Source organism: Lacinutrix gracilariae (genome assembly GCF_042684485.1).
In the GTDB taxonomy this organism is placed as follows: domain Bacteria; phylum Bacteroidota; class Bacteroidia; order Flavobacteriales; family Flavobacteriaceae; genus Oceanihabitans; species Oceanihabitans gracilariae.
Window position 1 is genome coordinate 1 of the sequence record NZ_JBHULM010000045.1, and the last position, 47185, is coordinate 47185.

Genomic DNA, 47185 nt, shown 5'->3' on the forward strand with positions numbered 1-47185 from the left:
ATCTACACCATCGGTTATAGACACCCATTTTTCACTTGTATAACTACCTCCTGAGGTAGTAATATTAATTATGGATTGTGCATTAGCTTGCAAAAAAAAGGCAAACATTGCAAAAAATAATAAAGTAATTTTTTTCATATTAATTTGGTTTTTGTTAATAAGTTAATATTCAATAGCATAAAGAATAAAACTATTAATAATAATTAAAGTAAAAACCTAAAAAAATAAAAATTAGATAAAAAGTAAGAAAACACCGACCAAATACAATACTGACATTAAAACTACATGCAACATAAACTCTATAACATTAAAAACAAGATATTTAAACAGTATTGAACACTTGTAATTGAATACAAAATAAAAGCACAAAAAAAGGCTTTGTTTAACAACAAAGCCTTTTACTATTAAAAAAGTATATACTACTTTTCTATAGGTTTCTATTCTTTAATTACATGAATAGTTTTTGTTTGATTATTTATAGAAACTTGAACAATATATGCTCCTACTTGTAAGCTAGACATATCAATATTTTGAATATTAGTTTCAGTAAGATTTATAACGCGTTGTCCTAACATATTAAACACACTTACTTTTTCTATACTAACATTGGTATTAAAGTTTAATGTGCCTTTTACAGGATTAGGATAATAACTAAAACCTTCAAAGTTATTTTGTTCTATTCCTAGTGTTGAAGGTGACCAAGCGCAGATATCAAAAGATCCTTTTGTATCGTCACCAAACTCCCAAACTCTAACAAATAATGTGTCACCAGGATTTAAACCTGTTAACTCAATTAAAGAGAATAAACCTGCACCACCATCGTCATTACATTCAACCTCAACTAAAGCTCCAGAAACTCCAGAATATACTGTCATTACTGTATCGCTAATTGGGTTTATTCCTGTAGATGAAGAAGTTTCAATGGTTACTTCTCCTGTACTTGGCACAATTACTTTAAACCATACATCTCCTTCTGGAGTTCCACAAGTTGCTCCTGCTTCTACAGATGTAGTTGCACCCACATTAGTTGCAACGGTTTTACCATCACACATAGTATCTCCAATTATCAATTCTATTGCTCCAGGCACCTCATCATTTGATGGAGGGCAAACATAATCGAATGCACCTATTGTAAAATCACAATCAGCATCCGAATGCACCACATCTAAAGTTATAGAAGTTCCATCTGCTACATAAGGTCCAACAGTAACTGTACCTGCAATTATTGCATAATTATTTGTTCCATCTGTAATTATTGTTCCATCTCCTACATTAGAAACTACTACATCTACGCTAAACTCATTATTAACACAATCACCAACAATTGTAGAACTATCTACTGTAGTTGGTGTACAGGTTGGTATTGCTGCACATGATAGCGTAATATCTACCGTTCCAGTAGTTGTACTACCACTAGAATAATGAGCAACATACACATAATAAGTCTCATTTAATACAGAAGTAAAAGTATGTGTTTCTGCTCCTACTGATTGATCATCACAAACAACATTTACTAAAGCACCACAAGCACCACTAGTAATAGCTACTTCATGATCAAAACTAGCTATAGTATCTACAGTCATATCGTCTCCTGTTCCTGTAAATGTAAACCAAATACCATTATCTCCCATAAAACAACCACTGTCTTCTTGGGTTCCCGTAGAACCTGATGAGGTAGCGTTTATTGTTTCACCACAAGCAATTGTTGTTGCGTTTGCGCAATCTATATTTTCTGGAGGGCAAGATTCTGGTGTTATTATAGAGTCTGTTCCGTTACAAATATCACCTGCAGCATCTTCTATAGCAATATTTACTGTAGTACTTGCAAGGTAAGGCCCAACAAAATAGGAACCAATTCCAACACCTGCTTCAAGAACACCTGTATCATCAGAGATATTTACAGTTGATGCAGTTCCTAAATCTGTTATATCAACTTCTACAAAGAATGCTTCTGTAGGACAATTATTTGCTCCATTTGCTAAAGTAAACGTAGCTGGAACACATGAAGGTGGCGGCACACAAGTTATTGCTAAATCAAAATTACCATTGTTAGTACTAAACCCTTCTACCATTATATAATAGGTAGTTGCTCCATCTGAAGTAAAGGTTACTTGAGATTGTGGAGAACATACTCCTGTAGCATCATCATTAAATGCGACTTGTGCCCCTCCACAAGAATCAAATACTCTAATATAGGTATCGTAATCTGATCCGCATAAACTAGCAGTTATTTCCTCACCATTAGCAGTTCCTGCTAATACATACCATACATCATTTGATGAATTATCACCACTATCTGTAGCGTCAATAGTTGAACCACTTACAGTTTCTCCACAGCTAATAGGTTCCGCATCTACACACTCATCATTAGCTGGTGCTGGTTGCGGACAAGTATTTGTATAAGTACCTACTGTGAAATCACAATCTGGATCTACTCCTGACACGTTTATATCTACGGAATCCCCACTATTATAAGGTCCTGTGGTTACCGTACCCACAATTAAAGGGTAAGTATTTATACCATCATCAAAAACAGTACCTGCATCACCTGCATTAGAAATAACGTGATCTACAGTAAATGTTCCTGTACCATCTGGATTACAGCTTTCAACTACAACAGAGCTATCTACAACTGCTTGTGTACAAGCTGGAGGATCTGTACATGTAAGATCTAAAGTAAATGCTGATGTTCCTGAGTAATCAAAAATTCTAACAAAATATGTTCCTGCAACTGGAGCATCTAAGAAAACTTCTTCAGGGTTCCCTCCATCACTACACTCTATAGTAGTAAGATCATTACAAGGTCCTGAGTAAATAAATACCACTCCATCTAAACCAGTTTCACCAGCAGGTTGATCAAGACTTACAGTATAACTACTAGTTCCATTTGCAACGAATGAATAAAACAAATCTAATGGGTTTGATGAAGTGTATGAACCACAAGTAGCACTAAGACCAGATACTGTTGCGTTTTCAGTGTTACCATTTATTGTTATTCCACAGTCTAATGGAAGCGCTCCATCACAGTTATCATTTACTGGAGGGTCAACTAGAAGCGAGGTATATTCAAGTGTCACCCATTCACTAACATCACCAACTCCACATATTGCACGAACCCAATACAATTTAGTTTCCCCTGGATCATGACCAAAAGTTGCAGCAGCTTGAGAAACTAGTACTGGATTATCTGGTTCTGTGGCATCTGGCTGAGTAATACCAACTTCCCAAGAAGTTTCATCTCCTCCTGCAGTCCAAGTAAACTCTGTAGTTGTTGTTGATTGTGTTGTTGGTGCAAAATTTGTTGGTACTGGGCAATCTGGTGCAGGTGTAAAAGTCAATGTCCAATCAAATGGTCCAGCTGACCATTGATCAGACCATTCAATGTAGTAATCATTTCCTGCTACTACTGCATAATTAAGAACTTCAGAAGCAAAAAAACTACCTGAACCTAAATCGCAGGCGTCGTCATTTGCAACTATATCTGTAAATGCACCACATGCACCTGATCCAACAGCTAAATCGGTATCAGCTCCTCCAAAACAAGAGTATACATCAATAGTTCCATCTGCAGTTGCAGTATAAACAAACCATGCAGCATTGTCGCCACTAGGTAATGTCATATCTGCACTAAAAGTAGCGTCTGTAATTGTTGTTCCTGTAATAGTTCCGGGTGTGACAGGTGTAGCGCTTGCACACGTGTCTTGAGAATAACTTTGCAAGCAAAATAAAAGCATGACAAAGCCGAAAAATGTAAATTTTTTCATTTTTTTTGGTTTTTTAGTTAATAAATTAATTAATAGACTTACAATCTATTCATTATTAAGCAATTACAAACTAAAAACTAAAAACAATCGATTAACAAATCGATTAAAAACAAAAAAATCCGTTAAAGACTTAACGGATTTTTAATTATTCGGAATTTTATTATTGATAATTCAATAAAAATGTTAATTTGTTGTTATTTTCCCACAAACGCTTCCATTACTTCATTACTAACTCCTACATTATTGAATCCTCCATCATGGAATAAATTTTGTAGCGTAACCATTTTTGTAAGGTCACTAAACATAGCTACGGTATAATTTGCACAATCTAATGCTGTTGCGTTACCTAATGGTGCCATTTTATCTGCATAAGCAATAAACCCATCAAAACCTTTAACTCCAGATCCTGCTGTAGTAGGTGTTGGTGATTGTGAGATAGTATTTACTCTAACCGTTTTGTCTTTACCCATAAAGTACCCAAAACTACGCGCAATACTTTCTAGATACGCTTTATTGTCTGCCATATCATTATAATCTGGAAAAACACGTTGTGCAGCCATATAGGTTAACGCAACAATACTTCCCCAAGGATTCATAGCATCTTTTTTATAAAGTGTTTGCATTACTTTATGAAAAGACATTGCAGAAATATCTGTTCCTTTTTGGGTCCAATCATAATTTTGGTTAGTATATGCATTTCCTTTTCTTACATTAATAGACATACCAATAGAATGCAATACAAAGTCTATTTTACCACCTAAAATCTCCATAGATTTTTCTACAAGATTTTCTAAATCTTCTAAAGAAGTAGCATCAGCAGGAATTACTTGAGATCCTGTTTTTTCTGCTAAAGCATTAATTGTTCCCATTCTTAACGCTACAGGAGCATTAGTTAATACAAAGGTTCCTCCTTCTTCATGAACGCGCTCTGCTGTTTTCCAAGCTATTGAGTTTTCATCTAAGGCACCAAAGATGATTCCTTTTTTTCCTTTTAATAAATTGTACATATTTAATATGTTATTTGGTATGGTTAATTTTATAAATTGATGGTCAAATATAACTAATTTAATATTTATGAGGTATCTAATATTAAGGATTTAGTTATGCTTACATAATATGGTTTTTAATTAAGTAATTCTTTTGCGTGTGCTATAGCAGAAGTAGAAACCTCTAGACCTCCTAGCATTTGTGCTATTTCTACAACACGATTGTCATGGCTTAGTTTTACTAAATTGGTTGTTGTTACTTCATCTACATCTTCTTTATACACTTTATAATGTGTATGCCCTTTGGCAGCAATTTGTGGCAAGTGTGTAATTGCAAATACTTGCATGCTATTACTCATGTTTTGCATAATATCTGCCATTTTATTTGCAATTTCACCCGAAACTCCTGTATCAATTTCATCAAACATTATAGTTGGCAGTTGTATGTAGTTAGATAAAATAGATTTAATTGCCAACATGATTCTTGCTAACTCTCCTCCTGATGCAGCTTTTTTAAGTGCATTAAATTGTCCGCCTTTATTTGCTGAAAATAAAAAAGAGAGTTGGTCTTTTCCGTTATAGGTATACTCTTTTGCTAAAGTAACTTCTATTTTAAATTGGGCATTTGGCATTCCTAAATCGCTCAAAATACTTTCTAGTTGTTTAGTTAGCGAAGGAATTGTTTTATGCCTTTTATCATGAATACTTTTAGCGATTGTATCTAATTTTTTAGCTACTGCTTGTATCTCTTTTTGTTTTTTATTGATGCTTTCTTCTAAGTTTTCTGTTTCTGAAACTTTTTGAGCTAATGCTTCTTTTATATCAATTAACTCTGAAACATTTTCTGCTACATGCTTTTGCATTAAATTATGCAGCAGTTGCAATTTTGCATTAACCACTTCTAACCTATTAGGATCTGCATCTAAATTTTCTTGAAGCGTTTCTATTTCTGCAAAAGCATCATCTAACTCTATAAGACTACTATTTACTCTTGTAAATAAATTTTGGTAGGTATTAGCGTATGTAGAAAGCTTTTGTAAGGTGTTTTTTAATTGGGTTAACAAGTTAAGAATACCTAATTCTTCATCTTGCAATAACTGGTGTGACTGCGTTAATTTATCTTGAATTTCTTCAATGTTATTCAAGGTTTCATACTCTTCTTCTAGAGTTTCTAATTCGCCATCTACAAGATTTGCTTCATTTAATTCTTTTAGTAAAAAAGCGTTATAGTCTTGCTCTTTTAGCGCTTCGGCTTGAAAAGCATAAAGCTCTTTTAATTCTTTTTGAAGCTTTTTATATTCTTGTAATGTGGTTTGGTAGCTTTTTAAATTAGCCTTGTTATCTGCTAATGCATCAATTATTTGAAATTGAAAATCATCATCTACCAATTGCATGGTTTGGTTTTGCGAGTGTACATCTATTAAATGCTTACCCAACACCTGTAAGGTATTTAAGTTTACAGGAGTATCATTTACAAAGGCTCTAGATTTACCAGAAGGAAGTATTTCTCTTCGTATTATAGTTTGGCTATCAAAATCTAAATCTTTGGTTTTAAATAGATTTTCTAGTTTATAGCTTTCAATATTAAAAACGGCTTCAATAACACATTTTTTATCTGTGTTTTTAAGACTGCTTAAATCTGCACGTTTTCCTAAAATTAAAGACAAACCACCTAGTAGAATTGATTTTCCAGCTCCTGTTTCTCCTGTAATTATGGTAAACCCTTGGTTAAAATCAACCAAAAGTGCATCTATTAAAGCGTAATTTTTTATGGATAAAGAGGTTAGCATTTTTTTTAGTTTTAAGTGTGCTACAAAACCTATAGATTTGTTTTGTTTGCCGCTAAAATTAAATTAAAACTTAATGTTTCGCCATTTGCTAGAGTGCATTGGCGCAACTTTGTTTAGTATAGCAGTTAATTCGCTAATATCTACATTAGGTCCTCCAGAAAATATTTGTTCTATTTCATCAGCTTTTGCATCAAAAAAAGTTCTTGCTAAAAAAGAGTTTGGTCTTTGCCTGTGCAAAGCATCCATTTTAACAATAGCATTAGCAACTTCTGCTTTTGCCTGCTTATCATTTTCACTCATGGTATCTAAACCTAATCTATGGTAATCATACAAAACTTCTCTAAAAACTTTATAGGTTGGTGATAGTATATTATCTGCCAATACAAATCTGGTTTGCAAACCGTCTTCTAGTTTCCAACCACTAAACCCTTCTTGTTGCGAATAGTTTACAATATTTTGTGCTTGTTTAAAATAAGTATCTCCACCATTTAATTTAAAAGTATCTGCATCTAAACCTAAGATCATATACACATGAAACGCTAATACCGAAACTAAATTAGATTGAAATTGATTGGGATTGTATATAAGATTTTGAAACTCTAGATATTTAAACGTAAAGTCTTTATCATTAATATTATAAACAGGTGTTGTATAGCTAGAACCGTAAACAGGTCTTGCAGATTGCACTTGTATAGAGGCATTAAAATTATCACTAGTTTGCCCAGTAACATTAATAACCATACTACACTCAATAAGCTCTTGAGGTGCAAACTTTTTGTTAGTCCATACTGTTTTATTTACAAATTCATTAAGCTGTTTTTCTAAGGTTTTAAAAATTTGTAAATTTTCATTACCTGTTAGTTGTGCATTTACTACAACGTTGCAGTTTATTTCTTGCGAAAAACCTACAAAACCAATACACAGTATAAGAACTAATAGTATGTTACGCATGAATTTGTTTTATAATTTGGTTAAAAATATCTGTTGCTACTTCTGTTTTAGATTTAAGAGCGTATGCTGTTATATTTTCTTTATTATCAATAAGTGTTACTTTATTGGTTTCTTTTTTAAAACCTGCTCCTTTATCATTTAACGAATTTAACACAATTAAGTTTAAATTCTTCTTTTTAAGTTTTCCTTTTGCATTTTCAAGTTCATTATTGGTTTCTAAAGCGAAGCCTACAAGAAATTGATTGGTTTTTATTTGCCCTAAAGAAGCTAAGATATCTTTTGTTTTAGTTAACTCTAATGTTAACGTAGTATCGTTCTTTTTTATTTTTTGAGTAGCCGCTTTTAGTGGTTTATAGTCTGCTACTGCTGCAGAAAGTATAGCAATATCTACATCTTTAAAATACTGATGTGCTGCATCATACATTTCTTGCGCACTAATTACAGGTACTAAATGTATTAAACTATGATTTACTTTTTGTTGGGTTGGTCCCGAAATTAAGGTTACCTCTGCGCCTAAATTAGCAGCTGCTTTTGCTAATTCAAATCCCATTTTACCAGAAGAATGATTACCAATAAAACGCACAGGATCTATGGCTTCATAAGTTGGACCTGCAGTAATTAGCACTTTTTTATTTCGAAGCGGAAGCTTGTTTAAAATATCGTTTTCTAAAAAGGAAACAATATCTTCTGGTTCTGCCATTCTGCCTTCACCAACTAAACCACTAGCAAGTTCTCCACTTGCAGCAGGAATAATAATATTATTAAAAGCTTTTAATTTTTTGAAGGATGCTAATGTAGAAGCGTGCTTATACATATCAAGATCCATTGCTGGAGCAAAATAAACAGGACATTTAGCTGAGAGATAGGTAGCTAAAAGTAAATTATCACAAACACCGTTTGCCATTTTAGACATGGTATTTGCTGTAGCAGGAGCTATAATAAAATAGTCTGCCCAAAGCCCTAATTCTACATGATTGTTCCAAACCTCATTAGTATCTTCTTCATTAGTAAACGAAGAATGTACTGGGTTTTTAGAAAGTGTAGATAAGGTTAAAGGCGTAATAAAGTCTTTACTAGCTGGAGTCATTACAACTTTTACGTTTGCTCCAGCTTTAATAAATAACCTTACTAGTGATGCTGTTTTATAAGCAGCAATACCAGCACTTATGCCTAATAGTATGTTTTTGCCACTTAGTATAGACATCTTTATGTTTTACTGGTTGTCTGCTTCTGTATCTCTGTAGTACACTTTATTATCTAACCATTCTTTAACTGCTAAAGCGTGTGGTTTAGGTAATCTTTCGTAGAATTTAGATACTTCAATTTGCTCTTTGTTTTCAAAGATTTCTTCTAAGCTATCATTGTATGTTGCAAATTCTTCTAACTTTTCAATTAATTCTTTTTTAATTTCAGAATTGATTTGCTCTGCTCTTTTAGAGATAATTGAAATAGATTCATAGATGTTTCCTGTTTCTTCATCTATTGCATTTCTATTGTACGTTGTTGTACTTGTAGGTGCATCAATCTTCTTTAAATCCATAATATATATTAACTTTTAGTACTGTATTTTTTTAATTCTTCTTCTAAATTTTCAAGCATATCTTTTGTTTTGTCTATATACTCAGAATTTGCATATTTATTTACAAAAGATAGGTAATATGATTTAGCTTTTATTAGTCTTTCTTCTTTTTTTCTTTCCACACTATTAATGGCAAGGTTGTATGCCGAATCTAATCGGTAAAACAATGCTTGTTCACGAAGTTTAGATCCTGGAAACTCAAATATAAAGTTATCAAAAGATTTTATAGCTGCATTATAGTCTCTGGTATACTCAACCGTTTTATAATATTGGTAAGCAATATCAAATGCTTTTTTCTCTAATTTACCATCTAATTCTTTTACTAGTTGATTGGCTTCTTCTAAATATGGAGAATTAGGATAAGTATTAATAAAGACTTGTAATTTCTCTATAGCATCTTTAGTAGCATGTTGCTCTTTAGAGTACATTGGAGACAACATATAGCTACTTTTTGCCGAAAGAAACTCTGCTTCTTCTGCTTTTACACTTTTAGGGTATGTTGTTGAAAAACGATCAAACTGATAACCTGCTAAGTAATAATCTTTAGCTTTGTAATAAGAATCTGCATATAAAAACGAAAGCTTTTCTGCTTGAGGCTTTCCTCTATATTGTGGCATTATTTGCTCAAACAACCTATTTGCTTTCAAGTACTTCCCTTTATTGTACAGATCTTCACCAACTGTAAATTTTGACGCAATATCGTCTCCATTTAAAGCTTTTTGATATGGACTACAAGAGCTTAATACTAAACCAAATAATACTATATAAATTAATTTATTCATCTGTAAATTTTACTGTTTTTACTATACCATGCCATTCTTAATAGAATCAAGGCTACTATTGTACACCTATTTAGATCTACTTTTTTCTCGATTTTAAAACAGAATGCAAAATTAGTCTTTTAATATGGATTTTAAAAATATTTTATTTTGCTAAAATAACTGATGAAATCAAGGAATTTATAGGTTTAAGTTATATTTAACTTTTAGGCTAAAACTTTAAGCGCTTCTGCTATTTTTTGCTTTAACTCATTGGTTGCCTCTACTAAAGGCAATCTTACATTTGCATTACACATTTTTAATGCTTGAAAAACAGCTTTAATTCCTGCTGGATTATTTTCGGCAAAAATTAAGCTTGTTAAATCCATAAGCTTAAAGTGAAGCGCATAAGCTTCTTTAGCTTTACCTTCTAAACCTAAATTAATCATGGTTGTAAATTCTTTTGGTACTGCTTGACCAAGTACAGAAATTACTCCTGCTCCACCTGCTAATACAACTCCTAGAGCTAAGTCATCATCTCCAGAAATTACTAGAAAATCTTCGGGTTTATTTTTTAATAATTGTAAGTACTGGTGTACATTATTTCCTGCTTCTTTAACAGCAACAATGTTTTTAAAATCTTGTGCCAAACGCAAAGTAGTTTCTGGTGTCATATCTTTTGCTGTTCTACCAGGAACATTATATAAAATTATAGAAACTGGAGACGCTTCTGCCACAGCTTTAAAATGTTGGTACAATCCTTCTTGTGTTGGCTTGCTATAATATGGAGATACCGATAAAATAGCGTCTATATTAGATAGATCTGTATTTTTAATTTCTTCAACAACTTGCGCAGTATTATTACCACCAATTCCTAATACTAAAGGTAGTCTTCCATTATTTGCTTTTATAACCGTGTTGGTTATTGCCTTTTTTTCTTCAGCTGTAACCGTTACACTCTCTCCTGTTGTACCACTAATAACTAGGTAATCTGTACCATTTGCTATATTGTACTCTACAATTTCTTCAAGCGATTTATGGTCTACACTTAAATCGTCATTAAAAGGTGTTATTAAAGCAACTCCTGTACCAGTGAAATTTTTATTCATTACTTATTTTATTAAATGTATTAAGGTATTTTATTAGTTCGGTTTTAAATAAATCAAATTGCTTGAAATTAGTATTAATAATAAGATCATTCAATCTGTTGTCTGTTTGCAAAACACCAATTTTAAATTTTGCTTTAGATGCTGCTGTGATCACTTTAAGTGGCAATACATCTTGTTGGTAATAACTAATTAAAGCATCAAAAGGTGTTTTTATAAATTCTTGAAGTTCTGCATGCTTTACTTTACCGTTCCAGGCAAAGTCTTTTGGATTATAACAAAAATTCAATGCATCTACGTCCTTCTTTTTATTAGATGTAAACGCTATAATTTTAAGATTATTTGGTGCAATATTAATTAGTTTTGCAAATTGTATAAAAGATTCAAAATCATCATATTCATCTATATTTACTAGTACAGCAAGGCTTGAGATTTTATTATTAGCCACAAAATCCTTTCTAGCATCTAATAATTTACTAATATATTTTTTAGTAGAATTTTGTTTAAAACCCTTTAAAATCATTTATCTTTATACTTTCTTGCAAAGGTAACAAAAGTAGTTAGTTTTGCGTATTAAAACCTATTCTTTACCTATGAATTATAAACATCTTTTTTTTATTGTTTTTGCCTTCTTAACTTTTGGCTGTAAACAGGAAAAACTATCCCTTACTAAAATAGAAGGAAAACAAATTAACATTAATGATAGTTTAGCCATTAACCCAGAGATTGAAGCGTTTATTAAACCTTACAGAGAGCACGTTAATAAAGATTTAGATAGTGTTATTTCTTATGCCGTTGACACCTACTCTAAAAAAGATGGTAATTACAACACTGCAATTGGTAACTTATTTGCAGATGCAGTAATTCAAGAATCGAATATTGTTTTTAACAAAAGAACCGGAAAAAACATAGATATGGTTTTACTAAACCATGGAGGTATTCGTGCCATTATATCTAAAGGAAACATAAGTACAAGAACAGCTTATGAAATCATGCCTTTTGAAAACAGTCTTGTGGTTGCTGAAATGAAAGGAAAAACCATACAAGATAGCTTAGTTCATTACTTAACAAAAGCAAAACGTGCGCATCCTATTTCTGGATTAAAAATTAAAATGGACAAAGACTTTAACGTTATAGAAACTTCTATAAATAACAAACCTATTGAAGCTAACAAAAGCTATTATGTGGTAACCAATGATTATTTATACAATGGAGGTGACCGAATGACTTTTTTTAAAACCAATGATAGTTTATACGTTTTAAACTATAAAGTAAGAAACGCTTTGGTGGATTACTTTAAAAAGACAGACACCATTAACCCTGTTATTGACGACAGATTTATTCAAACAAAATAAGAAACCACTAACAAAATTTACACTTGTGAAAAGAAGAGATTTTATACAACAGACATCTGCAACAGCTGCTTTAATTACGTTAGGAGGTTTAGGCTTACAATCATTTACCTCTGGAAGTAAAACTACTAAAATAACCATACTGCATACTAATGATGTACACAGTCATATTGATGCCTTTGGACCTGATGATGGTAGAAACCCGAACCAAGGAGGTGTTGCCAGAAGAGCGAGTTTAATACAAAATATTAGAAACGAAAACCCAAACACCTTACTACTAGATGCTGGAGATATTTTTCAAGGCACACCGTATTTTAACTATTATGGTGGAGAGTTAGAATTTAAGCTTATGAGCATGCTTAAATACGATGCAGCTACTATAGGAAACCATGATTTTGACAATGGTATTGACGGCTTATTAGCACAATTACCACATGCTAAATTTGACTTTTTATCAGCTAATTATGATTTTTCAAACACTGTTTTAGACGCTTTTGTAAAACCCTTTAAAACCTTTACTAAAGATGGTATCAAAATTGGCGTTTTTGGTTTAGGAATAGAACTAAATGGTTTAGTAGACAAAAGCATGTATAAAGAAACGGTTTATCTTGATCCTGTAGAAACAGCTCAAGAAATGACCAGAATATTAAAAGAGGATCAAAAATGTGATTTGGTGATTTGTTTATCGCATTTAGGGTACCACTACAAAAATGCGCCTTCAAAAATTAGCGATTTATCATTAGCTAAAGCTACTAAAAACATCGATTTAATAATAGGTGGACATACGCATACTTTTTTACCAAAACCTACAGTTACAAAAAATAGTGAAGGCAAAAATGTTTTAGTAAATCAAGTTGGTTGCTACGGAATAAACTTAGGAAAAATTGATTTTTATTTTGATGCAGATAAAAACAAAGCAGCAGAAGGAACCTCTATACTAGTGTAAACTATTAAGAAAAGCTTTTGCTTTTATTTCTATATCGCTAGTGGTTTTATTTCTTTCTTTTATATAATTGAACAGAAATAATAAACCAACAATATGTAAAATCCTATCTAGTAATACAAAACTCCAGTTGTATAGATAATATACACTTATATAATGTAACACATCTGAAAAAGCAAAACATAAAACCATTATTAAAAATAATATAGAACCTTTGGTTTCTGAATTTAAATAATCTACAAAAGAAATAAAGGCTAGAGTTATTAAAGCGATGCTTTTAACAGCAAACAGCGTAACTTCTATACTATCTGGAATATAATACTTAATTAAATCAAAAAGAACATAAAGCAAAATTGCGTTAATTAAAAAGACAGAAATTAAATACGCTCTAATAACCTTATCTAACTTTAATTTTTTAATACCTGTTGCAACAGCCACAATTAAACTTAAATAGCTCAAACAATAAAAGAAGCTTGAAATATTTAAAAGCATAAAACTAGATGTTATATTAGAAGTTACATCTCCTGTAAACGAAAACAACAAAAATGCTAAAATCCATGTTTTAATCTGCTTACCTATTAATAGTAAGTAAGTAAAAATTATAGGAATAAAGAGTGTTTTTGTTATTTGCTGCAGCAAATTATTTCCGCTAATAACCGCAAAAATATTAACACATATAAGCGTAAACAATACGCACCAAAAGGCATTGCTTGGAAGTTTATTTTTCCATTGGTTTAAAATCATAATCATAAGTAGGTTAAAACAAATGTATTACAATTTTTTCAATCATCGATAAAAACACTTGATTTATCGATGAAATACATAAATACATGCTTTTTTTGAAGATAATTCTCTCAAAAAAATATATAAAAGGGCTTTATAATGATAAAAAATGAATAGAAAAAAAACAGCGTGCAAACGAATGTTTACTATACAAAGGCATTACTTTTCTTTTTAACTCCTACAACTAAATTAGACTGAAGATAAAATATAATAAAAGCAAACACATTTAAGAAAGTAGCGATATAGCTTAATATTTCTAATTCTGTTAAATAGTAATAACCTATTAAAATAAACTCTGAAAAGCTTAACGAAAGACAACCAATAAATAGATACAAAGACTTTGTAGTATCATTTTCTAAAAAGTTTAAAAAAGATGCTGCCAACATAATTAATAACATTAAATTATAACCATGCTCTACAACCCTTACCAAACTTAAAACTTTTGTTTCAAACAAAACAGGATCTATTATACCAGACAAAACAGTAAATAGATAAATTATAAGCATTGCTAAAACAATAGTTTGAACCAAGAACTTTTTAAAGAGCACTTTTACATTTAATGTTTTGAAGATTTCTAGAATTAAAAAGAAAAAAGATATTACGTAAAGTATGTTACAAGCAAAATAAAAGATTTCATATAAATTATCTCCATCTATTATATGCAAAATATCTGCTAAAGAATAACATCCCAAAAACAGCGAAAAATACAAAGATTTCTTTTTTCGTAATAGAAAATAAAATAAGGTAATAATAGGAACTATTAGTAATTCTAAAACAGAAAACATAGAAATTTGAATAGTATCTATAACCGCTAAACTAAAAAGACAAGTTAACATAAATTTATTTAAACACCTAAAAGAGTGTTAGTTACCACGCGTCAAATATAAATAAAATTTACAACTTAACGGTATAATTCTACTTTTTGTCGGTTTAAAAATCAAATTCTTACAATTACGATACCATTTGTAAGAATTCCTTTTCTGTAATTAGAGGAACTCCTAATTTTTCGGCTTTAGCTTTTTTACTTGGTCCCATTTTATCTCCTGCAACAATAAAACTAGTTTTAGCAGATATAGAAGAAGATACTTTACCTCCATTATCTTCTATTAACTTTTTAAGTTCTGTTCTTGAAACGGTTTCAAAAACACCAGAAACTACAAAAATTTGATTTTCTAATTTATTGGTTTGATTCGCTAATTTTTCGGCAGAAACTTCTAGTTGTACTCCAAAGCTTCGTAGTTTTTCAATGGTCTGTATATTTTCTTCCGAAGCAAAAAAAGCAATAACACTTTCTGCTATTTTAACACCTATTTCATCTACGTTTACCAATTCTTCTTGTGTAGCCTTTGCAATGGCATCAATACTTTTATAATGCTTGGCTAATTTTTTAGCAACAGTTTCTCCTACATATCTAATTCCTAAAGCAAAGAGCACTCTTTCAAAAGGTATTTGTGTAGAAGCAGCAATACCATTCACTAAATTTTCAGCACTTTTTTCTGCCATTCGCTCTAAAGGCATAACTTGCTCTTTGGTTAGCGTATACAAATCAGAATAATTAGCAATCAATCCTGCGCTTACTAAAAGTGCAACGGTTTCTCCTCCTAAACCTTCAATATCCATTGCTTTTCTAGAAATATAATGCTGTATTCTACCAACTATTTGAGGCTTACAACCATTATAATTAGGACAAAAATGTTTTGCCTCACCTTCTAACCTTTCTAAAGGCGTATTACACTCTGGGCAATGCGTAATATATTGTGTTGGCTGCGAGTTTTCTGGACGTTTAGTTAAATCTACAGCAATAATTTTAGGTATTATCTCACCTCCTTTTTCTACATACACCTCATCACCTACTCTAACATCTAGTTTTTCAATTTGGTCACTATTATGTAAAGAAGCACGTTTTACTGTGGTTCCTGCTAATTCTACAGGCTCTAAATTTGCAACAGGTGTTATTGCTCCTGTTCTACCCACTTGATACGATATACTGTTTAGTCGTGTAGAAACCTGCTCTGCTTTAAACTTATATGCCATTGCCCAACGTGGTGCTTTGGCAGTATACCCTAATTCTTCTTGTTGTTGTAAGTCATTTACTTTTACTACTACACCATCTGTTTCGTAAGGTAAATTATGTCTTTCTGTATCCCAATAATTCACAAACTCTAATACCTCATCAATAGAGTTTGCTAGTTTAGCTGCTTCCGGAACTTTAAATCCCATCTGCCTGGCTTTTTCTAAACTTTCCATTTGTGTAGCTATACCTAAATTATCTCCTGTAATATTATACAACAAACACTCTAATGGTCTTTTTGCTACTTCTGCACTATCTTGAAGTTTTAAACTTCCCGAAGCAGTATTTCTAGGATTTCTATAAGGTTCTTCGCCAATATCTATGCGCTCTTCATTCATTTTATTAAACCCTTCAAAAGGCAAAACAATTTCTCCGCGAATATCAAACTTTGCAGGATAACTTCCTTTTAACTGTAATGGTACCGACTTTATCGTCTTAATATTTGCTGTAACCTCATCTCCTTGCATACCATCACCACGAGTTACTGCTCGAAGCAAACTTCCGTTTTCATAAGTTAAACTAATAGATGCTCCATCATACTTTAACTCACAAGTATATTGAATTTGACCATCGACCATTTTTTTTATTCTTGCTTCCCAATCTTGCAAATCTTCAAGCGAATACGAATTATCTAAACTATACATTCGGTGTTCATGCACAACCGTATTAAAATTTTTAGTTACTTCTCCTCCTACGCGTAAGGTTGGCGAATTGGCATCATAAAACTCGGGGTGTTTTGCTTCTAAATCTTGAAGCTCTTTTAATTTACTATCAAAATCAAAATCGCTAATAGTAGGATTATCTAGGACGTAATAGTTATAATTATGTTCACGAAGCTCGTTACGTAAATTCTCTATGTATTCTTTGGTATTCATTTTTTAATTGCAAATAATTTTTGAAAATTATATTTTGATTTCAAATTTAAGATAATATGGCTTAGAAAGTTTATCTGGCGCATAACAATCTGTCACAAAATCCACCGCTTTTATTATAAAGACATCATTTTGTACCCAATGGATAGAAAAAATAGCATCCATACTTCCTGCATTATTCTTTTTAAAAGGATAAGACCAAGATTGTGGCGTATAACCAAACATCGATATATATTTATTCTTTTTATCTTTTTTATATAACTGAAAATAGGTATCATGATAACATTCGGTTTGATCGTATGTTATTAAAACAGCATAGTCTTTATTTGGTGATATATACGGATAGCCTTGAAATACATTTAAAGTATCTCCTGTTTTCTTGCTTATTTCGGTATGAATTTCTGGCATAAAAAACATGCTTTCTGAAACCATATAACTAGTTGGGAAATCTTCGTGCACAAAAACGTTATACGTTCGTGTTGGCGTGTATTCGGAGTTTAAATACGTAGTATCTTTTAATACTAGCTTTTTAGCTTTTTCAAAATGAAGTACAATACGTCCATTTATTTTCTTTGGCACTTCATTTAAAGGATTAGCCTCTTTTTCTAAAACATTAAAATCAGTAATATTAACTTTTTTAATATCTAAGAATTCTCTTAAATCGACCTTTGATTCATTACCCTTTTCGCCAGTAGACAAATAATTATAATCATATAATGAATCCTCCTCTGCATTTGAATTGTTTTCATATAAAAAGCCTTCAAAAACAAATCCTATATCTTCCTTTTTTACAAACCATTTATAGTCATATTGGTTGGCACTAACTTGGATTTTCTCATTGCTCCAGGCAGTAACCACCTTTGCTTTTCTACCTGAAATAATTTGATTTTTATCTTTTAGGGTTATAGAATCCTTAGTATAATCCAGAATATACACACTTTCACCAAAATCTAATTTACCGATTTTATTCCCTAAAGAATCTCTAACATTAAGGCCGTTAATAGCATTTACTGTTCGTATTTGCAAAGCTTCCATTTCTTTAGGCGTAAACCATTTGTAAATAGAATCTTGCAAAACAATAGTAGCATCTGTTTTTTGTTCCTGTGCATTATTTTCTGTTGCAACCACAACAGAATCTGTATTATTCACCAACACCTTTTTACGGTTGGTTTCCTTTTTACAAGCAAAAACCAAGATGGAAACGAAAATAAAACACCATTTTTTCATCTACCCTTTTACCCCTTTTAGCATTCTATCTTTGCCAAAAAAATCTTTCTTTAATTCTATATCTTTAAAGTCATTTTCTTGCAACAACGTAAGCATTTCTTTACCAAGATATTCGTTTATTTCAAAATACAATTCGCCTTTTGCTTTTAATTTAGCAATTGCAAATGCTGTTATTGCGTTATAAAACTGTAAGGGATTATCATCTTCTACAAACAAGGCTAAATGTGGTTCGTTTGCTAATACATTGGTACGCATTTCTTGTTTTTCAAGATTGCGAACGTATGGAGGATTAGATACTATAATATCAAACTCTACATTTTCTAATTTTAAATCACAGGTGCTTTGGTTTAAAATATCTGCAGAAATAAACGTTACCTCTACCTCATTTAAAACAGCGTTTTCTTTTGCTTTTTCTAGGGCTTTTTCAGAAACATCTAGCGCGTAAACCTTAGCATTTGGCAAATTTTTAGCCAACGAAATAGCTATACAACCCGTTCCTGTACCAATATCTAAAACAGTTAAAGGTTTACTCCTTTTATTAGAAACTATAACCCATTCTACAAGTTCTTCGGTTTCTGGTCGTGGTATTAAGGTATGCGCATTTACTTTAAATGGTAAACCATAAAATTCTGTTTCTCCTATTATATACTGAATTGGTTCTTGTTCTTTTAACCTGTTTAACGCTTGTAATAGCAACTCTTCTTCTGCTTTTGAAATTGTTTTTTCAGGCTCTAAGGCTAATTTTAACCTTGTAAAATAGCAATACGATTCTATTAACAAATAGAAAAAACTACTCACCTCCTCTTTACCATAAATAGCATCAAGCTCTTTATGAAACGCTTCTTTTATTGTTTTTAATTTCATGTAAAAAATAGGATAAAGAAATTACAAGTTTTTAAGCATCCAAACACCACAAGAAGAATGTCCTGTGTTTCCTAAAGGAGCTTCTAAATGTTTAAATCCAAAGGTTTCATAAATATGAATAGCAGCTTTTAAACTTGAAATAGTTTCTATATAACATTGCTTATAGCCTAATGTTTTAGCAGCTTCTATACATTTTTCAAAAAGCGGTTTTCCAATTCCTTTACCTCTTATTTCTGGAGCAAAATACATTTTTTGAATTTCGCATATTTCGGTTTCAAAATCTTTTAAAGGCTTTATTCCTGCGCCACCAAAAACTTTTCTATCTAACTCTACAACATAATAAACCTCGTTATTATTTTGGTAAGACTCAAACATTTTAGTGGTCTCAACATCCTCATAAGCTGTACCAACTAACGGAATGTCAAAATCATGAAAACAACCTCTAATAGCAGCTTCTATTTGCGCATTATCCTTTTGTTCAATTTCTCTTATAATGATATTGCTATTACTCACTTTTAAATATTATTTTTGCTGTGAAGATACATTAAATCTAAAAAAATTTAAATGAAGAAGCTTATAATCTTATTAACAGTAATAGGTACTTTTTTAAGTTGTTCTGTTAAAGAGAAACCTGAGTTTTTAAGAGTAGACAACATAAAAGTAGACGATACTAACTCTAAATACATTACCCTTAGTGCAGATGCCTATTTTATAAACCCTAATGATATAAGTGGCGAATTAAAAACCGATGAGATTAAAGTTTTTGTTAACAACAACCAAATGGCAACGGTTAAAACAAAAAGCTTTAAAGTACCTGCAAGAAAAGAATTTTCTATTCCTTTAGAAGCAAATGTACCTACAGATAGCCTTTTAAGCAACAAAAGCTTGAGTGGTTTATTAGGTAGCTTATTAAGTCAGAAAATGAAAGTACAATACAAAGGACAAATTAAATATAAGGTATTTGGTTTTTCACATACCTATGATGTAGACGAAACCGAAAACGTTAAAATAAAATTCTAAAATTATTACACACAAAGACTACATACAACGCTGCATACAAATTGCAAAACTAGGCTTAGGAAGCACTAGGCCAAACCCAATGGTTGGAGCTGTAATTGTACACAACAACAAAATTATTGCAGAAGGCTACACAAGTGCTTATGGTGGCAATCATGCAGAAGTAAATGCAATACAGGCTGTACAAGACAAAACACTTTTAACCGAAGCAACCTTATATGTTACCTTAGAACCTTGTAGTCATTTTGGTAAAACACCTCCTTGTAGCGACTTAATTATTAGAAACAAAATACCTAATGTGGTTATTGGTTGTGTAGATGATAATCCTGAAGTAGCAGGAAAAGGAATTAAAAAACTAAGAGACTCTGGTTGCCATGTAACGGTTGGTGTTTTAGAGGAAGAATGTAAAGAACACCACAAACGTTTTTTTACTTTTCACAATAAAAAACGTCCTTATATTATTTTAAAATGGGCTGAAACTACAGACGGTTTTATTGCGCCAAAAACAAAAAATGAAAACAAACCTGTTTGGATAACTAACAAAATATCTAGACAATTAGTACACAAATGGCGTGCCCAAGAGCAAGCAATTTTAGTTGGCACAAACACTGTTATACAAGACAACCCAAGCTTAACCGTTAGAGATTTTGTTGGCAACAACCCAACTCGTGTGGTTTTAGATAAAAACAATACACTTAACCATACTTTTTCTGTTTTTAATACCGAAGCTAAAACTATTGTTTTAAAAGAAAAAACAGCTAAAACCATTTGTCAAGCAATACACAAGCACGATATTAATTCTATTATTATTGAAGGAGGAGCACAAACATTACAAATGTTTATTAATGAAAACCTTTGGGATGAAGCAAGAGTATTTACAGGAAACGTTTTGTTTAAAGAAGGCGTAAAAGCGCCCAAGTTTTCGGGTAAACTAGTTGCTACAGAAACCATATTAACAGATACTCTTAAAACATTTATTAACGATTAAAACTTTGCTATTCTTTCTGTAAAAGCAAAAACCCACAATACAAGTACTAACTAAACAGATTCCTATCTTTGTAGGAATGACAAAAAATAAATATGATTAAAAACCTAATTTTCGATTTTGGAGATGTGTTTATCAACCTAGACAAAGCTGGTGCCATGCAAAATGCACTACAAACTTTTGAAGTAGAAACACTACCAGAAGAACTAGTTGCTATTAACACCTTATATGAACAAGGATTAATCTCTACCGAAGAATTTTTAGATTTCTATCAAGAAAATTTTCCCAAATTAACAGAAGTTGAAATTATAGATGCTTGGAACTTCATTCTGAAAGATTTTCCGCGTAAGCGATTAGAATTTATTCAACAATTGGCTGCCGAAAAAAAGTACACCCTTATATTACTAAGTAACACTAACGAATTACATATAAATAGCATAATAGAAAATGTAGCTTTCTTCGAAGATTTTAAAAAATGCTTCGATGCTTTTTACCTTTCGCATGAAATTCAATTACGAAAACCAAATGCCAATATTTATGAGTTTGTACTTGAAGAAAACAAACTAAAAGCAGAAGAATCTTTTTTTATTGATGACACTTTAGAAAACACCGAAGCAGCCAAACAATTAGGTATTCATGTTTGGAATATTGACGAAACCAAAGAAGACATCTCTCAATTATTTAGCTTACATAAAGACTTATTTTAAATGTATTTACTATTAAGTATTTTAAGCTCTACGCTTATATTTATTGTATTTAAGCTGCTTACCAAGTATAAAATTAGCACCATACACACCATAACAGTTAACTATTTTGTTGCTTTTGCTATAGGTATTTCCTCTTACAACCAACCAATAACTGCACAAAACACCATATATAGTGATTGGTTTTTAGGAGCATTATTTTTAGGCTTTTTATTTATTAGCATCTTTTTTGTAATGGCTACAACTGCTCAAAAAAATGGTGTTTCGGTAGCTTCTGTAGCTTCTAAAATGAGTGTGGTTATACCTATAATTTTTGGTATTTACATGTATAATGAAAGCACAGGACTTCAAAAGATAATAGGAATTTGTTTTGCATTAGTTGCTGTGTATTTGGCTTCAGTAAAATCATACGCTCAAGTTGATTTTAAAAAAAACTTAGCACTACCCATTCTACTTTTTATAGGATCTGGAACTATTGACACCTCCATAAAATATATTGAAACTACACATGTGCCAGAAAATGGTATCCCTATATTTTCAGCCTCTATATTTGGTATTGCTGCTATTTTAGGAGTACTTACAACACTTGTAAAAAAAGACTTTGGTTTTAACCTAAAAAGCTTGGTAAGTGGTTTTATTCTAGGAATTGTAAACTATGGTTCTATATACTTTTTATTAAAAGCTTTAGATCATGAATTGTTTGAAAGCTCTACCCTTTTTACTGTAAATCATGTAGGGATCATGATGCTTTCTACCTTAGTAGGTTTGTTGGTTTTTAGAGAAAAACTATCTGTAAAAAACTGGATAGGACTAGGTTTGGCTGTTGTAGCTATAACATTAGTGACTTTAGCGTAATACTAAACTTTAATAAACAAATACAAATAACACGATCTACAAAAAGGTAATTATAAAATAACAGCAACCATACTTTAATAAAAAACGTCCGTCATAATTTTAATGATTGGGCGTTTTTTTATATCATTGATGTTTTAGCAACTACAATGACTATTAAAGACACTTACAAAACAATTACAGAAGCTTCAGAAGAAACACTGTTTAAAGATAAAAACTCCAAATTCTTTAGTTATGCTTTTCCTATTCAAAATGAAGAAGATGCTAAACAACATATTGAAGCACTAAAAAAACAACACCATTCTGCAAGACATTGGTGTTATGCCTACCAATTTGGTACCGAAGAAAACAACCTTTCTTACAGAGCAAATGACGATGGCGAACCAAATAATAGTGCAGGAATGCCTATTTACGGACAAATTCAATCTTTTGATGTTACCAACATACTTATTGTAGTGGTACGCTATTTTGGAGGCGTAAAACTAGGTGTAGGAGGCTTAATAAATGCATACAAAACAGGAGCTCAAATGGCTTTAGAAGCTTCTAATATTGTTGAAAAAACAATTAACATACAGTATTGCATCTCTTTTGAATACAAAAACATGAATAAAGTAATGCGTATTATAAAAGAGAAAAACTTACAGGTTACTAATCAAATTTTAGAATTAGATTGTAAAGTATTTATTTCGGTTAGAAAAAGAGACTCGAAAGCAATTTTTGAAACTTTTAATAATCAATTTGAAATTCAAATTAAAGCGGTTTAGCTTCAGCTTTTATAACTTATCTAAAATATAATCTGGACACTTCATTGGTCTTTTTGTTTTCATGTTAATAAAGGCTAACACAGTGCTTGCTTCTACCAAAATTTCATCTGCCTCATTGGTAATAACATAGTCAAACTCAATCTTAACAGAAGGTGTTTTTTTAAGTTGGGTTTTTACTTTAATAACCTCATCATAGTAGGCTGATTTCTTATATTTTAGAGCCATAGAAATTACAGGAAGCATTACACCTTCTTTTTCCATTTTACTGTAAGAAATACCAAAGGTTCTCAACCACTCTGTTCTTCCCATTTCTAGGTATAATGGGTAATTAGCATGATGTACTACACCCATTTGGTCTGTTTCACCATATCTAATTCTTATAAAAATTTCATTCACTTTCATAGTATTATTTCAATAATTTTTTGTAGTTTCGAATATAGATTAAACATGCAAAAAAAATTCTTAATAATCAACATTAAAATATTTTTTTATTAATAATTTTGTTCACATATTTGCCGAGCTATAATCAACAAGAGGAAATCAATTCCTCTTTTTTTAACTAACAATAAATTTCACAAAAAATAATGAGTATTACTGCGCAATCGGCTTGGAATAATTGTCTTAATTTTATAAAAGATAACATCCAACCGCAAGCTTATAAAACTTGGTTTGAACCAATTGTTGCAGTTAAACTTGCAGATAATGCACTGAGCATTCAGGTACCAAGTAAATTCTTTTATGAATGGCTTGAAGAACACTATGTAAAAATATTAAAAGTTGCACTTACTAAAGAGTTAGGCGAATCGGCCAAACTGGTTTACATTATTAAAATGGAAAACACTTATGGTAACAAGCAACCTTTTACCGAGAAAATTCCTAGTTCTAACAGAACTGCTGTAAAAGCTCAAGATGTTGATATTCCTTTAAACAATAAAAACCGCGAATTACGCAATCCTTTTATTATTCCAGGAATTAGAAATGTGAAAATTGAATCGCAATTAAATCCAAACTATAGTTTTGAGAATTTTTTAGAAGGAGACTCTAACCGTTTAGCTAGAAGCGCAGGATTAGCTGTTGCTAGTAAACCAGGAGGAACTTCTTTTAATCCTTTATTAATTTTTGGAGGTGTAGGACTTGGTAAAACACACTTAGCACATGCTATTGGTGTTGACATTAAAGATAAATACCCAGAAAAAACAGTTTTATATATTTCTGCCGAAAAATTTACGCAACAATATATAGACTCTGTTAAGAAGAATAATAGAAATGATTTTATTCATTTTTACCAAATAATAGACATCTTAATCATTGATGATGTACAATTTTTATCTGGTAAATCTGGAACTCAAGATGTATTCTTCCATATATTTAACCATTTACACCAAAACGGAAAGCAAGTTATTTTAACAAGTGACAAGGCTCCTGTGGATATGCAAGATATTGAGCAACGCTTATTATCTAGATTTAAATGGGGACTTTCTGCAGAGTTGCAAAGTCCAGATTTTGAAACTCGTGTTTCTATATTAAAAAACAAACTATATCGTGATGGTGTAGAAATGCCTGATGCTATTATTGAGTATGTTGCAAAACATATTAAAACAAACATTAGAGAATTAGAAGGCGCAATTATTTCTTTAATTGCACAATCTTCTTTTAACAAAAAAGAAGTTACAATTGATTTAGCTAAACAAGTAGTTGAAAAATTTGTTAAAAACACAAAACGCGAAGTTTCTATAGATTATATCCAGAAAATAGTTTCCGATTATTTTCAAATGGATGTAGACACACTGCAATCTAAAACAAGAAAACGTCATATTGTACAAGCAAGACAACTTGCAATGTTTTTTGCTAAGAAATTAACAAAAGCATCCTTAGCAAGTATTGGTTCTCAAATAGGAAAACGTGATCATGCTACTGTACTTCATGCTTGTAAAACGGTAGACAACTTAACATCTACAGATAAACAGTTTAGAAAATACGTAGAAGATTTAACCAAAAAGCTTTCGGTTTAAGCTTGTAACAATTACCTTTTTTTTAAAATATTATGACAAAAATACTAATGGTTTGCCTTGGTAATATCTGTCGTTCTCCTTTGGCAGAAGGTATTTTACGCTCTAAACTTTCTAAACATCATTATACTATTGATTCTGCAGGAACAGGAAACTATCATATTGGCGAATTACCTGACAAACGCTCTATAGAGGTTGCCTCTAAATACGGAATAGATATAACCAACCAACGTGGCAGACAATTTTCTGTAACCGATTTTGATGTTTTTGATTACATTTATGTAATGGATAATTCTAACTTTAAAAATGTTGTAAAATTAGCTAGAAATGAAACGGATATAGCTAAAGTAAAACTTATTTTAAACGAAGTTTACCCAAACCAAAACTATGATGTTCCTGATCCTTATCATGATAGTAAACAAGGTTTTGAGAATGTTTTTAAAATGCTAGACGAAGCTACAGACGTCATTAAAGAAAAACTCTAATAAAACTAAACTACGCTCCTTCAGCGTATTGGTTGTTATTTTTTGTAACTTTATAAGAATCACATTCTTAAAAATGTATAGAATGAAAACAATAACAACCATAATATTCGCTTTATTTTCACTTCTATGTTTTTCTCAAAATATAAATATAGAACTATTTTCTAACGGACTTACAAGTCCTGTAAACATAAAACACGCAGGAGATAACAGGCTTTTTGTTGCCGAAAAATCTGGAATTATCAAAATAATAAATCCTAACGGAAGCATCGTTAGTACTCCTTTTTTAGACATACATACTTTAGTTACAGACTCTGGAAGCGAACAAGGCTTACTTGCTATGGCATTTCATCCGGACTACCTTAACAATGGTTATGTATATGTAAACTATATTAACCATAATGGAGACACTGTAATTTCTAGATTTACAAGAAACACTACAAATACAGCTGATGCAAACTCAGAATTAGAAATTTTAACCATTAGTCAACCATTTTCTAACCACAATGGTGGAGACATGCATTTTGGCTCTGATGGCTATTTATATATCTCTACAGGTGATGGAGGTTCTGGTGGTGATCCAGGTAATAGAGCGCAAAACCTAACAACACTCTTAGGTAAACTACTACGAATAGATGTTAACAACACCAATAATACTTTTAATTACGCTATTCCTGCAGACAATCCTTTTTATGGAGCTAGTGATGGTATTAAACAAGAAATTTGGGCTTATGGTTTACGCAACCCATGGAAATGGTCTTTTGATAGAGATACAGATGATATATGGATTGCAGATGTAGGACAAAACCTAATAGAAGAAATAAACATGGTTACAGGAGGAAGTTTAGCCGTAAATTATGGATGGCGTTGTTATGAAGGGAACGCAACATATAATACCTCAAACTGTCCGTCTTCAAGTAGCTTAACTTTTCCTGTCGCGCAATACTCGCACAGCAATGATGGCGCGTTTAAATGCTCTATTATAGGAGGATATAGATATAGAGGTACTGCACAACCAACACTACAAGGTTTATACTTTTTTGCAGATTATTGTAGTGATGAAATAGGCTACGTACAAACAAGCGAAAACTCTTTTAACCTTACATTTATTGATGCCTTTGATAACAATGGCTTTTCAGCATTTGGCGAAGATATTAATGGAGAATTATACATTGCAGGACTTAACTCTGGAAGTATTTATAAAATAATTGATGCCGATTTAAGCACAGAAGAACAAAGTGTATTTAAGTTAAAAATATACCCAAACCCTACAAAGGATAGTTTAAATTTTGATTTTAGAAGCGCAACACAGCCAATTAAAGAAATTAATGTTTTTAATTTGCAAGGCAAACTAGTTAGAACTATTTTTAAACCAAACAATAGCATTACAACTATAGACACCAAAAAACTGCAAAGCGGCTTGTACTTAATTGAAGTTATTGCAGAAAATGGATCTATAAAAACAAGTAAATTTATTAAAGATTAATGGACAAAATTATTGGTAAACTATACCTTATACCTACAACCTTAGGAGATAATGCTCCTTTAGAAGTTTTACCTATTTCTGTAAAAAAAATTATAGAACAAGTAGATACGTTTATTGTAGAAAACGAAAAAACAGCAAGACGTTTTATAAAAAGTATTCAACCTAAAAAACAACAATCTAGCTTAACCTTGTTTCCTTTAAACAAGTTTACAGACGCAGCAGAATTACCAAGCTATTTAGAACCTTGCTTACAAGGAAAAAATGTGGGCTTATTATCTGAAGCTGGTTGTCCTGGAGTAGCAGATCCTGGAGCAGATGTTGTAAAAATTGCACACCATAAAAACATACAAGTAGTTCCTTTAGTTGGTCCTTCGTCTATATTACTAGCAATAATGAGTTCTGGTATGAATGGACAAAGCTTTACTTTTAATGGCTATTTACCAATTGACAAAGCTGAAAGAAAACAAGAATTAAAAAAATTAGAACGTCTTTCTTTTGAAAAAAACCAATCGCAAATCTTTATTGAAACGCCTTACAGAAATAATAAAATGCTAGAAGTAATCTGCCAAACATTAAGTAATAATACAGATGTTTGTGTGGCTTGTGATATTACACTTAGCACAGAATACATAAAAACCAAAACGGTAAATGAATGGAAAAAAAATATGGTTGACCTTCATAAAAGACCAACCATTTTTATAATTCATAAAAGCTAAGCAACTAAACTATAGAAGTTGCTTTTGCTTTTTTATTTGCTTTTAATACAGAAGTATCATACCCTGAAAACTTTTTCATGTAGTATTTAATAGAGGTACCAAAGGCATCTTCAAAACCTACAGCACCATAACTTCTTAGGTATTTTTTAACGCTTCCTGGTCCTGCAAGATGTGCTGCAGCTAGTATACCAGACTCGGTTACTAGTACACCATTAATGGTCATACCATTAAAACGTTTAATGTCTCTACGTAAAATCCACTTATTACGCTCTGCATTTGCTATAAATGCTTTTTCTTGTAATTCTGGATTTTGTAAAAATTGGTTTGGGTTATAAATACCTATTAGTTTTAAAGTTTCTGCACCAAACTGGTATTTTCCTAAATACCCAAACTTATTAACGGTAAAGTAATCTCCTCTAGATTCTTTAAAAGCTAAAGCTTCTTTAAAACCTACAAATGACTTTCCTAATGTTGGTGTGAATTTTTGTTTTGGGGCATTATAAGCAAATACTCTATCAGAAACTTCAACTTTTGCAACTTCTTTTGTTTCTGGATGTAATAAAGCTATAAATGCTTCAGATGAAAACGAAAGTTTAAATAAAGTACAAATAGTTAGTAGTAACGCAAACTTGCTAATATTTTTTATCATAACGAATAATTTTTCAGTAATAATTAATAGTAATAATCACATTAAATTTTCAGCCTGCAAATATACAACAAATTTTTTAAAACTGAAAATCAGACGTTTACACGTTTCTAATTAAAAACTAGAAGGTTATCAATACTGCTAAAAAACAAATAGTTTAAAAATACATAGCATGGAACTTAATTCCGTTTTTATTGTTTATTTCTACAGTAGGAAATGGTACTTTAATTACGTTTAAAATACTAAAAACAGATTTCAAGAAGTGTGAGTTTGTTTTTATTCTAGAAAAATCTACATCTAAGCTTAAATAATATTGTCTTATTCTATCTTGTGGTACAAAAACACCTGAAACGGTTTCGTTTGTTCCTGCAAGCATTCCGTCTGCTCCATAACCAAAAGCAAGGTTTAACCATTTTGGAATTTTTTCGTTTTTAAAAAAAGAATGCAGATTGGCACTTAGCCAATAGGTTTGTCCGTTATAATCTTTCAATATTTCTTCTAGCAAGCCCTCTCCTAGTTTATCTGGTCTTTGTGAAGCATATTTAGTTTGATGAAAGGAGAATTTTAAAGTAAAGCGTTGTTCTTGCCAAAGTAATTCTTGACCTACAAAAAGTCCTGTTCCTGCAGCATTAGATAGCATATCTCCCCAAGAAAAGCCCCATTCTTTAGAGTACCCATCAAAAACCTCTACTACAGTTAAAAACCCAAAACCTAAGGTAGCGCCATATAATAATTGATCTCTTTTACCTACACCACTCCAATGCAAAAGACTTGCTCCTGCACTACCAATTTGATAAGAAGAAAACACATGCCCAAACTTATCCATTTGAAGCCATTCTTCATTATCATTAAGTGTATGCAATTTTGATTTCTCATAGTCTGCATACCATAACTGGTTTAAACCAACTAAGGACAACCCAATTGCAGAAGCCTCTGTTATTACTAATGCATTTCTTCTTGGCTTATTTAAGGTATCACTTGGTGTAAGAAATGCATTAATTTTAGACTGTGCGCAAATAGTCGTTGTGGTGCATACTACTAATAGTAGATATAAAATATTTTTCAAAAGAACTATTTATTTATACCTTGAGAAGACAAATAGCGTTGATATTCTCTAGCATTTGCGTTATGTTGCGCTAAGCTTTTTGCAAATTTATGAAAGCCTAATTTTTTAGCATCTGCACAAAAATACAAGTAGTTATGTTTTTCAGCATTTAAAACAGCATCTATAGCAGATATGTCTGGCATAGCTATAAGTCCTGGAGGTAATCCTAATTTTTTATACGTATTATAAGGAGATTCTATTTCTTTATGCACATTTAAAACACGTTTTATAATAGTGTTTTTATATTTTGGTAATTGGTATGCAGCAAACTTAAGCGTAGGATCTGCCTGTAATGGCATACCTATTCGTATTCTATTTAAATATACTCCTGCAATTCTTGGTTGCTCACTTGCTTGCTTAGACTCTTCATGTACTATAGAAGCTAAAGCCATTACTTCATCTTTTGTTAAATGTAATGCTTCTGCTTTTGCAACACGATTGGTATTCCAGAATCTATTATATTCTTTTAACATTCTATCTCTAAAAGTTTCAGCAGAAGAGTTCCAGAAAAACTCATAACTATTAGGAATATACATACCTAAAGCTGTAGCTTTAGAAAAACCATTTTTTTGTAAAAAAGCGTTATCTGTCATAGCCTGTAATAAGCTTAAACTATCTGCTTCAATTTGTGTAGCTATTCTTCCTGCTAATTTTTCAATAGTTTCCTGATTATTAAAAGCTATTTTAATTGGTAAGTTGTTACTGCGTATAGAATTTATAATATCATTATTATTCATTCCTTTTTTAATCACAAATCTTCCTGCTTTAAGGTTTGTGTTGTATTTCTTCTTTTCTGCTAAAGCATCAAAAGCATCTATATCTTTTAATAATGGTATTAACTGTTCTCTTACATCATTATAACTTGCATCACTAGAAACATAGATATAGGCTTCTTCATTATTAAAGGCTGTATTAACCTTAAACATGGCATTATACACAAAGTTTGCAAAAAAAGCAGCTACAATTAATCCTATTATAGCTATGGCTAGAAGTATTTTTTTAAAGTACATTTATTTATTAATGAGTTGAAAAATATATTCGTTTTTAAATTGATTGTTGACTAAATTCCAGTCTTTTTTTAATCCTATTTCTTGAAACCCTTGATTGGTAAAAAGAGCTATGCTTGCTTTGTTTCCTTCTGAAATATTACAATACAGTTGGTGCATATCTAAATGGGTAAAGCAATAGTTAACCAATAAATTTAAGGCTTCTTTTCCAAAACCTTTTTGCCTATTTGCTGTTTCTTTTACTAAAATACCAATTCCTGCTCTTCGGTTTTTAACATCAAAATCAAAAACATCAATCATACCAAGTGCCTCATCATCATAACTAGAAATTACTAGTCTTAACTGTTTTACTTCGTAAATATCTTTATGTGCATGCTCTAAGTATTGTTTGATTAAATATTTAGAATACGGAGTTATGGTATTGCTAATTTCCCAAATGCTTTCATCGTTTTCAATAGTATGAATAAACGCTAAATCTTCGGGTTCTAGAGCACGTAAGTAAATATGTTCACCTTTTAATGTAATCATGAAATGCTACCTTTAAAAACTTGTTTAGCAGGACCAATTAACCAGATATCTTGGTATGCTTCGCCTTTTTTAACAAAAGACACTTGTAGCTCTCCTCCTTGTACCTGTAGGTTAATTAGATTTTTTTCGGTTTCCCCTATATAATGCATAGCAATAGCTACAGCTGTCACTCCTGTTCCGCAAGATAAGGTTTCATCTTCAACACCACGTTCGTAAGTTCTAACTGCAAACGTAGAATCGTTAATTTTAGAAACAAAGTTTACGTTAGTTCCTGCTTCACCATAAGGGTTTCCATATCTAATTTTTGCTCCTTCGGTTTTAATATCAAAGGTTTTTAAATGCGCTTCTTTTTGTACATGGTGTGGAGAACCTGTATTTAAGAAAATATGATTGGTATGTTTTTCTACCAAATCTACATTTTGCATGTGTAGTTTTATTATATCGCCTTCAATGATAGCATCATGCATACCATCAATAGCTTCAAAAGTAGCATGATCTTTTACAATGTTTAAAAATTTAGCAAAGGCTACTATGCATCTTCCTCCATTTCCACACATGGTGCTTTCATTTCCGTCGGCATTGTAATACACCATTTTAAAATCTGCAGTTTCATGGTTTTCAAGTAATATCAATCCGTCGGCTCCAATACCAAAACGTCTATCACATAAAAACGCTACTTTTTGCGTGTCTTTTTTATTGAAAGTTTTTAAACGATTGTCTATCATTACAAAATCGTTTCCTGTGCCTTGATATTTATAAAAAGTATGTGTCATTAAATAGAAATTATTACGACAAATATAGTGATATTAAACTGTATTTTCAGGTGTTAAATACGCGTTAAAGTTGATTTTCTTAAACAACAATTTTTTAATTTTAATCGTTAACCTTTTTATACTAAACATATATATTATTATGAAAAAGATTTTATCTATATTATTCGTTTCGGCATTAGGAGGAGCAATAACTTTAGGTGCCTACAAAATTTTTATTGAAAAGAACCAAGATGTTGCGATACAAAATAAACAAGAGCAACCTTTTTCTTTTCCGGTAAGTCACCAAACTACAAACGCTAATTTTATTCCAGATACAGATGTAAGTTTTGCTGCTGCTGCAGAAAAAACTGTACATACAGTAGTACACGTAAAAAACACTACAGTAAGCAGTGGCCAAATGACATTTGAAGATTTATTTTTTGGAAGACAAAGCCAACGTGCGCAAGTTGGTACTGGTTCTGGAGTAATTATTTCGCCAGATGGTTATATTATCACTAACAATCATGTTATTGCTGGTTCAAGAGCACTTACTGTTACCTTAAATAATAATAAAACTTATGAGGCTAAAATTATTGGTGCAGATGAAAAAACAGATATTGCTTTAATTAAAGTAGAAGCAGATGAAGAATTACCATTTACTACTTTTGGTGATAGTGACCAAGCTAAAATTGGCGAATGGGTTTTAGCGGTTGGTAATCCGTTTAACCTAACTTCTACAGTTACTGCAGGAATTATTAGTGCAAAGTCTAGAGATTTATCCGGTTTAAGCAACCAGTCTTTTATACAAACCGATGCTGCTGTTAATCCTGGTAATTCTGGTGGAGCACTTGTAAATACTAATGGAGATTTAATTGGTATTAATACAGCCATTACATCACAAACAGGCTCTTATATTGGTTATTCTTTTGCAGTACCTAGTAATATTGCTAAAAAAGTGGTGCAAGATATTATGGAATTTGGTAATGTACAAAACGGAATTTTAGGTGTTTCTGGAGGTTCTATTAGTGCTGGTTATGCCGAAAAATTTGGACTTAACACCACAGAAGGTTTCTATATTGAAGAAGTTGAAGAAGATTCTGGAGCTGATATTGCTGGATTAAAAAGTGGCGATATTATTAAAAAATTAGAAAATATTGAAATCAAAAAGTTTTCTGATTTAAAAGGATTTTTAAATTCTAAAAGTCCTAATGATGTTGTAAACGTAACCGTTTTAAGAGATGGAGAACAAAAAGTATTTGCGGTTACATTACGTAAAAACGAAACACTAACGGTTCCTATTATAGGTGTTATTAAAAATGCAAAACCTAAAGATCTTAAAAAATATAAAACAGAAAACGGAGTAAAAATTGCTAGATTAACCAATAATAAAAATTATTTAAGCTATTGGATAAATAATGGTGTGCAAGTAGGTGATATTATTACAGCTATTAATGATACTAAAGTAAATAGTATTGATGATGTGCAAACCATATTAAAAAACAGACATACCAATGATTTACTACGTATAGAACTAATAAATTCTAAAGGAGAAAAAGAACGATATAACTTTAGATAGTATAATTATAAAAACCATTTTACCACTAACGCTCTAGTATTTTCTAGGGCGTTTTTATTTTATTAAAAATTAGTTACGAAAACGTTTGAAATATGTTACTTTTGCAAAAAATTTAACAACACAATTAAAATATTTTAACAATGCCTATTAACGAAACTTACGAAAGCGAACTAGCATTTCAAGCAGATAGACGTAGAGCTACTGTAGAATTTATTAAAATAGTAAGCGACCTTTGGTACGATAAATCTATCGAATTAGTGATTTTTAGAAATCAATTAATAGACAAAAATGTAAGCGACATTTTAAACCTGCACGAATATGCATGCGAATTTGTACAGAAACCAATTTCTATTTTTGACTCTGTAGAAATAGCGCAAGCAATTAACACCTTAGACCTTCCTCCTGCTAAATTAGATATTGGGAAATTAACTTTTGAGTACCATATGGAAGAAGGTAAATACAACAATGCTACTGCATTTGTTGCTGCAAAACTTAAAGATGCTAGTAAAAATGGTTCTATAACACCTAAAGACGTTGTGCTTTATGGTTTTGGTAGAATTGGTCGTTTAGTAGCTAGAGAGTTAATGACAAAAGCTGGAAAAGGTACCCAATTACGTTTAAGAGCTATTGTTACTCGTGGAGAAATTAACGCTACTGTTTTAGAAAAAAGAGCTTCTTTACTACGTAATGACTCTGTACATGGAGATTTTTCTGGAACCGTTTCTATAGATGTAGAAAATAGCGCCTTAATAATAAATGGTACTACTGTAAATATTATTTCTGCTAATGCACCAGAAGATATTGACTATACTAAATATGGTATTAATAATGCTTTAGTAATTGATAATACTGGAGCTTTTAGAGATAACGAAGCTTTAAGCAGACACCTAAAATCTAAAGGAACAGATAAAGTATTACTTACTGCTCCAGGAAAAGGGGTTCCTAATATTGTACATGGTGTAAACCATACCGAACACAATCCAGACGAAGTAAGTATTTTTTCTGCTGCTTCTTGTACTACAAATGCCATTACACCTATTTTAAAAGCTATGGAAGATTCTTTTGGCGTAAAAACAGGTCACTTAGAAACTATTCATGCATACACTAACGATCAAAACTTAGTAGATAATTTTCATAAAAAATACAGACGTGGTCGTGCAGCTGCATTAAATATGGTAATTACAGAAACAGGAGCAGGAAAAGCGGTTAGTAAAGCTTTACCAAGTTTAGAAGGAAAATTAACTTCTAATGCTATTAGAGTTCCTGTACCTAACGGTTCTTTAGCTATTTTAAATTTAGAATTAGAAAACCCTACTTCTGTAGATGGTATAAACACCATCATGAAAAAATATGCTTTAGAAGGTAATTTGGTAGAACAAATAAAATATGAATTAAGTGATGAGTTAGTATCTAGTGATATAGTAGGCTCTTCTGCTCCTTCTATTTATGATAGTAAAGCAACTATTGTTAGAGCAGACGGAAAAAATGCTATCTTATATATATGGTATGATAATGAGTATGGCTATAGCCATCAAGTAATTAGATTAGCAAAATATATAGCTAAAGTTAGAAGACATACTTATTATTAATAATAACATCTAAATAGCAATTACTAACGTATATATTAAAGCCTCGCATTTGTGAGGCTTTTTAATTATTTTTATTTTATGTTGAATGCGTTTTTTTCCAAATCATTTTTGAAGTTCATTTAGCATCTAAATAAACATATTTTGTTATTTTCGTAAAAATTAAAACCAAACTACATTTACTAAATGAATTCTTCTAAATTTATTATAATTCTATTTATATCCTTATTCTGTTCAACATTTAATGCACAAGCACAAAACGATAAAGATAAAGAGAATCTTTCGCTAAGTACTGGTACTATAAATGAACAGTTTGAATATATTTTAAAAAAATCTGGAAACTTTAAAGGTACTAATGGCCAACCTTATGAAGCTGTTAAACGTAGCATGTTCCTTACCTTACAAGCACATACTATTGATTCTTTAAAAACAATTCATAAAAACTTAGCAGAAACACAAACGGTTGTAAAAAACCAAGCTAAAGAAATTGAAACCTTAAAAACCAGTTTATCTAACACACAAGATACCTTAGCTAAAACAAATGAAGAAAAAGATAGTATGTCTTTATTTGGTATACTAATGAGTAAATCTGGATACAATGTACTTATGTGGTCTATTATTGCAGGTTTATTAGCGCTTTTATTATTCTTTATCTATAAATTTAAAAATAGTAATGCTATAACTAAAGAAGCCAATAAATCTTTAGCTGAAATTGAAGAAGAATTTGAAGAGCATAGAAAGATAGCTTTAGAACGTGAGCAAAAAGTTAGAAGACAACTTCAAGACGAGCTAAACAAACAAAAAAAACAATAACAAATACTTTTAATAAAAAGTAAAACTTAAAAAATCTGTAATTCATTTTACAGATTTTTTTTTGCAATACATGTTTGTTTGTGTACTACCAAAAGCATAAAAATGGAATTACTTTTTAGTACAAAGTGAAAGCTGTTTCAGTAATAAAAAAAAAGATAAAACCTACCTTATACTTTATTTTAATAAACTGAAAAACTAATTCTTTAAAATTCATCATATTCTTTGCATCTTTGCAACATATACAAAAGACTCATGAGAATTGACATTATTACTGTTTTACCAGAATTACTAGAAAGTCCTTTTAGCGCTTCTATACTTAAACGAGCTATTGAAGCAAACTTGGTAGAAGTACACTTTCATAATTTACGTGATTATACCACAGACAACTATAAATCTATAGACGACACCCAATTTGGTGGTGGCGCAGGAATGGTAATGATGATAGAACCTATAGATAAATGTATCTCTAAACTAAAGGCAGAACGCCAATATGATGAAGTAATCTATATGACTCCAGATGGTAAAACCTTAAATCAAGGTATGGCAAACCATTTATCTTTAAAAGAAAATATTATTATTCTTTGCGGACATTATAAAGGTGTAGATCAACGTGTTCGCGATCAATTTATCACCAAAGAAATTTCTATTGGAGATTATGTTTTGTCTGGAGGAGAACTTGGTGCTGCTGTTTTATGTGATGCGGTAATACGATTAATTCCTGGTGTTTTAGGAAATGAAACTTCTGCCTTAACAGATTCTTTTCAAGACAATTTACTAGCTCCTCCTATTTATACTAGACCTAGAGATTATAAAGGTTGGGAAGTTCCAGAATTATTATTTAGTGGTAATCATGCTAAAATAGAAAAATGGCGTGAAGAACAAGCATACCAACGTACCAAAGACAGAAGACCAGATTTATTAGAAGACTAATCTTTATATACATTTATTCTTAAAAAATGAATATGCAACCAAGAATTGAATCTGTTTCTGAAAAAAAATTAGTCGGAAAATTTGTTGAAATGTCTTTAATAGACAACAAAACATTAGAGCTGTTCTCTAGCTTTATGCCTTACCGAAAACAAGTAAAAAATAGTATATCTAGCGCTATTTATGAAGTCATGCAATATGATGCTGCTTACTTTAAAAGCTTTAACCCAAATAATAGGTTTAAAAAATGGGGCACTTTAGAGGTTGAAAATTTAGACGAAATACCAGAAAATATGCACACTCTCGTTATAGAAAGTGGTTTATATGCTGTTTTTACCTATAAAGGCTTAGCAAAAGATTTTTCAAATTTAATGCAATACGTTTTTACAGATTGGTTACCAAAATCAGCATACAGATTAGATAACAGACCACATTTTAATGTGCTTGGTAGCAAATACATTAAAAACTCACCAGACTCTGAGGAGGATGTTTATATTCCTATTCAATTAAAATAGTATAATGGAAACCAATTTCTGCGTTAAGGATTGCAAGGTTGTTTGAGCTCTTTTTTGTTTTTTTTCAAAAAAAGCGAGCCTGTAAAGCCTGACGTTTTGTTCTTCCTGCAAGGTTTTTAACCTAGCAGGAAGAACAAAAGGAAACGCCCAAATACGCTTAATTACTAATTAAAAAAGGCATTTTAATTTTTATTTTTGTTGTTTGGTATTTAAGTTATTATACCTATATTTGCACCACTTTTGAGCTAACCTCTGGCGAAAATCGCGAATGTTGCCTTAAAATAACTAATAAAAAATTAATAAAGATGGAATCTTTAGTAAAATTTGTACAAGACGAATTTGTAACAAAAAAAGACTTTCCAGAGTTTGGAGCTGGAGACACTATTACAGTGTATTACGAAATTAGAGAAGGAAACAAAACGCGTACGCAGTTTTTTAAAGGTGTTGTTTTACAACGTAGAGGAACTGGAGCATCAGAGACATTTACTATTAGAAAAATGTCAGGAACAATTGGTGTAGAGCGTATTTTTCCAGTTAACTTACCTGCTTTACAAAAAGTAGAAGTAAACAAAAGAGGTAAAGTACGTAGAGCACGTATCTTTTACTTTAGAGGTCTTACTGGTAAGAAAGCTAGAATTACAGAAAAAAGACGTTCTTAATAAACGTTTAATACCATTAAAAAGCCTTGATTTCTCAAGGCTTTTTTTATGCCTTATTTTTACCAATACCTATACTACACTATACAAAACCTAGCTTTGCTACTACTGCTAACTCTTAATCTATAGCAGTTTTTTTACTAATTAAATAAAAAAGCGCAAAGTTGCTTATTAACAAATGTTAATAACACAAGTTTATAACAACTTGATAACTAGAGTGTTAAAATCATTGCTTTTTTAACTTCTTATGCTATATTAGCTACAGAATTACACACCACTACTGTGAGTTTCTGTATTAAAAGAGAATGAAAAGTGAAATTCTATTAAAGACTCATTCTTTAATTATAATTGTTTTTTGAGATTTTAAAGATGCATGTGTAAATGTGTTAGTCTGAAAGATCATGAAATCTTAAATAGTACTATATATTTAGGTAGATAGTAACTAGTAAGATAGAAAGTTTCTTAGTGTAGTTAAAACGAAAGTGATAACCAAAACAAGAAGCAATGTTTAAAAAGAAGTATAACACGAAAGTGAAACACAGAAAGTTAAGCATCAAGAAAAACAATTAACAAAAACATTTTAGTAACAAGTCAATACATTTTGAAAGTTACAAACTAAAATGTTTTATTGATATAGTGTAACTTGAATCTATAAAAAGGGGAAAACGAAAGTTTATAACCTATAGTAACAGCATTGTTAAATAGATCACGCCAAGCTATTTCAAAGAAAGCCATATCCCACTAGATTAAATTCTACGTGATATGGCTTTTATGGTTTATACCATTTTAATACTTTTACAAAAAACATACTATCTTAGTACATGATTCTTTCCTTTATAAACGACAAAACCTACAAAAACAAAGACTACTCTAGTAAAGAATTACCAAAAGCTGAGTATAACAATTGTACCTTTATAAATTGCACATTTACAGACAGCTACTTAAGCAATAATGCTTTTTTAGAATGTGAATTTATAGATTGTAACTTAAGTAATGTAAAGACAAAAGGAACAACCTTTAATGAAGTACTTTTTACCAATTGTAAAATGATAGGTTTTCCGTTTAATACATGTAATTCTATGTTGCTAGATATCAGTTTTAAATCCTGTAATTTAAGTCTAGCCTCTTTTTACCAGTTAAATATAAACAGTACCAATTTTAATACCTGTAATCTTCAATCTGTAGATTTTACAGCATCAAATCTAACCAATGCTTCTTTTTTAGATTGTGATTTAGAAAAAGCAGTCTTTGAAAATACAAATCTTGAAAAAGCAGATTTTACTTCCGCAAAAAATTATAGCATTTCACCAGAAAAAAACAGAATAAAAGGAGCAAAATTTAGTAAAGAAGGTTTATTCGGACTTTTAAGTATGTACAAAATAATAGTAGAATAAAGCATATTTGTCAAAAATTTAAATAAATTTTTAAACTCTTCGCATTTATTTTGTATCAAAACACGATTGTTACCATTAACAACTGCTTTTTTGTATATTTGCACAGCTTAAATTTTAAGCTATTTTAATTCAGCAAACAAATTAAACATGACAAAAATTTCTACAATAATTTACACTAAAACAGACGAAGCGCCTGCTTTAGCTACACATTCTTTTTTACCAATAGTTCAAGCCTTTACAAACTCCGCTGGAGTAAAAGTGGAAACAAGGGATATTTCGTTAGCAGCCAGGATACTAGCTGTTTTTTCAGATATATTACCAGAAAACCAACGTGTTAATAATACATTAGCAGAATTAGGAGAATTAGTAAAAAAACCAGAGGCTAATATTATTAAACTTCCAAATATTAGTGCTTCTGTACCACAATTAAACGCTGCAATTAAAGAGTTACAAGCAAAAGGATATGCCTTACCTAATTATCCTGCTGAACCTGAAACTGCAGAAGAAAAAGATATTAAATCACGTTATGACAAAGTAAAAGGTAGTGCTGTAAACCCAGTATTACGTGAAGGAAACTCAGATCGTCGTGCTCCTAAAGCCGTAAAAAACTACGCAAAAAAGAATCCGCATTCTATGGGTGCATGGAGCAAAGATTCTAAATCTCATGTTGCTACCATGGCACAAGGAGATTTTGAACATAATGAAAAATCTGTAGTAATGCCTGCTGCTGGTCCTATCAACATTCAATTGGTTGGTGATAACGGAAAAACATACTTTTTAAAAGAAAATTTAAACTTATTACAAGGCGAAATTATTGACGCTACTGTAATGAGTAAAAAAGCATTATTAAGCTTTTTAGAAGAACAAATTGCAGATGCTAAAAAACAAGGTGTGCTATTTTCATTACATATGAAAGCTACCATGATGAAAGTTAGTGACCCTATTATTTTTGGTCATGCTGTTCGTGTGTATTTTGCAGATGTATTTGCTAAACATGCAGATACTTTTGAAGAAATTGGTGTAGATGTAAACAATGGTTTTGGAAACCTTGTTAGCAAACTACAAGAATTACCAGAAGCTAAACGTAAAGAAATTGAAGCAGATATTGAAACTGCTCTAGCTAATGGACCAGACATTGCTATGGTAAATAGTGATAAAGGAATTACCAATCTTCACGTACCAAGTGATGTCATTATTGATGCTTCTATGCCTGCAATGATTAGAACTTCTGGACAAATGTGGAATGCCGAAGGTAAATTACAAGATACTAAAGCCGTAATTCCAGATAGTAGTTATGCTGGAATTTATGATGCTACTATAGAGTTTTGTAAAAAACATGGTGCTTTTGACCCAACAACAATGGGTACTGTTCCTAACGTTGGATTAATGGCACAAAAAGCAGAAGAGTATGGTTCTCATGATAAAACTTTTGAAATTGCAGATAATGGAGTTGTTAAAGTTTTAGACGCAGAAGGAAATACCTTAATGGAACATACTGTTGAAGCTGGAGATATTTGGAGAATGTGCCAAGTTAAAGATGCTCCTATCCAAGACTGGGTTAAACTAGCAGTAACAAGAGCTAGAGCTTCAAAAACTCCTGCTGTTTTTTGGTTAGATGAAAACAGAGCACATGATGCACAACTTATTAAAAAAGTAAATACTTATTTAAAAGATCATGATACTACTGGTTTAGATATTAGAATTCTTTCTCCTTATGACGCTACTAATTTCACTTTAGAAAGAGTTAAAGAAGGAAAAGATACTATTTCTGTTTCAGGAAATGTATTACGTGATTACTTAACAGATTTATTCCCAATTTTAGAATTAGGTACTTCTGCAAAAATGCTTTCTATTGTTCCTTTAATGAATGGTGGAGGTTTATTTGAAACTGGTGCTGGTGGTTCTGCTCCTAAACACGTGCAACAATTTATTGAAGAAAACCATTTACGTTGGGATTCTTTAGGTGAATTTTTAGCACTTGCTGTTTCTTTAGAACATTTAGGAGAGTCTAATAATAACGATAGAGCAAAAGTTTTAAGCGAAACACTTGATGAAGCAACAGAAAAATTATTAGAAAACAAAAAAGGTCCTTCTCGTAAAACTGGAGAATTAGATAACAGAGGAAGCCACTTTTATTTAGCAATGTATTGGGCAGAAGCTTTAGCAAACCAAACAAAAGATGCTGATTTAAAAGAAACCTTTACTTCTGTAGCTAAATCTTTAAAAGAAAAAGAAGAAGAAATAGTTAAAGAATTAAATGATGTACAAGGTAGCCCTGTTAATATAGAAGGTTATTATGAGCCTAATGAAACGTTAACAAGTAACGCCATGAGACCAAGTAATACTTTTAATGCTATTTTAAATACCATTAAATAATTTTAAAAATAATACTACAAAAAAGCCCCTTTCTAGGGGCTTTTTTTATATTTTTATATCACATGACTTAAAAAAATGTTAGTATATGTTCCTTAAAAAAATAGCAGTTTTCTTTTTATTTTACTTTACTATTACATTTTTATCTGCACAAGAAAAATTTACCTTTAGTGGTACCATTCAAGAAGCTACAAGTAATGAATCGCTAATTAGTGTAAACATTATAATTCCAGAACTACAAACAGGAACTACTACTAATGAATATGGCTTCTACTCTATTACATTACCAAAAGGAGAATACAAAGTAATTATTAGTTACATTGGTTTTGCAGAGGTTGTAGAAACTATTAATCTTACAAAAAACATTACAAAAAACTATAGCCTTGTTGAAGCTACAGAAACTTTAGACGAAGTAATCATTACAGAAAACGTAGAAAAATTAAATATTAAAAAACCTCAAATGAGTGTAAACGCACTCTCTGCTAGTACTATAAAACAAATACCTGTAGTACTTGGTGAACCTGATGTTATTAAAGCAATAACCTTACTTCCAGGAGTAACAACTGCTGGTGAAGGTGCTTCTGGTTTTAATGTTCGTGGTGGCGCTGCAGACCAAAACCTAATTTTATTAGATGAGGCTACCATTTATAATTCTTCCCATTTGTTTGGTTTCTTTTCGGTTTTTAATCCTGATGCCATAAAAGATTTAAAATTATATAAAGGTGGAATTCCTGCGCGTTATGGAGGTCGCGTTTCTTCGGTTTTAGATATTTATCAAAAAGAAGGAAATAGTAATGACTTTCATGTTAATGGAGGTGTTGGTATTGTTTCTAGTAGACTGCTAATTGAAGGACCTTTACAAAAAGAAAAAGCATCTTTCCTTTTTGGAGGAAGATCTTCTTATGCACATCTTTTTCTTCCTCTATTTGATATAGATAACAAAGCCTATTTTTATGATTTAAATACAAAAATAAGCTATAAAGTCAACAAAAATAATAACGTATATCTCTCTGGATACTTTGGTAGAGACGTTTTTAGTATTAATGATAGTTTTAAAAACACCTACGGAAATTCAGTCTTAAACTTTAGATGGAACCACCTTTTTTCAGACAAACTATTTTCAAACCTATCCTTAATTTATTCAGATTATTACTATGGCTTAAACTTAAATTTTATTGAATTTAATTGGGATTCCGGAATTAGAAATTTCAACTTTAAATATGATTTTAAACATTATTTAAATGATAAAATTAAATTACAATATGGCCTAAATAGTATTTATCATACATTCAATCCTGGTAAAATAGAACCTTCTAGTGATAGCTCTGCTATTAATTCTAGAAAACTAATAGATAAATATGCTTTTGAAAATGCCATATATATAGATGCAGAACATAAATTGTCAGATAAATTCACTGCTTCTTATGGTTTGCGCTACAGCTCCTTTTTACGTTTAGGACAAAAAGAATTAAATGTATATGAAAATGACAACCCTATTCTTTTTAATGAAGAACTACAAATTTATGAAAAAGCAGATCCTATTGGTACAGAAACCTATAGCAGAAATGAGGTTATACAATCTTTCGGTAATTTAGAACCTAGACTTGCACTTGCCTATCAACTAAATGAACATGCTTCTATTAAAGCCAGTTATAACAGACTAAGTCAATATTTACATTTATTATCTAACACAAGTTCTCCTACTCCATTAGATGTATGGACACCAAGCGGTAAATACACTAAACCACAAATATTAGATCAGGTTGCTATAGGCTATTTCAAAAATTTCAACAACCAAACCTATTCTTTAGAAGTAGAATCTTTTTACAAAAAAGTAAAAAACAGAATAGATTATATTGATGGTGCAGACCTTATTGCAAATGATGCTATTGAACAAATTATTTTAAACGGAAAATCAAGAGCTTATGGTTTAGAAATATTGTTTAGAAAAAACGAAGGACGTTTTAAAGGATGGTTAGCCTATACCTTATCAAAATCGGAACAACAAACTCCAGGAAGAACAGCTGCAGAAACAGGAATAAATAATGGTAATTGGTACAATACGCCTTATGATAAAACACATGATGTGTCATTAACAGCAAGCTATAATTTAAATAAAAAATGGACATTAAACACCAATTTTTTATTACAATCAGGACAACCTGTTACCTATCCTAACGGACAATATGAATATAACGGAATAACCATACCAAGCTATGCAAACAGAAATGAATTTAGACTACCAACTTACCATCGCTTAGATCTTTCTGCAAACTATACACCCAAACCAGAAAAGCAAAAAGGATGGCAAAGCTACTGGGTTTTTGGCGTGTATAATATATATAACAGACGTAATGCAGCTTCTATTAGCTTTAGTGAAAATAGAAATACAGGAGACAATGAAGCAGTTAGACTTTCTATTTTCGGAATCGTTCCTGCTGTTTCTTATAATTTTAAATTTTAAATCATGAAAAAAATAGCTTCTAATAAAACCATGCTACTTCTATTTATGCAAAAGTATTTTTATACTGCACATAACATAAAAAGCAAATGCTTATACCTCATGATTATTAGCTTCACTTTTTTAACTTCGTGTGAAGATGTAGTAGATATAGATTTACCAACTTCAGAACCAAAATTAGTAATTGATGCATCTATAAATTGGTTTAAAAATACGCCAGGAAATGAACAATCTATTAAATTAAGTTTATCTGCTCCTTTTTATGATAATGAAGTGCCACCTGCAAATAATGCGCAAGTAATTATTACAGATACAAACAACAATACTTTTGAATTTATTGAAGATGGTGATTCCGGAATATACCAAAACAACAACTTTATTCCAGAAATAAATGGTGCTTACCTTTTAACTATTAACTATAAGGGCGAAGTCTATACAGCAACCGAAACATTAAAATCTGTTGCCGAAATTGAATATGTAGAACAAAATCTTGAAGGTGGATTTTCAGGAGAAGAAACAGAAATAAAAGCATACTTTACAGATCCTCCAGATGAAGAAAATTATTATTTTTTCGAGTTTATACCTAGCTTAAATGTTACACCAACCTTAGATACTTTTAAAGACGAATTTGTAAACGGAAATGAAGTATTTGGCTTCTATGTTGAAGAAGATTTAGATGAAGGAGAAAGCGTCATTATAAGAAACTATGGTGTTTCAGAACGCTTCTATGAGTTTATATTTGTACTATTACAACAAAGCAGTGAAAATGATGGTGGTCCTTTTGAAACCCAACCAGCAACCGTTCGTGGTAATTGCATCAATCAAACCAATCCTGAAAATTATCCTTTTGGCTATTTTAGACTCTCCGAAGTTTCAGAATTTAATTATACTGTTGAGTAATAGTATTTGGGCGTTACCATACAAAACTTTTGGGTTTTGTATGGTCGTGCTGTACACTATATCTTTTGCTAAGGCAAAAGGATGCCGTTTCCATCACTAACGCAAAACAAAAATCGTATTTTTACAAAATGACATTTATAAAAACAACAGAACAAGATTCCAATTATAATCATCTAGAAAAGATGAGTATTAATGAACTACTTAAAAATATAAATAACGAAGATAAAACAGTTCCTCTAGCTGTAGAAAAAGCGTTACCACAAATAGAAAAATTAGTAACAAAAATAGTCTTAAAACTTCAATCAGGAGGAAGATTATTTTATTTAGGAGCTGGTACTAGCGGACGATTAGGAATACTAGATGCTAGTGAGTGTCCTCCTACTTTTGGTGTACCTCATGATTTAGTAATAGGTATTATAGCTGGTGGAGATACTGCTATTAGAAAAGCCGTTGAATTTGCAGAAGATTCAAAAAATTTAGGATGGAAAGATTTACAAAACTATTCTATAAATGATAAAGATATTGTAATAGGTATTGCTGCTTCAGGAACAACTCCATATGTTATTGCTACCCTTGAAGAATGTAACAAAAATAATATTATAACAGGATGCATTACTTGTAATAAAAATAGTCCGCTATCACAAACAGCACAATTTCCAATTGAAGTGGTTGTTGGTCCAGAATTTGTAACAGGTAGTTCTAGAATGAAAGCTGGAACAGCACAAAAACTAGTATTAAATATGCTAACCACTACTACTATGATTCAACTAGGTCATATTAAAGGAAATAAAATGGTAGACATGCAACTAAGCAATCATAAACTAGTCAACAGAGGTATTAGAATGATCATGCAAGAACTGGATATTTCAAAAGAAGTAGCAGAAAATTTATTACATACACATAAAAGCGTCAGAGCTGCAATTCAAAATTATAATCATGGAAACTAATCATACCGATAAAAATTTATTAGCTCAAGGACTAAAATTAATGCTAATAACATTAGCGCTTATGTTTTTAGGTCCTATATTATTATATATCGCTTTTAGTAATCCAGAAAAACCTTTGTATTACCCTTTATTAATAGCAGGAATTGCCAGTTGTGTTTGTGCTATCTATTTTGCTTTTAAAGGTATCAATAAAATTATGGATAGTATGTTTAATAAAAAATAAACATACATCTATTAAAACTTATTTTGGCGTACTAGCATTATAACCAAAATCTTCATCAGGAATAGTTATATGTAATCGATCCAAAATATAGTTAATAATAGCATAATGATGAATAGTATGACTATTTGCTTGTGCTAATAAAGATGAAAATGTATAATTAATTTCAATTCTACCAAGCCCCAAATCATCTGTAACCATAACTTCTTTAGCAATATCTGCATTGCTTAAATTACTTACCTGCTCTACAATAGTATTTAAATAACAAATTGCGGTATCACAACAATTTTCTACATCTAAATTTCTTTTTCGTGTTGTTAAATCTACATGATTTCCTATATGATTAAAAATACAATCATAAAAATCTAAAATATGTCTAATATGCGAGCCAATACTAGAATAATAAGGAGAAACAGAAACATCTGCTAATTGTTTATCTGTAAGATTAGATAAAACTATTTGTGATTTACTAAGGGTATTTAAGGAAGATTTAATAATTAAGTTCATGTAATCTAAAATAGGTAAATAATATTAATATAAAAATTATTTTTCATTAGTCTTATTTAGAAAATCACCTTACATAAAAAGCAAAAAAAAACCCTTCATTAAATAAATAATGAAGGGTTTAAAAAAGGCGACGACCTACTCTTCCACAATGTAGTACCATCGGCGCAAATGGGCTTAACTTCTCTGTTCGGAATGGTAAGAGGTGAGCCCC

The 47185-nt window shown here is 31.1% G+C and carries 45 protein-coding genes and 1 rRNA gene; 23 read left to right on the forward strand and 23 right to left on the reverse strand.

Annotated features, from left to right (window positions below):
* Nucleotides 1–437: 437 nt before the first annotated feature.
* The 9 genes from ACFSSB_RS15775 to ACFSSB_RS15815 form a co-directional block, all read right to left on the reverse strand.
* Nucleotides 438–3764 carry a T9SS type A sorting domain-containing protein gene (locus tag ACFSSB_RS15775; RefSeq protein WP_379906049.1) on the reverse strand — a complete coding sequence of 1109 codons (3327 nt, stop codon included), beginning with the start codon at nt 3762–3764 and terminating at the stop codon, nt 438–440.
* A 194-nt stretch (nt 3765–3958) separates the two neighbouring features.
* Entirely contained in the window at nt 3959–4771 is an 813-nt protein-coding gene (locus ACFSSB_RS15780) for an enoyl-ACP reductase FabI (protein ID WP_379906051.1), read from the reverse strand.
* Between the two features lie 116 nt (nt 4772–4887).
* Complete coding sequence (gene recN, locus ACFSSB_RS15785) at nt 4888–6540, reverse strand: DNA repair protein RecN (RefSeq protein WP_379906053.1); 1653 nt, start codon at nt 6538–6540, stop codon at nt 4888–4890.
* 63 nt (nt 6541–6603) lie between these two features.
* The gene (gene porD / locus ACFSSB_RS15790; protein ID WP_379906055.1) at nt 6604–7491 is read right to left on the reverse strand and encodes a type IX secretion system protein PorD; all 888 of its coding nucleotides are present in this window, start codon (nt 7489–7491) and stop codon (nt 6604–6606) included.
* Nucleotides 7484–8695 (reverse strand): bifunctional phosphopantothenoylcysteine decarboxylase/phosphopantothenate--cysteine ligase CoaBC, encoded by a 1212-nt coding sequence (gene coaBC, locus ACFSSB_RS15795; RefSeq protein ID WP_379906057.1) that lies wholly within the window; start codon nt 8693–8695, stop codon nt 7484–7486. The genes porD and coaBC overlap by 8 nt, the downstream gene beginning before the upstream one ends.
* Nucleotides 8696–8704: 9 nt before the next feature.
* Complete coding sequence (locus ACFSSB_RS15800) at nt 8705–9031, reverse strand: DNA-directed RNA polymerase subunit omega (RefSeq protein ID WP_379906059.1); 327 nt, start codon at nt 9029–9031, stop codon at nt 8705–8707.
* Nucleotides 9032–9039: 8 nt separating this feature from the next.
* The gene (locus ACFSSB_RS15805; protein WP_379906061.1) at nt 9040–9852 is read right to left on the reverse strand and encodes an outer membrane protein assembly factor BamD; all 813 of its coding nucleotides are present in this window, start codon (nt 9850–9852) and stop codon (nt 9040–9042) included.
* Nucleotides 9853–10055: 203 nt separating this feature from the next.
* Nucleotides 10056–10937: a 4-hydroxy-tetrahydrodipicolinate synthase gene (dapA, locus tag ACFSSB_RS15810; protein ID WP_379906063.1), complete on the reverse strand. Its 882-nt coding sequence runs from the start codon at nt 10935–10937 to the stop codon at nt 10056–10058.
* A complete protein-coding gene (locus ACFSSB_RS15815) occupies nt 10930–11457 on the reverse strand; it encodes a DUF6913 domain-containing protein (protein ID WP_379906066.1) in 528 nt (175 codons plus the stop codon). The genes dapA and ACFSSB_RS15815 overlap by 8 nt, the downstream gene beginning before the upstream one ends.
* A gap of 70 nt (nt 11458–11527) precedes the next feature.
* Here ACFSSB_RS15815 and ACFSSB_RS15820 point away from each other — a divergent pair, with 70 nt between their 5' ends.
* Nucleotides 11528–12289: a 5'-nucleotidase C-terminal domain-containing protein gene (locus ACFSSB_RS15820; RefSeq protein WP_379906068.1), complete on the forward strand. Its 762-nt coding sequence runs from the start codon at nt 11528–11530 to the stop codon at nt 12287–12289.
* 25 nt (nt 12290–12314) lie between these two features.
* Nucleotides 12315–13232 carry a bifunctional metallophosphatase/5'-nucleotidase gene (locus ACFSSB_RS15825; RefSeq protein ID WP_379906070.1) on the forward strand — a complete coding sequence of 306 codons (918 nt, stop codon included), beginning with the start codon at nt 12315–12317 and terminating at the stop codon, nt 13230–13232.
* Here ACFSSB_RS15825 and ACFSSB_RS15830 read toward each other — a convergent pair.
* From ACFSSB_RS15830 to ACFSSB_RS15855, 6 genes are all read right to left on the reverse strand, one after another.
* Complete coding sequence (locus ACFSSB_RS15830; protein ID WP_379906072.1) at nt 13224–13973, reverse strand: hypothetical protein; 750 nt, start codon at nt 13971–13973, stop codon at nt 13224–13226. The two genes, ACFSSB_RS15825 and ACFSSB_RS15830, sit on opposite strands and share 9 nt — an antisense overlap.
* Nucleotides 13974–14158: 185 nt before the next feature.
* The gene (locus tag ACFSSB_RS15835) at nt 14159–14848 is read right to left on the reverse strand and encodes a hypothetical protein (RefSeq protein WP_379906074.1); all 690 of its coding nucleotides are present in this window, start codon (nt 14846–14848) and stop codon (nt 14159–14161) included.
* Nucleotides 14849–14963: 115 nt separating this feature from the next.
* The gene (gene ligA, locus ACFSSB_RS15840) at nt 14964–16958 is read right to left on the reverse strand and encodes an NAD-dependent DNA ligase LigA (RefSeq protein ID WP_379906076.1); all 1995 of its coding nucleotides are present in this window, start codon (nt 16956–16958) and stop codon (nt 14964–14966) included.
* 27 nt (nt 16959–16985) lie between these two features.
* Nucleotides 16986–18182, reverse strand: a complete 1197-nt coding sequence (locus ACFSSB_RS15845) for a hypothetical protein (protein ID WP_379906078.1) — start codon at nt 18180–18182, stop codon at nt 16986–16988.
* Nucleotides 18183–19046, reverse strand: a complete 864-nt coding sequence (gene prmC, locus ACFSSB_RS15850; RefSeq protein WP_379906080.1) for a peptide chain release factor N(5)-glutamine methyltransferase — start codon at nt 19044–19046, stop codon at nt 18183–18185.
* Between the two features lie 21 nt (nt 19047–19067).
* A complete protein-coding gene (locus tag ACFSSB_RS15855) occupies nt 19068–19559 on the reverse strand; it encodes a GNAT family N-acetyltransferase (RefSeq protein ID WP_379906082.1) in 492 nt (163 codons plus the stop codon).
* Between the two features lie 51 nt (nt 19560–19610).
* Here ACFSSB_RS15855 and ACFSSB_RS15860 point away from each other — a divergent pair, with 51 nt between their 5' ends.
* From ACFSSB_RS15860 to ACFSSB_RS15880, 5 genes are all read left to right on the forward strand, one after another.
* Nucleotides 19611–20066 (forward strand): LEA type 2 family protein, encoded by a 456-nt coding sequence (locus tag ACFSSB_RS15860; RefSeq protein ID WP_379906084.1) that lies wholly within the window; start codon nt 19611–19613, stop codon nt 20064–20066.
* A 1-nt stretch (nt 20067) separates the two neighbouring features.
* Complete coding sequence (gene ribD / locus ACFSSB_RS15865; protein ID WP_379906140.1) at nt 20068–21051, forward strand: bifunctional diaminohydroxyphosphoribosylaminopyrimidine deaminase/5-amino-6-(5-phosphoribosylamino)uracil reductase RibD; 984 nt, start codon at nt 20068–20070, stop codon at nt 21049–21051.
* A gap of 92 nt (nt 21052–21143) precedes the next feature.
* Complete coding sequence (locus ACFSSB_RS15870) at nt 21144–21755, forward strand: HAD family hydrolase (RefSeq protein ID WP_379906086.1); 612 nt, start codon at nt 21144–21146, stop codon at nt 21753–21755.
* A complete protein-coding gene (locus tag ACFSSB_RS15875; RefSeq protein WP_379906088.1) occupies nt 21756–22607 on the forward strand; it encodes an EamA family transporter in 852 nt (283 codons plus the stop codon). It begins immediately after the preceding gene.
* 146 nt (nt 22608–22753) lie between these two features.
* Entirely contained in the window at nt 22754–23368 is a 615-nt protein-coding gene (locus ACFSSB_RS15880) for an IMPACT family protein (RefSeq protein WP_379906091.1), read from the forward strand.
* A 9-nt stretch (nt 23369–23377) separates the two neighbouring features.
* On the opposite strand, the gene ACFSSB_RS15885 is transcribed toward ACFSSB_RS15880, so the two are convergent.
* A complete protein-coding gene (locus ACFSSB_RS15885) occupies nt 23378–23770 on the reverse strand; it encodes an acyl-CoA thioesterase (RefSeq protein WP_379906093.1) in 393 nt (130 codons plus the stop codon).
* A 182-nt stretch (nt 23771–23952) separates the two neighbouring features.
* Here ACFSSB_RS15885 and dnaA point away from each other — a divergent pair, with 182 nt between their 5' ends.
* From dnaA to ACFSSB_RS15905, 4 genes are all read left to right on the forward strand, one after another.
* Nucleotides 23953–25380 carry a chromosomal replication initiator protein DnaA gene (gene dnaA, locus ACFSSB_RS15890; RefSeq protein ID WP_379906095.1) on the forward strand — a complete coding sequence of 476 codons (1428 nt, stop codon included), beginning with the start codon at nt 23953–23955 and terminating at the stop codon, nt 25378–25380.
* Nucleotides 25381–25412: 32 nt separating this feature from the next.
* Nucleotides 25413–25862, forward strand: coding sequence for a low molecular weight protein-tyrosine-phosphatase (locus tag ACFSSB_RS15895; RefSeq protein WP_379906097.1), 450 nt, complete (start codon nt 25413–25415; stop codon nt 25860–25862).
* A gap of 82 nt (nt 25863–25944) precedes the next feature.
* Nucleotides 25945–27345, forward strand: a complete 1401-nt coding sequence (locus ACFSSB_RS15900) for a PQQ-dependent sugar dehydrogenase (RefSeq protein WP_379906099.1) — start codon at nt 25945–25947, stop codon at nt 27343–27345.
* The gene (locus tag ACFSSB_RS15905) at nt 27345–28061 is read left to right on the forward strand and encodes an SAM-dependent methyltransferase (RefSeq protein WP_379906101.1); all 717 of its coding nucleotides are present in this window, start codon (nt 27345–27347) and stop codon (nt 28059–28061) included. Before ACFSSB_RS15900 ends, ACFSSB_RS15905 begins: the two co-directional genes overlap by 1 nt.
* Nucleotides 28062–28065: 4 nt before the next feature.
* Here ACFSSB_RS15905 and ACFSSB_RS15910 read toward each other — a convergent pair whose 3' ends face one another.
* From ACFSSB_RS15910 to dapF, 5 genes are all read right to left on the reverse strand, one after another.
* Entirely contained in the window at nt 28066–28710 is a 645-nt protein-coding gene (locus tag ACFSSB_RS15910) for a peptidoglycan-binding protein LysM (protein ID WP_379906103.1), read from the reverse strand.
* A gap of 154 nt (nt 28711–28864) precedes the next feature.
* A complete protein-coding gene (locus ACFSSB_RS15915; protein WP_379906105.1) occupies nt 28865–29773 on the reverse strand; it encodes a DUF2279 domain-containing protein in 909 nt (302 codons plus the stop codon).
* A 5-nt stretch (nt 29774–29778) separates the two neighbouring features.
* Entirely contained in the window at nt 29779–30822 is a 1044-nt protein-coding gene (gene mltG, locus ACFSSB_RS15920; RefSeq protein ID WP_379906107.1) for an endolytic transglycosylase MltG, read from the reverse strand.
* Entirely contained in the window at nt 30823–31347 is a 525-nt protein-coding gene (locus ACFSSB_RS15925; protein ID WP_379906109.1) for a GNAT family N-acetyltransferase, read from the reverse strand.
* Nucleotides 31344–32120: a diaminopimelate epimerase gene (gene dapF / locus ACFSSB_RS15930; RefSeq protein WP_379906111.1), complete on the reverse strand. Its 777-nt coding sequence runs from the start codon at nt 32118–32120 to the stop codon at nt 31344–31346. Before dapF ends, ACFSSB_RS15925 begins: the two co-directional genes overlap by 4 nt.
* Nucleotides 32121–32259: 139 nt before the next feature.
* Between dapF and ACFSSB_RS15935 the strand changes: the two genes are divergently transcribed.
* The 12 genes from ACFSSB_RS15935 (at nt 32260) to ACFSSB_RS15990 (ending at nt 46470) form a co-directional block, all read left to right on the forward strand.
* Entirely contained in the window at nt 32260–33675 is a 1416-nt protein-coding gene (locus ACFSSB_RS15935; protein WP_379906113.1) for a trypsin-like peptidase domain-containing protein, read from the forward strand.
* Nucleotides 33676–33815: 140 nt separating this feature from the next.
* A complete protein-coding gene (locus tag ACFSSB_RS15940; protein WP_379906115.1) occupies nt 33816–35264 on the forward strand; it encodes a glyceraldehyde-3-phosphate dehydrogenase in 1449 nt (482 codons plus the stop codon).
* Nucleotides 35265–35447: 183 nt separating this feature from the next.
* A complete protein-coding gene (locus tag ACFSSB_RS15945) occupies nt 35448–36074 on the forward strand; it encodes a tRNA (guanine-N1)-methyltransferase (RefSeq protein ID WP_379906118.1) in 627 nt (208 codons plus the stop codon).
* A gap of 252 nt (nt 36075–36326) precedes the next feature.
* Nucleotides 36327–37004, forward strand: coding sequence for a tRNA (guanosine(37)-N1)-methyltransferase TrmD (trmD, locus tag ACFSSB_RS15950; RefSeq protein ID WP_379906121.1), 678 nt, complete (start codon nt 36327–36329; stop codon nt 37002–37004).
* Between the two features lie 26 nt (nt 37005–37030).
* Nucleotides 37031–37516: a GyrI-like domain-containing protein gene (locus tag ACFSSB_RS15955; RefSeq protein ID WP_379906123.1), complete on the forward strand. Its 486-nt coding sequence runs from the start codon at nt 37031–37033 to the stop codon at nt 37514–37516.
* Nucleotides 37517–37821: 305 nt separating this feature from the next.
* Nucleotides 37822–38175: a 50S ribosomal protein L19 gene (gene rplS / locus ACFSSB_RS15960; RefSeq protein WP_215968228.1), complete on the forward strand. Its 354-nt coding sequence runs from the start codon at nt 37822–37824 to the stop codon at nt 38173–38175.
* Nucleotides 38176–38993: 818 nt separating this feature from the next.
* A complete protein-coding gene (locus ACFSSB_RS15965) occupies nt 38994–39566 on the forward strand; it encodes a pentapeptide repeat-containing protein (protein ID WP_379906125.1) in 573 nt (190 codons plus the stop codon).
* A 147-nt stretch (nt 39567–39713) separates the two neighbouring features.
* Nucleotides 39714–41942, forward strand: a complete 2229-nt coding sequence (locus tag ACFSSB_RS15970; RefSeq protein WP_379906127.1) for an NADP-dependent isocitrate dehydrogenase — start codon at nt 39714–39716, stop codon at nt 41940–41942.
* An 85-nt stretch (nt 41943–42027) separates the two neighbouring features.
* Nucleotides 42028–44403, forward strand: coding sequence for a TonB-dependent receptor (locus ACFSSB_RS15975; RefSeq protein ID WP_379906130.1), 2376 nt, complete (start codon nt 42028–42030; stop codon nt 44401–44403).
* Nucleotides 44404–44406: 3 nt separating this feature from the next.
* A complete protein-coding gene (locus tag ACFSSB_RS15980; RefSeq protein WP_379906132.1) occupies nt 44407–45300 on the forward strand; it encodes a DUF4249 domain-containing protein in 894 nt (297 codons plus the stop codon).
* A gap of 128 nt (nt 45301–45428) precedes the next feature.
* The gene (murQ, locus tag ACFSSB_RS15985) at nt 45429–46247 is read left to right on the forward strand and encodes an N-acetylmuramic acid 6-phosphate etherase (protein WP_379906134.1); all 819 of its coding nucleotides are present in this window, start codon (nt 45429–45431) and stop codon (nt 46245–46247) included.
* The gene (locus ACFSSB_RS15990) at nt 46237–46470 is read left to right on the forward strand and encodes a DUF6095 family protein (RefSeq protein WP_379906136.1); all 234 of its coding nucleotides are present in this window, start codon (nt 46237–46239) and stop codon (nt 46468–46470) included. The genes murQ and ACFSSB_RS15990 overlap by 11 nt, the downstream gene beginning before the upstream one ends.
* 18 nt (nt 46471–46488) lie before the next feature.
* On the opposite strand, the gene ACFSSB_RS15995 is transcribed toward ACFSSB_RS15990, so the two are convergent.
* Both ACFSSB_RS15995 and rrf read right to left on the reverse strand, forming a co-directional pair.
* Nucleotides 46489–46974: a hypothetical protein gene (locus ACFSSB_RS15995; protein WP_379906138.1), complete on the reverse strand. Its 486-nt coding sequence runs from the start codon at nt 46972–46974 to the stop codon at nt 46489–46491.
* A gap of 122 nt (nt 46975–47096) precedes the next feature.
* Nucleotides 47097–47185: ribosomal RNA gene (rrf, locus tag ACFSSB_RS16000) — 5S ribosomal RNA — on the reverse strand; the annotation flags it as partial.

Coding starts and splice junctions, on each gene's coding strand:
- ACFSSB_RS15775 (WP_379906049.1), bottom strand. CDS start 3,764: ATGAAAAAATTTACATTTTTCGGCTTTGTCATGCTTTTATTTTGCTTG.
- ACFSSB_RS15780 (WP_379906051.1), bottom strand. CDS start 4,771: ATGTACAATTTATTAAAAGGAAAAAAAGGAATCATCTTTGGTGCCTTA.
- recN (WP_379906053.1), bottom strand. CDS start 6,540: ATGCTAACCTCTTTATCCATAAAAAATTACGCTTTAATAGATGCACTT.
- porD (WP_379906055.1), bottom strand. CDS start 7,491: ATGCGTAACATACTATTAGTTCTTATACTGTGTATTGGTTTTGTAGGT.
- coaBC (WP_379906057.1), bottom strand. CDS start 8,695: ATGTCTATACTAAGTGGCAAAAACATACTATTAGGCATAAGTGCTGGT.
- ACFSSB_RS15800 (WP_379906059.1), bottom strand. CDS start 9,031: ATGGATTTAAAGAAGATTGATGCACCTACAAGTACAACAACGTACAAT.
- ACFSSB_RS15805 (WP_379906061.1), bottom strand. CDS start 9,852: ATGAATAAATTAATTTATATAGTATTATTTGGTTTAGTATTAAGCTCT.
- dapA (WP_379906063.1), bottom strand. CDS start 10,937: ATGAATAAAAATTTCACTGGTACAGGAGTTGCTTTAATAACACCTTTT.
- ACFSSB_RS15815 (WP_379906066.1), bottom strand. CDS start 11,457: ATGATTTTAAAGGGTTTTAAACAAAATTCTACTAAAAAATATATTAGT.
- ACFSSB_RS15820 (WP_379906068.1), top strand. CDS start 11,528: ATGAATTATAAACATCTTTTTTTTATTGTTTTTGCCTTCTTAACTTTT.
- ACFSSB_RS15830 (WP_379906072.1), bottom strand. CDS start 13,973: ATGATTTTAAACCAATGGAAAAATAAACTTCCAAGCAATGCCTTTTGG.
- ACFSSB_RS15835 (WP_379906074.1), bottom strand. CDS start 14,848: ATGTTAACTTGTCTTTTTAGTTTAGCGGTTATAGATACTATTCAAATT.
- ligA (WP_379906076.1), bottom strand. CDS start 16,958: ATGAATACCAAAGAATACATAGAGAATTTACGTAACGAGCTTCGTGAA.
- ACFSSB_RS15845 (WP_379906078.1), bottom strand. CDS start 18,182: ATGAAAAAATGGTGTTTTATTTTCGTTTCCATCTTGGTTTTTGCTTGT.
- prmC (WP_379906080.1), bottom strand. CDS start 19,046: ATGAAATTAAAAACAATAAAAGAAGCGTTTCATAAAGAGCTTGATGCT.
- ACFSSB_RS15860 (WP_379906084.1), top strand. CDS start 19,611: ATGAAGAAGCTTATAATCTTATTAACAGTAATAGGTACTTTTTTAAGT.
- ACFSSB_RS15870 (WP_379906086.1), top strand. CDS start 21,144: ATGATTAAAAACCTAATTTTCGATTTTGGAGATGTGTTTATCAACCTA.
- ACFSSB_RS15875 (WP_379906088.1), top strand. CDS start 21,756: ATGTATTTACTATTAAGTATTTTAAGCTCTACGCTTATATTTATTGTA.
- ACFSSB_RS15880 (WP_379906091.1), top strand. CDS start 22,754: ATGACTATTAAAGACACTTACAAAACAATTACAGAAGCTTCAGAAGAA.
- ACFSSB_RS15885 (WP_379906093.1), bottom strand. CDS start 23,770: ATGAAAGTGAATGAAATTTTTATAAGAATTAGATATGGTGAAACAGAC.
- dnaA (WP_379906095.1), top strand. CDS start 23,953: ATGAGTATTACTGCGCAATCGGCTTGGAATAATTGTCTTAATTTTATA.
- ACFSSB_RS15895 (WP_379906097.1), top strand. CDS start 25,413: ATGACAAAAATACTAATGGTTTGCCTTGGTAATATCTGTCGTTCTCCT.
- ACFSSB_RS15900 (WP_379906099.1), top strand. CDS start 25,945: ATGAAAACAATAACAACCATAATATTCGCTTTATTTTCACTTCTATGT.
- ACFSSB_RS15905 (WP_379906101.1), top strand. CDS start 27,345: ATGGACAAAATTATTGGTAAACTATACCTTATACCTACAACCTTAGGA.
- ACFSSB_RS15910 (WP_379906103.1), bottom strand. CDS start 28,710: ATGATAAAAAATATTAGCAAGTTTGCGTTACTACTAACTATTTGTACT.
- mltG (WP_379906107.1), bottom strand. CDS start 30,822: ATGTACTTTAAAAAAATACTTCTAGCCATAGCTATAATAGGATTAATT.
- ACFSSB_RS15925 (WP_379906109.1), bottom strand. CDS start 31,347: ATGATTACATTAAAAGGTGAACATATTTACTTACGTGCTCTAGAACCC.
- dapF (WP_379906111.1), bottom strand. CDS start 32,120: ATGACACATACTTTTTATAAATATCAAGGCACAGGAAACGATTTTGTA.
- ACFSSB_RS15935 (WP_379906113.1), top strand. CDS start 32,260: ATGAAAAAGATTTTATCTATATTATTCGTTTCGGCATTAGGAGGAGCA.
- ACFSSB_RS15940 (WP_379906115.1), top strand. CDS start 33,816: ATGCCTATTAACGAAACTTACGAAAGCGAACTAGCATTTCAAGCAGAT.
- ACFSSB_RS15945 (WP_379906118.1), top strand. CDS start 35,448: ATGAATTCTTCTAAATTTATTATAATTCTATTTATATCCTTATTCTGT.
- trmD (WP_379906121.1), top strand. CDS start 36,327: ATGAGAATTGACATTATTACTGTTTTACCAGAATTACTAGAAAGTCCT.
- ACFSSB_RS15955 (WP_379906123.1), top strand. CDS start 37,031: ATGAATATGCAACCAAGAATTGAATCTGTTTCTGAAAAAAAATTAGTC.
- rplS (WP_215968228.1), top strand. CDS start 37,822: ATGGAATCTTTAGTAAAATTTGTACAAGACGAATTTGTAACAAAAAAA.
- ACFSSB_RS15965 (WP_379906125.1), top strand. CDS start 38,994: ATGATTCTTTCCTTTATAAACGACAAAACCTACAAAAACAAAGACTAC.
- ACFSSB_RS15970 (WP_379906127.1), top strand. CDS start 39,714: ATGACAAAAATTTCTACAATAATTTACACTAAAACAGACGAAGCGCCT.
- ACFSSB_RS15975 (WP_379906130.1), top strand. CDS start 42,028: ATGTTCCTTAAAAAAATAGCAGTTTTCTTTTTATTTTACTTTACTATT.
- ACFSSB_RS15980 (WP_379906132.1), top strand. CDS start 44,407: ATGAAAAAAATAGCTTCTAATAAAACCATGCTACTTCTATTTATGCAA.
- murQ (WP_379906134.1), top strand. CDS start 45,429: ATGACATTTATAAAAACAACAGAACAAGATTCCAATTATAATCATCTA.
- ACFSSB_RS15990 (WP_379906136.1), top strand. CDS start 46,237: ATGGAAACTAATCATACCGATAAAAATTTATTAGCTCAAGGACTAAAA.
- ACFSSB_RS15995 (WP_379906138.1), bottom strand. CDS start 46,974: ATGAACTTAATTATTAAATCTTCCTTAAATACCCTTAGTAAATCACAA.